We start from the raw sequence: 57,671 nt of genomic DNA on the forward strand, positions 1-57,671 counted from the left end.
CGCTCTATCGCGATCCGCCGGTGATGGTGCTGGACGAGCCCAACTCGCACCTCGACTCCGAGGGCGAGGCGGCCCTGATGCGGACGCTGAAGAACCTGAAGGCGCGCGGCGCGACGGTCGTGATCATCGCGCACCGCACCGGCGTCCTAGCGTCGGCCGACAAGCTGCTCGTCATGCGCGACGGCACGGTGGACCTGTTCGGCCCGCGCGAAGAGGTGGTCGCGCGCCTGTCTCAACCCGACGCCAAGCTGCCGCGGCCGCCCGCGCGCAAGGCCGGCTGATCCCGATACGAGCATGGCCCTGAGTTACGATTTCAAGCCGCCCGCGCCGCACTCCGGCGGGCCCTCGCCGGATCCCGAGATCACCGACGCCCCCGGCCGCGAGCTGTGGATCGGCAGCGCGGTCGCCGGGATGTTCTTCGTCCTCTTCCTCGGCTGGGCCGCCCTCGCGCCGCTGGACGCCGGGGCCTACGCCCACGGCCAGGTGGTGGTGTCCGGCAGCCGCCAGGCGGTGCAGCACCGCGAAGGCGGGGTGGTGTCGGCCATCCACGTCAAGGAAGGCGACGAGGTCGCCCAGGGCCAGGTGCTGATCGAAATCAATGCCTCGGAGTTGCGCGCCACGGAGCGGGCTCTGTCCAGCCAGGTGCTGGCCTTGCAGGCCCAGCGCGCCCGGCTGCTGGCCGAACGCGACCGGCTGTCCACGCTGCGGCCGCCGGCCGAGTTCGCCGGCCTGCCGGCCGAGGACCGCGCGCTCGCCGACGAGGCGATGCGCCTGCAACAGCTGCAGTTCGACGCGCGGCGCCGCTCGTTGCAAGCCCAGCGCGGCGTGCTCTCGCAGCGGGTCAGTCAGCTGGACCAGCAGATCGAGGGCTACAACCGCCAGATCGGCTCGAACCGCGAGCAGCAGCGCCTGATCGAGGAAGAGCTCACCGGCCTGAAGAGCCTGGCCGAGCGCGGCTACGCTCCGCAGACCCGCGTGCGCGCGGTGGAGCGTACGGCTGCGGCGCTGGAGGGCGACTACGGCGCCTACCGGGCCGAGGTCGCCAAGTCGCACGAGGCGATCGGCGAAACCCGCATGGAGATCGTGTCGCTGGACCGGCGCATGATCGAGGACGTCGCCGATCAGCTGCGTCAGACCGAAGACCGGCTGAACGAGGTCGCCCCGCGGCTGACCGCGGCGCGCGACCAGCTCGGCCGCGCCCAGGTGCGGGCCCCGGCTTCCGGCGAGGTGGTCGGGCTGTCCGCCCACACCGTGGGCGGCGTGGTCCAGCCGGGCCAGACCCTGATGGAGATCGTGCCAAAGGCCGCCCCGCTGGTGATCGAGGCGCAGGTGCAGCCCAACGACGCCGACGACCTGCATGTCGGCCAGGCCACCGAGGTGCGCTTCAGCGCCTTCCACGAGCGCGACCTGCCCATCGTCCACGGGCGGCTGACCCGGCTGTCGGCCGACAGCTTCGTCGACGAGCGCACCGGGCTGCGCTTCTTCCGCGCCGAGGTGTCGGTGCCCCCGCAGGAGATGGCGGCGCTGCGCCAGGTGCGCGGCGTCGAGGCGGTGCTGAAGCCCGGCCTGCCGGCCGAGGTGGTCGTTCCGCTGCGTAAGCGCACGGCGCTCGACTACTTCCTTGAGCCGCTGCAGCAGTCGCTCTGGCGTTCGTTCCGCGAGCACTAGGTTTGGAGTCGGATCGGTGAGGGCCGACGAGCGGAGCGGCGCAGGCGCTCTGGCCAGGCGACGTCTCGCCCTGGCCCTGCTGTCCAGGGGGCGGCGCGCGGACGCGCTGCTTTGCGCCGGGACCGACCCGGTGGTCGCCTCGCGCCTGGGCCTGCACCGGCTCGCCGAGCGCGGTTTTCGCAGCCGGCCGCCGCGCGGCGGCGAGGCGTATTGCGCCGCCGTCGCCTCGGCCCTGGCCTGCGGCGACCTGGACGTCGCGCTCGACCGCGCCGCCGCGGCCCCCGTCGGCGTCCGTGAGGAGGTCGCACTGACCCTCGCTTCGGTCGCCGTCGAGGAAGCCGGGCGCTTCGCGCCGGAAGGCGCGCGCCTGCGCGCCGCGATCGCCCTGAGGCGGGGTCGGGTGGAGGAGGCCGAAGGCCTGCTGGCCGACCTGCAGGGGGCCGAGGCCGACCTGCTGAGGATCGACGCGGCCACGCGCCGTTCGGATCTGACGGCCGCCGCGGCGGGCTGGCGGCGCGTGTTCGAGGCGGGCGGCCTGGCGGCCCCGGAGCCGATCGCGCCGGAGCGGCCGCTGGGACCGACCAACGCGAGGGCGACGGCCGCGCCGGTCGCCGGCGGACCGCTGGTGAGCGTGATCATGCCGGTCTGCGACGTGGATGACTACGTCGGGGCGGCGGTCCGCTCCATCCTCGACCAGACCTGGCGCAATCTCGAACTGATCGTCGTGGACGACTCCAGCCGAGACCAGACGCCGCTTCGGGTCCGGGCCGCGGCCGAGGGCGACGGACGGGTGCGGCTGCTGGCGACCGACCGGCGCTCCGGACCCTACCGGGCGCGCAACCTCGCCCTGATGGAGGCGCGCGGCGAACTGGTCTGCTTCGCCGACGGCGACGACTGGTCGCACCCCGAGCGCATCGCGCGTCAGGCGGCGTTCATGGCCGGCGCAGGGCTCGCCGCGGCCTCGGCCAGGCACGTGCGCGTCGACGAGGCGGGCCGGCCCTACGCGCGTCAGCTGACGCCGCTGGTCCGCTGGTGTCCGTCGTCGCTGATGTTCCGCCGCGAGCCCGTGCTCGCCAGGGCGGGCCATTTCGACGAGGCGCGCACCGGCGCCGACAGCGAGTACTGGGCCCGCCTGGGCCTCGCCTTCGGGGCGCGCCGCGTGCGCACGGCGCGCGACCTGCTGGTCGTCGCGGCCCAGCGGTCCACCTCGCTGACCGGCTCGGCGGAGACCGGTTACGCCGGCGGCTGGAGTTCGGCGCGGCTCAGGTACTGGGAGGCGTGGAACTTCTGGCACGCGCGCTGCCGGGCGGCCGGTCGCTCGCCTGTCTGGAGAAGCGGCGATCGGCGTCCGTTTCCGGTTTCGGCGGAGTTGTCCACAACCTGAGTGAAGCTGAAAGTTGAGTTTTGGTGGGGACTCAACTTTCGAACCGTGCGGCTTGTGGTATGTGTCGCGGCCGTATCCGGGGAGTGGCGGATTGAGTGCGATCATCGAGGCGGCGGCGGACACGCGGGAAACCCCGCACGTCCCGACCGGCGACGAGCGGCCTCCGCTCCCGGTCCAGGACGCCGAAGCTCTGCGAGTCGAGCGGCGGATGCTGCTCGACGAGATCAGCCGACTGCGCCGCAAGACCGTCGAGCTGACGGCTCAGAACGACCGCCTGCGCCACACCATCTCGTTCCAGCTCGGCGCGGCCCTGCTGCAGGCCAAGACGCTTCGCGGCTTGATCGGGCTGCCGCGCCGTCTCTGGGAGATCCGCGGTGATTCCGTCGGACGGCGCCGTGACGCCGGACGCCGCGACCCAATCGCCGTCCACGACGATCCCTTCATCGAATTCGAGGCGATGGACCGCATCATCGTCCAGCTCGGGACCCTGTCCGCGGACGAGATCATCACCCAGACCGAAGCCGCGGCGCCGCGCGCCGCGACGGCGCACGCCTGGCTGGTCGAATTCGCCAAGATGTTGCGGCTGACCGACGTGAACAAGGCCGTGGTGGTGGCCAAGTGGGCGGTCGAGACCGATCCCAAGCCCTATCTGCTCGCCTGGCTGGCCGGGCTGATGCACGACGCCGGCATGGTGGCGGAGCCGGCGGCCGTGGCGCTGCGCGCGCGGCGAGGTGGGCCGTCCTTCAGCGGGGCGGTCCAGTCCAGGCTCAACGTCATCGAGGGCCTCGAGCGCGTGCGCGCCTACGGGATTTCGGCGCCGCCCCGCGCGGCTGCGACCGCCAGCGCCGCCAAGGGCGTCGTCTATCTGGCCGCGAGCTCCTATCCGCATCACGTGTCGGGCTACACGGTGCGGACGCACAACCTGATCAAGGCCGTGCAGGGCGCCGGCTGGAGCGTCGAGGCGGCCACCCGCGCGGGCTATCCCTGGGACCGGTCCGACGCGCGCAACGTGGAGGGGCGCAAGGCGGCCTACGAGGTCGACGGCGTGACCTACCGCCGGCTCGCCGGCCCGCCCTCCAACCGCACGGCCCTGGACGCCTACGTGGAGGCCGGCGCCGCCGCGGTCGCGGACCTCGCCGCCAGCGGCGACGTCGCGGTCGTGCACGCCGCCTCCAACCACGTGAACGCGCTGCCCGCCCTGGTCGGCGCGCGGCGGGCGGGCAAGCCCTTCGTCTACGAGGTGCGCGGGCTCTGGGAGTTCACCACCGCCAGCCGCGCCCACGGCTGGGAGAACACCGAGCGGTTCCAGCTGGCGCGTGAACTCGAAGGGATGGTGGCGCGCGAAGCGGACGCGGTGCTGACCTTGTCGGCGGGGCTGAAGCAGGAGCTGATCGCGCGCGGCGTCGCGGCCGAGCGCATCGCCATCGTGCCGAACTGCGTCGACGTGGCCGCGTTCGGCCGTCGCGCGAAGAACCGGGCGCTGGTGCGCGAGCTGGGGCTGGAGGGCCGCACCGTGCTCGGCTTCATCGGCTCGGTCGTGGATTACGAGGGCCTGGACGACCTGGTCGTCGCGGTATCCGCGCTCGCCGCCGAGGGCCGCGACGTGGTCGCCGTGGTGGTCGGGGACGGCGCGGCGCTGCTGCACGTGCGCGAGATGGCGCGCCGATTGCACGTCGCCGACCGTCTGATCACCCCCGGCCGGGTGCCGCCGGAGGAGGTGACGCGCTGGTATTCAGTGATGGACGTGACGGTCTATCCGCGCCGTCCGGCGGTCGTCACCGAACTGGTCCCGCCGCTGAAGCCGCTCGAGGCGATGGCCATGGGCCTGCCGGTGGTCGCCTCCGACGTCGCGGCTCTGGCGGAAATCGTCCGCGACGGCGAGAACGGGCTGCTGTTCGCCAAGGGGCAGACCGATTCCCTGGTCGAGGTCCTGCGCCGCGTGATCGACGACAAGGCCCTGGCGCGCAGCCTCGGCCGCAAGGCGCGGACGTTCGTGGAGCGGGAACGCGACTGGTCGGTCGCGGCCCGCAGGATTATCGAGACCTATGAGCGCGTCGTCCGCTGAGATCGTCGTTTCCGACCAGCCGCTCTGGCCGTTCGAGCGCTTCTTCAGGAGCGGCTCGGCCGCGGGCGTGCTTGCGAACGGCTGGGTGCTGGGCACTCGCGCGCCCGTACCGCTGCAGGCGCCGGTCGACTGGTCCTATCCCGGCGACCAGGCCCGGTCTTGGAACTATCATCTCCACGCGCTCGACCTGATCGATCCGCTGCTGGCCGAGCATTCGCGGAGCGGGGACGCCGAGTGCCTCCGCCGGGCGCTCGAGATCGCCGGCGACTGGGTGGCGCGGCACCCCTCGCCGGAGACGCCCGGGCAATCGCCGATGGCCTGGTACGACATGGCGGTCGGCCTGCGCGCATACCGCCTGGGCTACCTCTACGACGCGGCCCGGCGGGAAGGGCTCGACGGTCTGTCCGATCTCGCCCAGTCGCTGTGGGTTCACCTCGACCTGCTGCGGCGCGAGGACTTCTACACGGCCCATTCCAACCACGGCTTCTACCAGCTCTGCGGCCTGCTCGCCCTCGCCCGGCGGTTCGCGCCGGCCGAGGCCGCGATCGAGGCGAGGGGGATCGGGCTGGCCCGGCTCGCCGCCATGCTCGACCGGCAGTTCACGCGCGAAGGCGTGCACAAGGAGCACTCGCCGGACTATCACCGGGCCGTGCTGACCTCGCTGCAGGCGCTGCGCGACAGCGGCCTGGTCGACGATCCGGAGATTTCGGCGCGGATCGCCGTCGCCGAGACGGCCCTGGACTGGTTCGTGCGGCCGAACGGACGCCTGGCCAACTTCGGCGACAGCGACAACAAGGCCTACGGCGGTGCGCACCCGATGGGATGTCGCGCCTTTCCGGAGAGCGGCTACGCCGTCGTGCGCGCGCCCGGCGGCTTCCTCGCGCAAACCCTGGCGTTCCACTCGCGGACGCACAAGCAGGCCGACGACCTGAGCTTCGTCTGGTGCGAAGCGGGACGCGACCTGCTCGTCGACGCCGGCCGCTTCGGCTATCGCGGGAAGACCCGCCAAGGCGATCCGCTGTGGGAGGACGGCTTCTGGTACGCCGATCCGAAGCGGGTCTTCGTGGAGTCCACGCACGCCCACAACACGGTCGAGATCGACGGCCGATCCTATCCGCGCAAGGGCGTGACCCCCTACGGCTCGGCGCTGGTCTGGGCGGGCGAGGCCGGATCCGGCCTGTACGTCAGCGAGGGGCGGGCCGTCCACGGGCTGGTCGGCCACCACCGCCTGCTGGTCTATCGCCCGGGCGCCTGGCTGCTGGTGCTAGACCGGATGACGCCGTCGGACCGTCGCGCCCACCGCTACGCCCAATGGTTCCATTTCGCGCCCGACCTCGCGGTCGAGCCGACCGGCCCGGGCGCGGTGTGCGCCTCCGATGACGCGCTGACGCTGCACGCCGCTTCGCTGGCGGACGCGCGCCTGTCCGGTCCGTACGTCGGGGCGGAGAGCCCGCGCCTGCAGGGCTGGTGGTCGCCGGCCGAAGGCGTCTTCGAGCCCGCGCCGGCGGTCGGCTTCGAGCAGGAGCGCGCCGGCCCGGCGGTGTTCGCCACCGTGCTGTCGCTGACCGGGGCGGTGCAGCCGCTGGCGGCGGAGATCGGGGCCGGCGACGGCGTCGGACGCCTGCGCTGGTCCTGCCAGGCGGGCGAGCACACGGTCGAGTTGGGCCGCGAGGCCGGGCGGGTCAGCGTCCGCTACGAGGAGCGAGGGACGGCATGAGTACGCGCCGCCTGAAATGGCCGGGCGCCGGCGACGCGACGGTCTACCGGGTCAACGTCCGCAACGAGGACACCGGCGAGCGCCGCACGATCTACGAGGGGCCGGAGCTCGCGTGCGCGCTGCCGGCCGACATCGCCGCCGCGTGGGGGCTGGCGACCTATCGGGTCGAGGCGCGGCCTTTCGCCGAGGGCGAGGGGGCGTATCGGACGATCGTGCATTATCTGGCCGTCGATCCGCTCGGCCCCGCCGAGCAGGTCGACGACATGCTTCATGGAGCCGAGATCGAAGGCGCTGAAGCCTATAGGCTGCTGGTCGTTGACGCCGAGAGCGGGCAGCGCGTGACCGAGTACTGGAGCGTGCGTCCCCGCTTCCGCACGCCCGCGATCCTCGATGCCGGCCGGAAGCACCAGTATCGGCTCAGCTACCAGCAGGGCGGCGAGGTGAAGCACGCCACGCGGTTGCGCGCGCTGCCCGCCGAGCGGATCGCCGCCGCCCGCGCGCGGGCCGACGCGCTGGCCGCCGCCGTCGCGGCCGCCGCCCCGGCGTCCCAGGCGCCCGCGGCGACCGAGAAGGCCGAGGAGGCCGAGGAGGCCGTGAAGGTTGGCGTCTCGGGACCCCGGGCCAGCCGCGTGAAGCCTGGCGCCGCGGCCGATGTCGCCGCGGCGGGGGCCGCCGGCGCGGCCGGTCTCGCCCTGGTGGCGGTCGACGTCACCGCCGACCTCGCCCATGCCAGGCTTCCCGATCCGGAGGCGGCCTTCGACGCGCTGGTGTGGGGGCGGGGCGCCGGCGGCCCGGCCGTGGGGCTCGACTTCCTGCTGGATCGAATTGCCGCCGCTCGCCTGCGCCCGACGCTGTTTCTCGACATCTTCGCCGAGCACGTGTTCGGCCGGGCGGCGCTGGAGCGGGTGCTGGAGACGGCCGTGCGCCGCGGGCTCGACGTCCAGCTCCTGCTCAGACCCTCGCCGAACCTGCGGTTCGCCGCCGACCCGGCGCTCGCCGCGCTCGGACGCGCGACGGCCGACCTCGACGCCGGCAGGTTCGGGCGCGTGGTCGCGGCCGCGGTCGAGTTGTTCGAGGGGCGTGTGGGCCGGGCTCCGGTCGCCGTGCGCCTGGCGATGGAGGGGGCGACGGACGCGGCCTTCCCCGTCCTGGCCCGGCACGGCCTGTCGGTGTACGCCGGCGCCGCCGCGACCGGCATGTCGCCCTGGCTGCGGGCGCGCACGCGTCCGTGCGTCGGACCGGCCAGGGTGGTGACGACGCCGCCGACCCGGTGTTTGTCCCTGCCGGCCCATCCGTACGACAGCGCGCTTCTTTCGGATCTTCGGATCCGCATGTCGCCCGAGGTCGAGGAGACGGCCCTGCGCCAGGCCCAGGCGCCCGTGCTGCTGGCCCTGAGCCCGCAGGACCTGTTGTTCTTCCGTGCGATGGGCGAAGCCGCCGCGTCGGGCTGGAATACGGCGTTCGCGTCGCGCTATCGCGTCGGCGACCGCGTCGACGCGGCCACGCCGGTCGTCGAGGGGCGGGACGAGATCGCCATCGAGGCGTTGGAGCGCGTACTGCGCCGCCTGACTTCGCGTCGCGACCTGACCCCCGCGACCTTCGCCGAACTCGCTCGCGACCACCTGGCCGCGTGCGTGCGCGATCCGCTGGGCTGGGATCCGATCGTCGAGCACCATCGCGGCGCGCGCCGGGGGCGCGTCACTGCGGTCCGCCGTTACTCCGCCGACTATCTCGCCGCCCTGGAGGGCTAATCCGAATGAGCGCTGTCAGCCCGGCGCGGCCGCTGGTCGCGAATGATGAAAAGCGCACGCGCGCCTGGGGCATGGACGTCGCGCGGTCGCTCTGGAAGACCTACGCCCAGTTCGACATTCCGTGGCGCGGGGCCCGCACCTTGGATTTCGGCTGTCACTGGGGCTACCTGCCGGTGCTGTTGCGCGAGGAGGTCGGGGTCGCCGAAGCGCACGGGGTCGACCTCACCCCCTACTGGACCTCGATGAGCGACGGGTTCGATCCGGCCTCCGTCGACGGCGTGCGCCTGTTCAGCGGCGACGTGCTCAGCCATCCGGGCCTTCAGGACCAGACCTACGACGTGGTCACCACTTCGGGCACCCTGATGACCCTCGACGCGGTCCTGGTCGAGAAGGTGGTGGCGTGGATGTACGACCGGCTCGCGCCGGGCGGGCACGCTGTCCTGCAGACCCGGACCTACATGTCGCCGGCCGGCGCTGACCTGCATCGCCGGGTTTCGCAGCCCTATCCGCACCTGCTGTTTTCCGAGCGGGTGCTGAACCAGCACTTCGCCGCGCGCGGCGAGCCGCCGGTGCGGGCCATGCTGCCGTACTGCGCCGCGACCTGGCTGATGCTGTTCCGTTGCGCCGGGTTCGACCTGGTGCGGGTCGAGGGATATGGCAAGGCCGGCTTCCCGGCCGAACTGGACGCCGAGCACGGCGCGCGGGTCGCGGCCTACGACCGGCGGGAACTGGAGACGGGCCTGATCACCGTGCACGCGCGCAAGCCGGTGCGGCCCCTGGACGTCGCCGCGGAGGTGGTCTGACATGCTGACGAAACTGCGCCAGGCCCTGACGCGTAGCCTGGCCAAGCCGGGCGACACACCGATTCCGACCACCCCGCTGGCGGAGAAGTCGACCCTCGCCTGGGGCGAGCAGCAGGCGGCCAAGCTGTGGGACGGGCTCTACGGGTCGTTCGACCCGGTGGTGGACGGTCAGACGGTGCTAGATCTGGGCTGTTCGTGGGGCTACCTCCCCAAGTACCTGCTCGACCGCTTCCAGCCGCGCAAGGTCATCGGCGTCGACCTCAAGCCGCTGTGGGACACGATGCAGTCGGAGTGGGACTGGCGCGCCTACGGCGAGCGGCTGGAGTTCCATGCCGGCGACCTGGCGCAGAACCGGGACATGGCCGACGGCGGCCTGGACCTCGTGCTCTGCACCTCGGTGCTGCAGTACATGCGGCCCGAGCAGGTCGAGGCGACCCTGAACCGGGTGTACGAATTGCTGCGTCCGGGCGGCGAGATGATCCTGCGGACGCGCTGCTTCACCTCGCACATCGGGGCGGATTTCCACACCGACTTCAAGACGCCGTACGTGCACCTGCTGCACCCGAAGCGCGACCTCGACCGGCACCTGGCCGACAAGAAGGGGCGGCCGGTTCGCTACCTCAACTTCCTCACCGCGACCACCTACCTGGCGATCTTCCACCGGACCGGGTTCGAGATCGCCGAAGCGCGCCGCCGGGGCAGCAAGCAGCACCCCGACGCCCAGGCGCGGGTGGCGGAGGCCTTGCCGTGGATCTCGCCGGAGGAACTGTCGTGCGCCGAGCTCGAGTGCCGGCTGATCCGGCCCTACGAACCGCACGACCTCGACGCGATCAGGGCCGCCTGAGCGCGCTCAGTCGAACGCGATCTCCCAGCGCAGGACGCAGGTCTTGGAATTGAACGCGTCGCCGGTGGCGCGGCGGGTGAAGAACACGCCGTCGGTGGTGACGCGGCTGGCCACCGAATAGGTGAAGCCCGTCCCGGAGAGCGCGTAGTTGTCGATCTGGGCCAGGCGGTGGACCCGGTCCGTCTCGTCCTTGAACACCAGGTGGGCCTCCGGCCGCGCGCCCAGCCGCACCGACTTGGCCTCCGTGACAAACAGCCAGGCCGGTCCGACGTCGACAACGCTGCGCACCGGGAAGCCGCAGTAGCCGATCTCCTCGGGCACGAACGGGCCCTCGGTGCGGGCGCGGTAGATCCGCGAGCCGACCGGCGGCCGGTCGTCGGTCCCGAACCGCTGCGCGTTGCCCAGCCAGTCGTCCGCGCCCCAGATCATCCAGCCGTCATGGAAGACCAGATCGGTCATGCGCTGGCAGGCGCGGGCGCGGCGGGCGAAGCTGGAATGGACCGCGATCTCGGGCGCGGGGCAGGTCACGTCGGTCCAGGTGTCGCCGTCGTCGTCCGAGCGCCAGACAAAGACCTCCTCGCTGCGGTCCCCGGAGGACAGCCACCAGCGCCGCGCGACCGCCGGGTCCGGGACGAGAGTGTGCAGGTGGCGCACCGTCTCCGGCGAGGCGGTGAACACGTTTTCCCACGTGCGGCCGTCGTCCCGGGATCGCCAGACCCGCGCGGGGACGACGACGCGTTCCACCGGCGAAAGGCTCTCCAGCGGCTTGCGGCCGTACTTTGCGGCGTTGTCGGGGTATTCGGCGAACATCACGACGCCGTCCTTCTCCCCGATCGAGGCCGAGCCGTGCCAGGGCGCGGAGACGGCGAGGGCGTCGCCGTCGGCCCGCCAGTCGGCCCCGAACCGGTGCACCCAGGCGCGCGTGGCGTCGCCCTCGGGGGCGGCTTGCGCCGCCGTCGCCACCAGACGGGCGCCCGACGCGGTGGTGAAGCAGCCGACCGCTTCGGTTTCGATCGGCAGGGGGTGGCGCATCCAGCCGCGGCCGAGGTCGTCGGACTGCAGGGCGAAGCCGGCGCCGAGGGCGACCACCGTCCGGCCCTGGGCGTGCTCGGCGAATTGCACGCGCTCGCTGTCGGCCGGCGGCGTCGGCACCGACAGGCGCAGGCGCACGCGCGAGATCCCGCCGCGGCGCTCGACCGGTGTCGCGTACTCTTTCACCAGCGAGATCTGGGGCGCGAGCGGCAGGGGCGCGGCGGTCGGCGCGCCGGGAAGCGGGGGCCGCAGGCCCAGCCGCCGCGACAGGCGTGCCAGCGAACGTCGGGCGCGCTTTACGGCGCCGATAGGGGCGGTGGTCATGCGGCGGGCTCGAGCGCGGCCGCGGCCGCGCGTCCGGCCATGGTGTCGGCGACGTTGCGGCAGGTCCGCCGCAGGGCGGCCGGGTTGTGGAAGCTGCCGTTCACCTGGGTGGTCCAGACCACGTGGCGACGGAACCTCTGGAACAGCTCGTGGTCCGGAGCCGCCGGGTCGCGCCAGAAGGCGTCGAGCGGCTTCTGGTCAGTCAGGCCAGGGAGGTCGAAGAACGCCCGGCCGAGCAGCTTGACCGGGCGACGGAAGCCGAGCGCCGCCAGGGCGCCGGTCGAGTTCACCGAAACCACGCCTTCGCTGGCGCGCGCCAGCGCGGCCAAGCTGCCGCCGTCGACGAAAGTCACCCGTGCGCCCAGGCCGGCCGTGGCGGCGGCCCGGCCTACCATGGCGCCGAGGTCTGTCACGCCCGGATCCAGCGGATGGTTCTTGATCACCAGCCGGCAGTCCGCCGGCGCGTGGCGGGCGAAGCTGTCGAGCAGCCGCTCGACGAAGGCCTGGTTGGTGACCAGGGGCGAATGCCGGGTGAGCTGGCTGTCGCCCTCGCGCTGCAGTAGCGCCAGGAAGAACCGGGCCGGGTCGCCGAGCACGCGCTCGACCGTCTGCTCCGCCCGACGCGGCGTTAGCTTAGCGCTGAAATAGCGGCGCACGTGGCCGACCAGCTGCGCCGTGATGGACTGGGCGTAGGGCGCGCGCCAGTGCGGGAAGGCCGCAGCGGCCAGCACCACCATCAGGCAGTAGCGGGACAGGTTGAACACGTGGTGCGGCAGGATCGCCCCGACCGGCTCGGCCGGCGGCGGCGCGGGCCAGGTCCCGTTGCGGTAGACGGAAGGATCGCGGGGCAGTCCGGAGGCGGCGTTCACCCCGCCTTCCTCCAGGGTGATCCAGTGCGGCCTGAAATAGCCGTTCTCCAACACCCACAGGCGCGCGCCGGCGCGCCGGGCCGCGGCAGCGGCCTCGATCGCCTGCGGCGTCGAATCGCCGAACAGGAGCACGTCGGTGGCTCCCCGGGCTTGGACCTCGATCCATTCGGGCCAGGCCGCCTCGGGGGCGCGGAAGAAGCACGCGTCGCGCCAGCCCCAATCGACGAGGTCGCCGGCATTGGCCACCACGCGGCGCACCTCGGCGCCGCGGCCGCGCAACTCGCGCGCGAGCACGCGCGAGAACGGGCCGAAAGGCGCGCTGGCGATCAGGAAACAGCGCCCGGCCAGGGCCGGGGTGCGCGACGGACTCCCGGTCACAGGTCGACTGCGACCTTCGCCGCGACGGCGATCTGGTAGATGATCTGGGTAAGGTCGCGGGTGAGCTGGAAGACCTTGCTGTCGGGCTTGGCGACCACCAGGATCCGGTCGCCGGGCAGCACTTGGCGGCCGGCGCGCAGGCCGCCGTCGGGACGGAAGACCAGCACGCGGCCGCGATCGGCCCGCGATGTATAGCCGCCGGCCAGCCGGACATAGTCGCCCACCCCAGCGCCGCGGCGGTGCACCACGGACTGCGGCGCGCCCACCTCGCCGGAGATGGTCACCACCTGAGACTGTTGAGGCACGACGATGACGTCGCCTTCCTCCAGCCACACCGCGCCGCTCGCGTCCGCCAGGGTGACTACGCCGTCCGGCTGGATCTGGCGCGCCCGCTCGACGAACCGGGCGATCATGTCGGCCTCCTGGACGCGCGCTTCGCCCTCGCCGATCGTCCGGCTCGGGGCGGTGTACATGGCCCGCTCCAGCTGGTTCAGGCTCTCGTCCAGCATCTGCTTCTGGGTCGCGCGGACGCTGTCCCGGCGCAGGTAGATCGACCCCACGTCCGCACGCGGATCAAGCGGCACCATCTGCAGCACCTGGGCGACCGTGGCGCCGCGCGCGATGGTGAACACCGAGCGGCCGTCGTGCGCGCCCTCGACCCGCACGACGATCTGCTCGGCGCGCAGGTCCTCCTCGAAACGGACACGGTCGCCGTCGCGCATCGGCAGGGTCGCGAATTCGGCCACGGTCACATAGGTCGAGTACGGCTTGTCGTCGCGCACGCCGACCACGGCCACGTGAGTGGCTTCGGGGCGCGGACGGGCGAAGGCGATGATGTCCCGGCCGACGCCCTCGGGGCCTGCGAGTTCGAACGAGAAGGTGGCGCGCGCCTCGCCCTCGACCGCGACCACCGGGCCCTGGTCGCGTACGACGATGGAATCGTTTTCCTGCAGGCGCACGCGCGACATCGTCCCGTCGCGGAGGAAGTCGTAGAGGTCGACGTCGGCGATCGGCACGCCCCCGCGCACGATCTGAATCCGGCGATAGCTGCCGCGGTCGGCGTCGACGCCGCCGGCGCGCTGCAGATAGGTGATGACCGAGTCGGTCGCCGCGCCGGCGTAGGCGCCTGGCCGGGCGACCGGTCCGGTCACGAACACCTGGATGGGCGAGCTCGCCAGCGGCGCGGCGTAGATCTGGACCCCGTCGCTGTAGACCGTGCGCGCCGCGCCGCGCACGAGGTCGTTCACGCGCGAGGCCGGGACGCCGGCGATCTGGATCGGGCCCACGCCCGGCAGCAGGATGTGGCCCTGCGGGTCGACCGTCAGTTCGTAGCCCTGCTGCACCATGCCCCACAGGCTGACCTGCACGCGGTCGCCGGGTTTCATCTCGTAGGACGGGTCGAGGATCTCCGGCCGATAGGTCGGAGCCCCGCCGACGAACAGCTCCGCGCCGAGCGGCTTCGGCCGGATGTCGTCGGATTGGTGGCGCTGCAGGGTCTCCACCGCGCCCGGCTGCGCGCGATCGGGCGGGACGGGAACCGGCGCGGTCTGGGCCGCGGCCGGGCTGGCGAGGACGGCCATGACGGCGGTCAGGACTACGAGGCGCGGGGCGCGCGGGGACGACGTCATTGGACGTGATCCTTTACGACGGACCAGGTGAGGACGCCGACGCCCCAGAGCAGGGCGCAGGCGAAGAAAACGGCGAGCACGGTCGAGAACCGGCTGAAGTAGTTGGAGCGCTCGGGCAGCTGCGGCGGCACGTAGGAGACCACGTACTTGCGCTCAGTGGTGTTCTGGCGGCGGGCGGCTTCCACCGCTTCCTGCGCGGCGCGATAGCTCTTCTGGGCGAACTCGTAGTCCAGCAGGACGGTGCGCGCCTCGACTTCACCGGAGGCTGCGGAGTCGCCGACCCCCGCCATGGCGCGCGACACCGCGCGCGCTCGTTCCGCCTCGAGCGCGTCGATCTGTCGGCGCAGGGCGACGATTTGGGGCGATAGCGGCTGGAAGGTCTGCTCGGCCGTGGCCGCCTCGACCCGCTTGGCGGCGAGCTGGGCGTCGATCGCGCCGACCATGCCGACGGCTTGCTGGGCCGGGGCGGAGGCCGGGACCACCGCGTTGCGGGCCTGGAATTCCGCCAGCCGGCGCTTGGCTGCGTCGAATTCGGCCTTCTTGCGCTTCAGGTCGTCCCCACTGGCGGCGGCCAGATCGCCCAGCGCGCGGTCGGACATCGAGTTGACCAGGGCCTCGCTGGCAGCCAGCACGCCGCGCGCCAGGCGAAGCGAGTCTTCGGGCCGGGAGCTCTGCACCGACACCGTCGTGGAGCCGGCGGCGTGGTCATAGGTGACGCGCACCTTGCGCCGCCAGAAGTCCGTCGCGTTTTCGATCGGGGCTTTCGGCGCGAGATAGGAGAACGGATCCAGACTGAAACGCGAGTAGGTCTCGCTGAACCCGTACTGCTTGCGCAGGGTCTCCACCATGGCGGGCGAACGGATGTAGTCGGAGACGATCCGCGCGTCGGTGGAGGTCGCCGTCGGCGCCAGGATGCCGACGGCGCCTAGCATGTCGGGCGCGCGCGATTCGGCGCCCCGAATGGCGAAGGCGGCGGTCGAGGTGAACTGCGCCGGCGCGATGACGGCGAGATAGGCCGCGGTCAGCAGGGTGGGGCCAAGGATGGCGGCCGCCGAGGCCCGCATCAGCCGAGACTTGCGGCGGGCGCGTTGGGCCGCGCGGGCTTCGACCAAGGCTTTCGGGCTCGTCATGCGCGCCTCTTGAGAATGGCGTTGTAGTATTCTTCTGCGGCGTCGATGTCCTCGAACATCAGCAGCCGCCCGTTCTCCATCACGCCGGCCCGGGTGCAATACTCTCGGATCGTGGACATGTAGTGCGAAGTCATGATGACGTCCGATCGCGAGCGGCGGGCGTTGAATGCGTCATTGCATTTCTGCTGGAAGGCGGCGTCGCCGACCCCGATGGCTTCATCGACCAGATAGACCTGAAAATCGACGGCCATGCTCAGCGCGAACGCCAGGCGCGCGCGCATGCCGGCCGAGTAGGTGCGGACCGGCTCGTCCATGTAGCGGCCGAGTTCGGAGAAATCCTCGACGAAGTCGGTGACCTGTTCGATGTCCGCCCCGTAGATCCGGGCCACGAAGCGGAGGTTCTCGCGGCCAGTGAGGCTGCCGCTGAAGGAGCCGGAAAAGCCCAGCGGCCAGGACACGCTCACCGAGCGGCGGACTTGTCCGCGGTCCGGCCGTTCGCTGCCCGACAGGATGCGCAACAGAGTCGACTTGCCCGCGCCGTTCACGCCCAGCACGCCGGTGCTGTGCCCGCGCTCGAACACCGCGCTGATCCCGTCCAGGATCGGGCGGCGCCCCGATTTCGTCGGGTAGCTCTTTTCGACGGCGACCAGCTCGATCACGTCAGTGGGCCTCCGAGTAGCCGCTGATGCGCAGCAGCCAGTCGATGAACAGGCCCACGAACAGGCAGCCGATTCCCCAGAAGACCACGTAGGTAGGGCTGTAATGGTCACTGGCGTAGGTCGTGAGCGCCGCGTCCCGCACCCAGTCGATCAGATGGGCGAGCGGGTTGTAGAGCACTGCGTCGCGCAAGGCCGGGGGTAGGGATTCGGGCGTGAACCAGACCCCCGAGGTGAACCAGAGGAACCGCGCCAGGAAGCGCATGACCTCGGACCACGACGCGACGATGCGCGAGAGGTGGGCGTTCATCGTGGCCACGCCGAAGGCCAGCAGGGCGAGGGCGCCGAGGGCGCCCAGCAGGTTAAGCGGCGCGTCGATCCAAGAGCCGAACGGCTCGCCGGCGAGCCGCAGCGCGACGACGAACACGATCGCGACCACGATCATGGTCGCCAGCTCCAGCACGACGCGGGCGGTGACCAGGTCGAAGGGACGGACCTGGGGGTAGGTGAGCAGCGGCCCGTTCGATTCGATCGCCGTCGCCCCGCGGACCGCGCTGCCGCGCCAGGCCCAGAACGGGAAGATGCCGGTCAGCAGGAAGACCGGCAGCGACACCTCGATCGGGGTGTGACGGTCCAGCAGCGTGAAGATGGTCGCCAGGATGGCGAGTTGGATCAGCGGATCCAGCAGGGCCCAGAGATAACCTATCGCCTGGTGGCCATAGCGGGTGCGCGCCTCGCGCAGAATCAAGGCGTGGATGACGCGTATCGAAATCGAGGCGCGGTCCCCGAACCGCGCCGCCTCGCTCGCGAACGCCAATACACTAACCCCCCGAACTTCGCCCCCGGCGAAGCCCTTGATCTAGCGCTCGAGTTACCCGAGAACAGCCCTGCTCGGCAAGGTTTGCGGTGGACGGAAGACGATCGTGCAGGTTGCGGCGGCGCAAGTATTTCCCCTGCCGCAGTACCGGCGCGTCTGGGCCGGTTCGCCCGGAGTTTACGCCCTGCCGGGGCTCGCCGGCTTCGTGCCCGAGCTCCAGTCGTTCAGCCGTCGCTTCGAGCCGGGCCGCACGGAGGCGGCGATCGGCTGGGGACTGAAGCCCAGCTCGGTGCTCGCCCGGCGGACGGCCGCCCGCGAGGGCCTGCCCTACATCGCGCTCGAGGACGGCTTCCTGCGCTCGGTGGGCCTTGGCGAGCTGGGCGCGCGCCCGGTCAGCCTGATCGCAGACGATCTGGGCGTCTATTACGACGCGAGCCGGCCTTCACGCCTGGAGCAGCTGATTCTCGACGCGCCTTCCTGGGCCGACGCGCGGGTCGCGGGCGAGGCGCGCGAGGCGATCGGCCGGATCGTGGCGGCCGGGCTTTCCAAGACCAATAGCGCCCCGCCGCTGGCGCCCGGCGCCTTCGCCGCCCGCACGCGCCGGCGCGTCCTGGTCGTGGACCAGACCTTCGGCGACGCTTCGATCCGCTACGGCGGCGCCGAGACTGCGACGTTCGGTCGCATGCTCGACGCGGCGATCCGCGACGAGCCGGACGCCGAGATCGTGGTGCGCCGCCACCCCGCCGTCTCCGCCGGCGCCAAGCGCGGATGCCTGCCGCGCGACCTGCCGGCCGGCGTGCGGGTGTTCGACGCCGACTGCCGCCCCGCCGACCTGCTCGCCGAGGTGGATGCGGTCTACGTCGTGACCAGCCTGCTCGGCTTCGAGGCGCTGCTGCGCGGCTTGCCGGTGCGCTGCTTCGGCACGCCGTTCTACGCCGGCTGGGGGCTGACCCGCGACGAGGCGCCGGCGCCGCGCCGGGGGCGGCCGCGCACGCTCGAGCAGGTCTTCGCCGCCGCCTACATGCGCTACTCGCGCTATCTCGACCCGGTCACCGGCGAAGCCTGCGACATCCACCAGGCCATCGACCGTCTGCTGCTGTTCCGGCGCCGGGCGGACGAGAACGCCGGCTACACTGCCTGCCTCGGCTTCGCCCCCTGGAAGCACCGTCCGGTGCGCGAACTGCTGGCCTCGCCCCGCGGCCGGGTGGAGTTCTTCGCGACAGCCCCGGCCGCGGCGCGCGCGGCGGAACGCAATGAGGGGCGCGTGGTCTACTGGGCCGCGCGCGAGACCCCGGCCATGCGCGAGGCCCTGGACGCCGGCGCGGCGCCTGCGGCGCGCATGGAGGACGGCTTCATCCGCTCGCGCGGGCTCGGCTCGGACTTCTTCGGAGCGGCGTCGGTGTCGATCGACGACCTCGGAATCTATTACGACGCCTCCCGGCCCTCGCGGCTGGAGACCTTGCTGCAGACCGCCGAGTTCGACGACCGGCTGCGCGCCCGCGCCGCCCGGCTGCGGGCCGAGGTCGTGGCCCGCGGGGTCTCCAAGTACAACCTGGCCGGCGGGGCGCTGGACCATCCGCTCTGGTCCTCGGAGCGTCGCAAGGTGCTGGTGGTCGGCCAGGTCGAGACCGACAAGTCGATCGCCAAAGGGTGCGAGGACGTGCGCACCAACGCCGACCTGCTGCAGCGGGTGCGCGCGGCCCACCCGGACGCGGTGGTGATCTACAAGGAGCACCCGGACGTCACCGCCGGCAACCGCCCCGGCAGGTTGTCGGCGGAGGCCGCCGCCTTGGCCGACCTCGCGGTCGAGAACCTCGACGTGGCGCGCTGTCTCGAGCGGGTCGACGTGCTCGCCACGATGACCTCGCTGGCGGGCTTCGAGGCGCTGATGCGCGGCAAAGTGGTGGAGACCTGGGGTCGCCCGTTCTACGCCGGCTGGGGGCTGACCCAGGACGCCCTGGCGATCCCGCGCCGCACGCGACGGCTGACCCTCGACGAGCTCGTCGCGGGCGCGCTGATCCTCTACCCGATCTACGTGTCCAGCCGCACCCGCCTGCCGTGCGAGCCGGAGGACCTGGTGCGCGAGATCGCCGCCGCGCCGCCGGCGTCCGGCGGCGGGCGCAAGCTCAGGATGCTACGCGCCGTGCTGGGTTCGCTGCTGTCGCGGGAGGCCGCGCCGGCCTGGTGACCGGCGGGCTTAGCTCATTTCCAGAGGCCGCAGGCGTCGACTACCGGCACGCGCGGCCGGGGCAGGGCGCGGAATTCGTCGTGGGCGACCAGGGCCAGCACCGCGTTGGCGGTCTCCAGCGCTTCGGGGAGCGGCTTCAGCACCAACTCGCCCGGGTCGCGCAGGGCGTCAGCGTAGGGCTCGGCGCAGATCACCCGTCCCGGGTAGCGGGCGGTGAGCGCGCGGGCGATGTCCAGAGACGGGCTTTCGCGGAAGTCGTCCACGTTAGGCTTGAAGGCCAGGCCCAGGCACGCGACCACGGCCTGCGGGTCGGCCTCCAGCACCGCTCCGATCTTGGCGAGCACGAAGTCCGGCTTGCCGTCGTTCACTTCGCGTGCGGTGCGGATCAGACGTGCCGCCTCGGGCGCCTGGGCGACGATGAACCACGGATCGACGGCGATGCAGTGACCGCCGACGCCGGGCCCGGGGGTCAGAACCGACACGCGCGGGTGGTGGTTGGCCAGCCGGATCACCTCCCAGACGTTCAGGCCGACCTGGTCGCAGACCATCGACAGCTCGTTGGCGAAGGCGATATTGACGTCCCGGAAGGCGTTCTCGGCCAGCTTGACGAACTCCGCGGTGCGGTCGTCGGTCTGCAGCAATTCGCCGGATGTCATGTGTCGATAGAGCGCCGCGGCCCGACGCGCCGCGCGGGGCGTGGCGCCGCCGACGACGCGGTCGTTGATCGCCAGCTCCTCGAGCGTGCGGCCCGGAATCACCCGCTCGGGCGAGTAGGCCGCGTCGACGTCGACCTCCGCCTCGGGACGGCCGTCCTGCGGGAAGCGCAGGTCGGGGCGCGCCGCGGACAGGCGTTCGATCATCCGGCGGGTGGTCCCGACCGGAGAGGTCGATTCCAGCACCACGAGGTCACCGCGCTTGAGCACGGGGGCCAGCGCGTCGGCGGCCGCGTCGACATAGGACAGGTCCGGCGTGCGGAACTGGTCGTGGCCGACCGGGGTGGGCACCGCGATCAGCCAGATGTCGGCGGGCTCGGGCGCGAGTACGGCGCGAAGCCGGCCGCCGTCGACGACGGCCGACAGCAGCTCGTCGAGGCCGGGCTCCACGATGTGGGCGCGCCCGGCGTTGACCGCCTCGATCACGCGCGGATCGACGTCGATGCCAATCACCTCGAACCCCGCGCCGGCGAGGCACGCGGCGGTGGGTAGGCCGATGTAGCCGAGCCCGACCACGCCCACCCGGCCGCGCGGGTTCGGCGCGGCGTCGACGACGCTCAGGGTCGGCATGCTAAAATCCCCTCGACAATGCGCTCGGCGGCGCGGCCGTCCCCGTACGGGTTGGCGGCGGCCGGATGGGCGTCAGATTCCAGCGCGGCCGCAACCCCTTCCACGATGGCGTCCGGTCGGGTGCCGACCAGCCGCGCCACGCCGGCCTCCACCGCCTCCGGCCGCTCGGTGACGTCGCGCATCACCAGCACCGGCTTGCCCAGCGACGGGGCCTCCTCCTGCACGCCGCCGGAGTCGGTGAGGATCACGCGGCAACGGGTCATCAGGTAGACGAAGGCCTCGTAATCCACGGGCTCGATCAGGTGCACGTTGGAGCGGGCGGACAGCAGTTCGCGCACCGGCCCGCGTACGTTCGGGTTCAGGTGCACCGGATAGACGATCTCCACGTCGGGACGGTCCGCGAGGCTCGCCAGAGCGCGGCAGATGTTGCGGAAGCCTTCGCCGAAGCTCTCGCGCCGGTGGCCGGTGACCAGAACGAGCTGCTTGGTGGGGTTGAGAAAGGCGAAGCGTTCCGCCAGGCGGGCGGCTACGGCCGGATCGGTCGCGAGGCGCCCGACCGTCAGCAGCAGGGCGTCGACGACCGTATTGCCGGTCACCAGGATCGCCTTCTCGCCGAGGTTCTCGGCCAGCAGATTGCGGCGCGCGCGTTCGGTGGGCGCGTAGAGCTGGTCGGCGACCACGTCGACGACCCGGCGGTTGAACTCTTCCGGCCAGGGTTGGTCGATGCGGCCGCTGCGCAGGCCGGCTTCGACGTGGCCGATCCGAACGCGGCGATGGAAGGCGGCGGTGGCCGCCGCCGCCGCGGTGGTCGTGTCGCCGTGCACCAGCAAGAAATCGGGGGTTTCGGCCGCAAGGGTGGCGTCCACGTGTTCCAGCACCCGCGCGAACAGGCCGTTTAGGGTCTGGTCCGGGCGCATAACTTCGAGGTCGACGTCGACCTTGAGATCGAACAGCTCGAGCACCTGGTCGAGCATTTCGCGATGCTGGCCGGTCGACCACACGCGCGTCTCAACCCCGGCGGTCTGCTGCAACCGCCGGACCACCGGGGCCATCTTGATGGCTTCCGGGCGGGTGCCGAAGACGACGGCGACCTTCATCACCGCCGCGCGGCCTGAAGATCAGCGGCGTGCAGCCTCGACGCGCTGGCCGTCGTCCGGTGAGCGCGGGCTCGGCTCGAATAGATTACATACGTCAACGCAAATACTCCCGTCCCACCGAAGAGTTGGCGGGACGACCATGGAACAGGCTTCGCCGGTTTGAATACCGGACCGCACCGCTGATCGCAATTAGGAGTAGAGCGAAACAAGCGTGGCCTGTCGCGCGTTGCACCTCCGCGCTGCGGGAATGCGAGGCGAAATGCACGACCCTGTTCTGGAGGGACGGATTCGAGCGGCCGTGCGCCGGTGGAAGGCCGGCGACGACCCACACGACGTCAATCGCTTGGTCGGAGAGCTGACCCGTGAGTTGGGAGGGGGGCGACGTCCGGCGCTCGGCGTGGTCCCGGTGCGTCGGCCGCGCCCAGACGCCCCCGGAAGTGCGGGGAGGAGCTCGCGCGGAGGTTGAGGTCGCGCGGTTGTGTTTGCCCGGCGGATGCGCCACAAGCCTGAATTCCTCAGGGTGTCGGGGTTTTTCGCACTGTGTTGGCGACGAGTGACGGCTGGCGTCGGATTGAGCGCGAAGAGACCTGGGTGCGTTTTCCGCTGGAGGCGGGGGCCGTGCTGGCCTTCGAAGGCAGCCTTCGCGGGGCGGAGGACGCCCCGGCCAACAGCCTGGTGGTCCGTGTGCGGCTGTTTGACGCGGACGGGGCCCCGGTTGACGACCGGCCCGGCGGGCTGTCGTTCTCCGAGGCGGCCGGACTCTACTTCTATCCGCTGAAGTCGGCCGTCCCCGGCGGCTTCCAACGCACGCTCGCGCGCCCGGACCGGGTCGCCCAGGTCGAGCTCTCCCTGCAGGTCTGGACACGCGAGGGCGAGCTGAGCTTCGAGACCGCCGGGCTGGCCGCGTGGGCCATGCCGGCCCCGCCGCCTCGGACGGCTCCGCCGCCGGCGCGGGACCGCGGCCTGTCGGCCAAGAAGCTGGCGACCGCGGACCGGGCCCTGCTGCGCGACACGCGACGCCGGATCAGCGAAAGCCTGAGCGCCTGGCGCCGGCCCCTCTATCCCGAGGACGCGGCCTGGATGGACGCGGTCGCCCCGCTGGTGATCGAGCGGACCGCCGACGCGGGGCTGGCGCGCAAGCTGGTGCGGCGCTGGCTGAAGGCCGGCCGGGTCAGCGACGCGGCGCGCTTCGTGGACCTGACCGAGGATCCGCACACCCGCCGCGAGCTCGGCCGCCGCGACCTCGCCGAGCAGGCGGCGGCGCACGTCGGACGGCGCGCCCGGCGCTTCAGCCAGCGCGCGCCCGGCGTGCTCTACCTGCTGCACAATTCCCTGCCGTTCCACTCGGGCGGCTACGCCGCGCGCGCCCACGGCCTGCTGCAGGGCTTCCGGCGGGCCGGCTGGGAGACCTTCGCGGTCGCCCGGCCGGGCTATCCCAGCGACCGGGCCGACGGCGCGGAGCCGCCGCAGGCGGCCTATGACATCGACGGCGTGACGTACCGCTTCCTGCGCCAGGACGTGAGCGTCGAGCAGGCGGACCAGCCGGGCTATGTCGAGGCCTACGCCGAGGCGGTGCTGGACGCGGTCCCGCACGAGCGGATCGGCGTCGTCCAGGCCGCGTCCTTCTACTACAACGCCTTCGCCGGGCGGATCGTGGCCGACCGCCTGGGCGTGCCGCTGGTCTACGAGATGCGCGGGCTGGAGTGGTTCACCCGCGGCTCGCAGGAGCCGCGCTGGCTGGACAGCGAGCAGGCCGCGACCATGCGCGAGCTGGAGCTGCGCGCCGCGCACGCGGCCGACCTGGTGTTCGCCATCACCGGCGCGCTGCGCGACTGGCTGGTCGAGAACGGCGTGCCGGCCCGCAAGCTCGCCCTGCTGCCCAACGGCTGCACGGCGGACCGCTTCAAGCCGCGCGAGAAGAACACGGCCCTGGCCCGTACGCTGGGCTTTAGCCGCAGCTTCGTGGTCGGCTACATCGGCTCGGTGGTGTTCTACGAGGGGGTCGAGCTGATCGTGGAGGCGGTGCGGCGCGCGCGCGAAGCCTCCGGCCAGGACATCCGCTTCCTGCTGGTGGGCGACGGGGCCGGCATGGCGTCCGTGCAGCGGGCCATCGCGGCCCACGGCGGCGAGCGGTTCGTCGTCGCCACCGGCCGGGTCCCGCACGACCAGGTCGAGGACTACTACTCGGTGATCGACGCCATGGTGCTGGCCCGCACCGACCTGCCGGTCTGCCAGGTAATCTCGCCGCTGAAGCCGGTCGAGGCCATGGCCATGGGCAAGCCGCTGATCACCTCCGACGTGGCCGCCATCAAGGAGATGATCGATGCGTCGGGAGGGGGGCTGCTCTACCCGGCCGGCGACGCCGAGGCGCTGGCCGGCCGGATCCTGGAAATGGCCGCCTCCGAGCCCCTGCGCCGCGAGCTCAGCGCCCGCGGCCGCGCCTGGGCGATCGAGGCGCGTGACTGGGACGCGCTGGCCGCCGACGCCCTGGCCGACATCCGCGCGCGGCTGTTCAAGGACGCGGAATAGGCGCGCCGCTTTCCTAAGCTTGGCGGTATCGGTAAGCTCGCGTCCTGATTGAGTGGGGCGTCGCCCCTCCTGGGGCGGGTCCATGCTGCGAGAAGTCTCCCAATCCCTGACCATTGCTCAGGGTGAAACGATCGACGTCACGGGCGACGAGGCGATCTATCCGTGGGGCGGTTCGGCCTGCGTCGGCTTCCTGATCTATGACGCCAACGATCCGGACCAGATTCCGGTCTCGCTGATCAACGACGGAACGGTCTCGGTGTCTTCGGCCGCGACCTATGTCGTGGGCGCCCAGACGGGCGACGGTCGCTTCTGGGATGCGGTGTTCGAGAACGGCGTCGGCGGTGTTTTCTCGGTGACCGCCACCGGCGACGGCTCCACCGCGTTCGGATTCTGCACGCCCGGGCCGAAACGGGGGAATGGCTACGCTCTGTTCTCGCCGGACTTCGTCAACCACGGCACGTTTGAAGTCAGTTCGGCGTTCGACGCCGTCGGCGTGGTGGCGTGGGCCGCGGATTTCAATCTCAATTTCACGAACACGGGGACGCTGCAGGTCCGCGCCGATCACGTCGCCGTCGGCGCTGAAATCCATACCGGGGCGTACGGACCTGGCGTTTTCGACAATACCGGTCTGATCGACGTCGCCGGCGGGGCCTGGGCGCTTGGCGTGACGGTCGATGGCGGGCTCTCCCTCTTCCAGAATTCCGGCACAATCCGGGCGACGGATGCGGTGGAGGAGTCGGCCAGCGTCGCCGTCATGATCTCCCACCTCCAGGTGGACGAGTTCACCATCGTCAATTCAGGGGTGATCCAGGGCGAGTACGCCGTCTATGTGGATCAGACCAACATTTGGCCGGCGGCGGAGTCCGTTGAGATCCTCGTCAACACGGGCGTCATTGCGGGCGACGTCTATCTCGGCCTCGGTGCGGACCAGATCCACAACACCGGACGCATCACCGGTCTGATCGACCTCGACGCCGGCGACGACGTGTACGACGGCGCTGAAGGTGAGCTGAGAGGGGCCGTGTTCGCCGGTTCAGGCGATGACCGCGTCTCTGGCGGTGCGTTGAACGAGGTCTTCTTCGGAGAGGGCGACTCGGACCGTATCGACGGCGGCGGCGGCGACGACTTCATCGACGGCGGCCGGGATTCCGACGTCCTGGACGGCGGGAGCGGATTCGACACCCTGTCCTACGCCACGGCGACCACGCGCGTGGTCGCCGATCTGGCGGCCGGGACGGTCGAGTCCTCGGGCGTGGATCTGGTCGCCAATTTCGAGCACGTGATCGGATCGGGCTTCGGCGACCGGATCTCGGGGGGGAGCGGAGGCGAACTGCTGGAAGGGCGGGGCGGCGACGACGTCCTGTCGGGCGGCGGCGGGGCGGATCTGCTGTTCGGCGACCACGGCGCCGACACCCTGACGGGAGGCGCCGGCGACGACGCCTTCGCCTTCAACGCCGGCGACGGCGCGGACACCATCACCGATTTCAAGGCGAACGGCGCGGACCAGCTGTGGATCTACGGCTATGCCGGCTATCAGGCGTTGCGCCAGGTCGGGGCCGACACGCTGGTGGTTTTGTCCGACACGGATTCCATCCTGCTTCGGAACGTGCAGGCGGCCAGCCTCGGCGCCGCGGACTTCGTGTTCGACGCCGTTCCGCTGGTTGATGTCCCGGACGCGACGATCGTCCCGACGCCCACGCGGATTTCCGACGACTTCGTCGTGTACGCAGACGATCGGATCGATCACGGCTTCGTACTTGATCAGCGCCCCAATCAGCTGGCGCCGTCCGTCTACAACACGGGCACGATCCACATCGAAGTTCCCCGGGTCGTGGGCGACTACGGCGTCAGCGCGGCGGTCGCGTTCGAACAGGGCGACTACCCGCCGATCCTCCAGCCTGAGATGTTCGCCTCCGCGGCTGTCTACAATCAGGCGTCCGGCGTCATCGAAGTGGTCGCGTCGGGGCCGTACGCCGCGCGCGCCTTCCTGGGCGGCCCCTTGTCGGTCGACCTCTACAACGCCGGCCTGATCCGGGTGTCGTCCGCCGGCGCCTACGCGACGGGCGTTGAAAGCGCCGACCAGACGTTCGCCTTCACCAACGTCGGCGCCCTCCATGTCGACGCCGGCGGCCAGGCCACGGGGGTGGTCCAGACGTACGGCGGGTCCGCCTGGAACACCGGTGAAGTCCTCGTCGCCGGGGGGAGCGGCGCCTGTGGCGTCCGGATGAACGGGCCGTACGCGGCGAGCTTCGTCAATTCCGGGACGATGCGCGTCACCGTGTCTGCGGAGGGAGTCGACAGCGTCGGAGTGGCGTTCGACAACAACATCGGTTCCGGCCTCAGGATCATGAACAGCGGTCTGATCGAGGCCGACGTCGCGATCCGCGAGATCGCGACCAACGCGGCGTCATCGCTGCTGGTCAACGCCGTCCACAACACCGGGGAGTTGCGCGGACGCGTCGAGCTGAACGTCGGACGCGACGAAGTCTACAACGACGGCCTGATCACCGGCCGGATCGACCTGGGCGCGGGCGCCGACCTTTACGAGGGGCGTCACGGGACCGAATTGGGGGGCGTTTACGGGGGCGACGGGAACGACGTCCTGCTCGCCGGGACGGGATCCGACGTGCTCGACGGGGGCGCCGGGGCCGACCGGTTGAGCGGCGGAAGCGGCGACGACGTCATGACCGGCGGCGCCGGGGACGATCGCTTCCATTTCGAGGTCGGCGGCGGCTCCGACGTGATCACGGATTTCAGCGCGGGCGGCGACGAGGACCGGATCGATGTGACCGGTTACGACGGCTACCTCAGCGTTCAGCAGCAGGGCGCCGACACCCTGGTGGTGTTCTCCGCGGCGGACTCGATCCTGCTTCGGAACGTCCAGGCCTCCGCGCTTACGGCGGCGGACTTCCGGTTTTCGGCTCCCGCGCCGGCAGCGGCGGGTCCGATGCCGGTCGCGCCGCCTGCGCCTGAAGCGCCCGGCGCTCCGGCGACGCCGGAGGCGTATGGCCTTCAGGGCGGCGAGGGCGCCGACGTCCTGACGGGGCTGGACGCGTCCGACGTGCTGCAAGGGCTCGGGGGAGCCGACGTGCTGCACGGCCGCGGCGGTGCCGATCTGATCGATGGCGGTGCGGGCGCCGACGTCATGGACGGCGGCGAGGGCGACGACGTCTACGTGGTCGATGACCTCGCGGACTCGGTGATCGAATCGGCCGGCGGCGGTGTGGACACCGTTCGTGCGAGCGTGTCCTGGACCCTGCGCGACCATGTCGAGAACCTGGTCCTGACCGGCGCGTCGGCCCTCGACGGCACGGGCAACGACCTGGCCAACGTCATCACCGGTAACGCCGCGGAAAACCGGCTCGACGGGGGGCTCGGCGCCGACACGCTCGACGGCGGCCTCGGCGCGGACATTCTGACCGGCGGCGGCGGTGACGACCTGCTGACGGGCGGTGAAGGCGGCGACCTGCTGGACGGCGGCGCGGGCACGGACACCGCAAGCTATCTGGAAGCGGCCGCCGGCGTGACGGTCAACCTGACCAAGGCCGGCGCCCAGGCCACCGGCGGCTCGGGGATCGACACCCTGGTGTCGATCGAGAACCTGATCGGCTCGGCCTTCGACGACACGCTGATCGGGACGTCGGCCGACAACCTGCTGCGGGGCGGCGCGGGACAGGACGTGCTGACCGGCGGCGGCGGCGCCGACATGCTGGGCGGCGGGGCCGGCGACGATCTGCTGGACGGCGGAACCGGGGTGGACACCGCCGATTACTCGACCGCCGCGGCCGGCGTCACCGTCAACCTCAACGCCCTGGGACAGGCTCAGAACACGGGCGGCGACGGGGTGGACACCCTGCGCTCGATCGAGAACGTCACCGGCTCGGCCTTGAACGACAGCCTGCGCGGCAGCGCCGGCAGCAACATCCTGTCCGGCGGCGCCGGCGACGACGTGCTGGACGGCGGCGGCGGCCACGACAAGCTCTACGGCGGCGACGGAATCGACACCGCCTCTTATGCGAGTTCGACCGCGGCGGTGACGGTGCGGCTGACCACGACGGCGGCCCAGGTCACCGGCGGGGCGGGGTCGGACACCCTGGTCGGCATCGAGAACCTGACCGGCTCGCGCTACGCCGACCGCCTGACCGGCGACGACGGGAACAACGTGCTCAGCGGCGGCTCCGGCGACGACCTGCTGGACGGCGGGGCCGGGAACGACACCCTGGACGGCGGGCTGAACTTCGACACCGCCACCTACGCCGGCGCGACCGCCGGCGTGACGGTGAACCTCACCCTCACCGGCGCGCAGAACACCGGCGGCGCGGGGATCGACACCCTGATCTCGATCGAGAAAGTCACCGGCTCGGCCTTCAACGACAGCCTGCGCGGCAATACCGGGGCCAACACCCTGATTGGCGGCGCCGGCGACGACGTGCTGGAAGGCGGCGGCGGCGAGGACCGGCTCGACGGCGGCACCGGGAACGACACGGCCAGCTACGCCCACTCGGCCGCGGCGGTGAGCATCAACCTCAACGCCGGCGGCACGCAGGCCACCGGCGGGGCGGGAACGGACACCCTGATCTCGATCGAGAACGTTACCGGTTCGGCCTTCGCCGACACCCTGCGCGGCAACGCCGTGGCCAACGTGCTGGACGGCGGGGCGGGGAACGACGTGCTGCTCGGCGGCGGCGGGAACGACACCCTGATCGGCGGGGCCGGAAACGACGTCATGACCGGCGGCACGGGCGACGACCTGTTCGTGTTCGGCCCGAGCTTCGGCCAGGACCGGATCGAGGACTTCGTCGCCGGCGGGACCGAGGACCGGCTGGACTTCTCGGCCTACACCGGCACCGGCGTGACCTGGACCCTGACGCAGGTGGGCGAGGACGCGGTGTTCAGCTTCTCCGACGGTTCGACCCTGACGCTCGCGCACGTGCAGGCGTCGAGCCTGTCGCAGACCGGGGCGTGGGGCTGGGGGTGAGGACGTCCGGAACGCGCCTGGACGCCCGGGTTCGCGCGCGGCTGTTCGAGGACTAGCGGTCGAAGCGCTCTTCGAGCAGGAGCCACGGCACGCGGGTGACCGGCTCCTTGAACAGCACGGTCATGGTGGCGTGGGGGAACATCTCCAGCACCCGGGCGGTGTCGAACCGCTGCAGGTGGTAGGACGGCAGCGGCAGGGGCTCCAGGTACGGCACCGACATGATCAGCCGGCCGCGACAGACCCGGCGCAGGTGGTCGATAGCCGGCTGCAGCAGCGGGGTGTCGAGGTGCTCGAGCACCTCCATGCAGAGCACGGTGTCGAACGACTTGTCCGGGAAGTCGAGCTCGGCGACGCTCATCTGCCTGAACTCGACCTGCTTCGGCATCTTGCCGGTGTGGTCGACGATGTCGATCGCGGCCTGGCGTTGATAGCGGCGCGACTTCGCCAGCATCTGGGTGAGGTAGCGCTTGCCGGGACCGACCTCCAGCAGGCTGTCGCCGCGGGGGATCCGTCCGAAGGCGTAGGAGATGCGCTGCCAGTCGTAGAGCGGAAACGACTTGCTGTGCTTCTCTTCTCCCACCCTCTGGACCAGGGCCTCCCGCAGCTCGGCGGCCAACGGGTGCAGATCTACGGCCGACAACTGAACTAGGTTCGCGCGCAAAAAATTGGCCTCACAATCGAGTCAGGTGAAAATAGCCGCCGGACAAGCGTTGGCAATGCGCACGCGCGCGGGCTTGGCGGACGGAAGCGGGGCTGGGGCGGCGGCGTGAGCGGAAGCCTTCGAGAGACGGCGGCGGCGCGCCCGCTCAGGCCCTACGAGCAGTTCCACGCTGCCCCGTCGCACTGGTCGGCGCGGCTGCCCGAGATCGTCGCAGCCAAGCTCGCCGACGGATGGTCCAGCGACGGCGAGCATGTCGCGCCGGGCGGGCCGATTCCCTGGACGCATCCCAACCGCCCCTTTGCTTCAAACCTGCACGCGTGGGCGCCGGTGAACCTGTACCTGCGCGCCTGGGAGCGCTTGGGCGACCGGGCCGCCCTCGCGGCCGCCGGGGCCTGGGCGGACGACTGGGTCGCGAGCTTCGCCGCGCCGCTGGCCGGCCTGGACGCCGAGGCGGCGGTCACGCGCGCGCTCGCGGGAGAGGGGAGCCAGGCCTGGTACGACCTGGCGGCGGGCCTGCGGGTCTATCGCCTGGCCTATCTGCTGGACTTGGCGTGCCGCACGCCCGAGCGCGGCGACCAGGAGATCGGGCGGCTGGCCGACGCGCTCAGCCTGCACCACCGCGTGCTGGCCCAGCCCCGGGCGTTCAGCGGGCACAACAATCACGGCGTGTTCCAGTCGCTCGGCCAACTGGCCGCGGCCCGCCGGCTGCCCGAACTGGATCCCGGCGGCGCCTACGCCGCCCTGGCGCGGGCGCGCCTGCAGGCCTGCCTGACGGCGCAGTTCTTCGACGAGGGCGTGCACCGCGAGCACTCGCCGGGCTACCACCAGATCCTGCTCGCGACCCTGATCGGGGCGCGCGAGGACGGCCTGCTCGGCGCGGAGGTCGAGGCCCTGACGGCGCGCGCCGAGACGGCGCTGGGCTGGATGATCACGCCCGGCGGCGGCCTGGCCCCGCTCGGCGACACGGAACGCAAATGGTACGGCGTCGGCCCGGGCTTCGTCGGCCGCTTCCGCGACCCGGCGGTTCGCGCCCTGCTGCGGCGCGGCCGGGGCGCCCCCGCGCCCCCGCTCGGCGTGCAGGCCTATCCCGAGGCCGGTCTGGCCTTCGCGCGGCTGGCCGGGGCGGACGGGCGGCCCGCCTACCTGGCTCAGGGCGCGGGCTTCCACTCGCGGGTGCACAAGCACGCCGACCACCTGGGCTTCGTCTGGTGGGACCGCGGGCGCGAGGTGCTGGCCGACCCCGGCCGCTTCGCCTACCTCGGCCGCACCGAGCCGGGCTCGGACCTGCGCGAGGCTGGCTTCTGGTACGCCGATCCGAGGCGGATCTACGTGGAGAGCACCCGCGCCCACAACGCGCTCGAGATCGACGGGCGCGACCACCCGCGCCGGGACGGCGAGGCGTTCGGCTCGGCCCTGAAGGGCGCGCGCGAGGCCGACGGCCTGGCGGTCACCGAGTGCGCCTTCACGCGCGGCGACGGCCTCGCTTTCCGCCGCGTGCTGGTCATGGCCCCGGGCCGCTACCTGCTGGTCGTCGACGAGGCCGTGGATCCGGCCGACGCGCCCCACGCGGCGCGCCAGTGGTTCACCTTCGCGCCGGAGTGGCGCGTCGCGCGGGTCGCCACCGGCTTCGTGGCCGAGAGCGCGACGCCGCCCCCCGAGCGGTTGACCGTGCTGAGCCTGGACGGCGCGGCGCTGGAAGGGCCGTGGCGCGGACGCGAAGAGCCCGACCTGCTGGGCTGGGTGGCCGAAACCCCGAACCGGCTCACGCCGGCCTCGACCGTCTGCTTCCGGCGCGAGGGGACCGCCGCGTCGTTCGCCACCCTGTTCGCCTTCGGCGACGCGGAGCCGGCGGCGGCGCAGGCTCTGCCGGCCGGGGCGGAAGCGGCCTACGCCTGGACCCAGGCGGGCCGGCCGGTGCAGGTCGTGCTGAGCCGCGACGCGGACGGCCTGCGGGCGCGGGAAGCGGGCGCTCTCGCGTAAGGGGCGAGTGACGTTCGTCGAACTGCGCGCGACCACTTCCGCGAGCTTCACTGTATCGCTAGTTTCTCGCTCTGATTGAGTGGGGCGTCATGTGTCCCGCTTTGATTTGGGGGCGAGCATGGCGGCGCGGGTCATCACTGAGGACACCTGGATCCGGGTCGACGAGACCGTGCTGATCGAGGAGGCGGTCGGCTACCAGTTGGCCGGGGGCGCTCCGCCGTCGCCGTCATTTCACAACGCGGGGGCGATCTCCGTTGTCTCCGCCAACTTCGGGGTCGTCGGGTTCAGCAACAGCTATTCCGGGACCTTCAACGCCTCTCAGTTCGTCAACGAGGAGACGGGTTCCTTCCTGGTGGTTGCAACCGCTGCAGACGCGACCGCGTGGGGTTTCGATGCGGCCAGCGCGTCCGCCGACTTCCGCAACGCGGGCTGGTTCGAAGTGCGCTCCGCCGGCGACGCGACCGGTGTCGAGACTTGGGATTCGACCTTCGACTTCGCGAACAGCGGAGTGATTTCCGTGTCGGCCGCCGAGTACGCGACCGGCGCGTTCCTGGCCAACGGAGGCACCTGCGACAACGCGGGGCTGATCTACGTCCGCGGCCAGTCGGGCGCTGTCGGCGTCATGCTGCGCGGCCACGCTTACGGATTCTCGAACTCTGGGACGATCGTCGCCGAAAGCGGTCCCGAAGGCGACCCGAGCGTCGCGGTGTTCCTCGACCCGTTTCAGGAACACGAATACGTCCTGACCAATTCGGGCCTGATCGCGGGGGATATCGCGATCCTCTCCGGATCTGAGATCAGTCCCGACCCTCAAGCCGTCGAACTCGTCGACAATTCGGGAGAGATCTACGGTGCCATCTTCCTCGACAGCGGCGACGACGTGCTGGTCAACAGGGGAGAGATCACCGGCCTGATCGACTTGGGCACGGGCGACGACGTCTATGACGGGACGCTGGGTTCGCACGACGGCATGATCTTCGCCGGTCAGGGCGCCGACCGGCTTACGGGCGGCGCGCAGGGCGAGATCTTCTACGGCGAGGATGGCGACGACGCGATCAACGCCGGCGGCGGAGACGACTTCGTCGACGGCGGACGCGGCTCGGACATCCTCGACGGCGGGGCTGGTTTCGACATCCTGTCCTATATGGAAGCGACGACCGCGGTAGTCCTCGACCTCGCCGCCGGCACGGCGGACGGCCCCGGGCACGACACCATCCGCAATTTCGAGCGAGTGATCGGTACGGCGTACGACGATCGGTTGACCGGCTCGGCCAAGGCGGACGTGCTGGAAGGCGGTTACGGCGACGACGTGATCTCCGGCGGCGGCGGCGGCGACACCCTGCTCGGCGACGTCGGAAACGACGTCATTACGGGCGGGGCGGGCGACGACCGGTTCGTGTTCTCGCTCGGCGACGGCCAGGACACCGTGACGGACTTCCAGGCCGGCGGCGCCGAGGATCGGCTCGACGTCTACGGATACGCGGCCTACCTCGAGCTGCGTCAGGTCGGCGCCGACACGCTGGTCGTGCTGTCGGCCAGCGACTCGATCCTCCTGAACAACGTGCAGGCGTCCGCCCTCACCGCGGCCGATTTCTGGTTCAACGTCGAGCCGCTGGCCTCGGCTGCGCCCCCGCCGGCGCCGGTGGGGCAGCAACGCGTTGAAAACGACTTCGTCGTGGACGCCGGCGAGGTGATGCACGTCGTCGTGCCGTCCGGAAGCGGGTTCGTGTTGACAGAGCCTAAGCTCTTTTTCTCGCACGCGGCGCTGTTCAATCTCGGCACGATCCGCGTCGAGCGCGGGGGCGGGCCGACGGCGGGCTCGGCGCCCGTCATCGGCTTCTCCTTCTCCAACGGCGCCTTTGCCTGGTCCGTGATCGACAACCGGTCCGGAAGCGTGATCGAGGTGACGTCGCGTTCCGACGCCGGGGCGATCGGCGTCTACTCGCCGAGCTGGTCGGGGGACGTCTACAACGCCGGTGCGTTCACCGCAGCCTCACTCGCCGGCTACGCCCGCGGGGTCGCGACCTGGTCGCCTGAGTTCTTCGACTTCGTGAACACCGGCCAGTTCCATGTTGCGGGCGCCACCTTCGCGACCGGCGTCGAGATGCACAACGGCGGCAACTTCTGGAACGTGGGCGAAATGGTGGTGGCCGGCGGCGCCGGCACGGTCGCGGCGCCCGAGACCAGCTACAACGACTCCAGCGCCGTCGGGGTCCTGCTGCGAGGCGACTATACGTTCGACAACTCGGGAACCCTGCGGGTCACCGACACGTCGGCCGGGCTGAACAGCATTGGACTCTCGTACAGCAACGCCAGCGGCACCAAGGTCTTCTTCAACTCCGGCCTGATCGAGGCCGACTACGCCATCCGCCAGGACGAGTGGACCTCGAACGAGGCCGCCGCCACCGAGCTCGTCTACAATTCCGGCGAACTGCGCGGCCGGGTCGACCTCGGGGTCGGGGGCGACGAACTGCACAACACCGGCCTGATCACTGGGCGTGTCGACCTGGGCGCCGGCGACGACCTCTACGACGGCGTCGGCGGAACCCAGCTGGGCGGCGTCTATGGCGGGGCCGGCGACGACGTCCTGACCGGCGGTTCGGGGGCGGACGTCTTCGACGGCGGCATGGGAGCGGACATCCTCGTGGGCGGTGCGGGCGCCGACACCCTGACGGGCGGTTCCGGGGCCGACGTCTTCCGCTTCGCGACGGGATCCGGGGCCGACGTGATCACCGACTTCTCGGTCGCCGAGGACCGGATCCAGACCGACCTGAGCTACACCCTGAGCCAGCAGGGCGCCGACACCCTGGTCAGCTTCGCCGGCGGCGGTTCGGTGGTCCTGCGCAACGTGACGGCGTCGTCGCTCGGCGGCGCAAACTTCACCGCGGTTCCGGCGTCGACCGCGCCCACGCCGCATCCGGAAGTGGGGATCACGGGCACGTCAGGCGCGGACTCGCTGGCCGGAACCAGCCTCGCGGACACGATGCGCGGTCTGGACGGGGCGGACTTCTTGCAGGGCGGCGGCGGTTACGACTTCCTTGAAGGCGGGGCCGGGAACGACATCCTCGTCGGCGGGGCGGGAAACGACACCCTGTTCGGCGGTTCCGGCGCAGACATCTTCGTCTACGCCGCCGACTACTCTGACGACACCATTCTGGACTTTAATCCGGCCTCGGGCGACCGGCTGCAACTTGTCGGCGCCCAAAGCTTCACCGCTTACCAGGACGGCGCGGACGTCAAGGTCGTCCCCTACTTCCCAGGCATTCCTGCGACCATCATCCTGAAGAACGTCAACCTGGCCCAGGTCCAGGCGGGCATCTCCATCGTCGCGTCGGGGCCGTCGGCGCCGCCGGCCACCGTGCCGGGACCGCCAGCCGGTCTTCCTCGACCCGATGAGCCGACGGTGCCGGCGGCTGACGCGCCGCAAGCCGCCCCGATCGTCGGGGGCGCGGGCGCCGACACGCTGACCGGCGGGGCGGGCCGCGACCTGATCTCCGGCGGCGCGGGGAACGACACCCTTGTGGGCGGGGCCGGCGTCGATCGCCTCTGGGGCGGGGCCGGGGCGGACGTCTTCGTGTTCCGCCCGGGCGACTCCGTCGCCGCCTACCAGTACGGCGCGCTCGCCGACATCATCTACGATTTCAGCGCCGCCGAAGGCGACGTGATCCAGTTGGAAGGCGTGGCCTTCGGCGGCGTCAACCAGTACGGCGACGACGTCCTGGTGCAATTCTATGCCGCGCCGAGCGACCAGGGCGGTGAAATCCTGATCCGGAACGCCACGGTCGAAGAGGTGCGGGCCGCCCTCTACTACACGCCCGCGCCGGCCCGTCCGACCGGCCCGCTCGCGATCGGGGGCGGCGGCGGCGGCGACCTGCTGACGGGCTCTGAGGCCCGCGATCTCATGCAAGGCTTCGCCGGGGACGACACCCTGCGCGGCCTGGGCGGCGACGACGAGCTGCAGGGCGGGGCCGGCGACGACGTCCTGATGGGCGGCGCCGGCGACGACCGGCTGGACGGCGGCGTCGGCTTCGATGCGGCCAGCTACGCGGACGCCGCCAGCGGCGTGACGGTGAGCCTGGGCGTCACCGGGCCGCAGGCGACCGGCGGCGCCGGGCGCGATACCCTGGTGGGGATCGAGGACCTCGTGGGCTCGGCCTTCGCCGACGTGCTGACCGGCGACGCCGGGAACAACATCCTGGCCGGCGGCGCGGGCGACGACGTGCTGGACGGCAGCGGCGGCGACGACCTGTTCGACGGCGGGACCGGGGTGGACACGGTCACCTACGCCAGCGCCGGCGCCGGCGTGGCCGCCGACCTGACGCGCGCCGAGGGGGGCGACGCCTTCGTCTCGGTCGAAAACCTGACCGGCTCGGCGTTCGCCGACACCCTGCGCGGCGACGCGGGCGCCAACGTTCTATCGGGCGGGGCGGGAGACGACGTGCTGGAGGGCGGCGACGGCGCCGACCGGCTCGACGGCGGCGCCGGGATCGACACCGCCTCCTACGCCGGCGCGACGGGCGGTGTCCGCGTCAATCTCGGCGTGATCGGCGCCCAGGCCACCATCGGGGCCGGCTCCGACACCCTGATCTCGATCGAGAACGTGACCGGCTCGGCCTTCGCCGACACCCTGCGCGGCAACAGCGGCGCCAACGTGCTGATCGGCGGCGCAGGCGACGACGTGATCGAGGGCGGTTCGGGCGCCGACCGGCTGGAGGGCGGCGCGGGCGTCGACACGGCGACTTACGTCAACACCGCCGGCGGCCTCGGGGTCACCGTCGACCTGCGGCTCACCGGCCAGCAGAACACCGGCGGGGCCGGCATGGACGTGCTGCTCGGGTTCGAGAACCTGACCGGCTCGCGCTACGACGACCGGCTGACCGGCGACGCCGGCGCCAACGTGCTGGTCGGGGCCGGCGGTGCGGACGTGCTGTGGGGCGGCGCCGGGAACGACGTGCTCGACGGCGGCGCCGGGACGGACACGGCGGTCTATTCGGACGCGGTTTCCGGCGTGACGGTCAACCTGAACGCCCTCGGCTCGGCCCAGAACACCGGTGGGGCGGGAACCGACACCCTGCTGTCGATCGAAAACGTGATCGGCTCAGCCTTCAACGACAACCTGCGCGGCAACGCGACCAGCAACGTGCTGGACGGCGGCGACGGGAACGACGTGCTGGACGGCGGCGGCGGCCACGACAAGCTCTACGGCGGGGCTGGGATCGACACCGCCACCTACGCCAACTCGGCCGCGGCGGTGACCGTGCGGCTGACCACCACCAACGCCCAGGTCACCGGCGGCGCGGGGTCGGACACCTTGGTCGGCATCGAGAACCTGACCGGCTCGCGCTACGACGACCGCCTGACCGGCGACGACGGCGCCAACGTGCTGACCGGCGGCTCCGGCGACGACCTGCTGGACGGCGGCGCCGGTGACGACACCCTGGACGGCAGCCTGAACTTCGACACCGCCACCTACGCCGGCGCGAGCGGCGGCGTGACGGTGAACCTGACTCTGTCCGGCGCGCAGAACACTGGCGGCGCGGGCGTCGACACCCTGATCTCGATCGAGAACGTCACCGGTTCGGCCTTCAACGACTCCCTGCGCGGCAACACCGGGGCCAACACCCTGATCGGCGGTGCCGGCGACGATATCCTCGAAGGCGGCGGCGGCGAGGACCGGCTGGACGGGGGGGGCGGGATCGACACCGCCTCCTATGCGCACTCTGCGGCGGCGGTGACCATCAACCTCAACGCCGGCGGCACGCAGCCCACCGGCGGGGCGGGGACCGACACCCTGGTGTCGATCGAGAACGTGACCGGCTCGGCTTTCGCCGACACCCTCCGTGGCAACGCGGTGGCCAACGTGCTGGACGGCGGCGCCGGCGCCGACGTGCTGCTCGGCGGGGGTGGAAACGACGTCCTGGTGGGGGGCGCCGGGAACGACGTCATGACCGGCGGCACGGGTGACGACCTGTTCGTGTTCGGGCCGGGCTTCGGCCAGGACCGGATCGACGACTTCGCCGCCGGCGGGACCGAGGATCGGCTCGACTTCTCGGCCTACACCGGCACGGGCGTGACCTGGACGCTGACCCAGGTCGGCGACGACGCGGTGTTCAGCTTCTCGGACGGGGCGACCCTGACCCTGGCCCATGTGCAGGCGACCAGCCTGTCGCAGACCGGGGCGTGGGGCTGGGGGTGAGAGCGGCGGCGTGAGCGTAGGACGCCGCGATCATGGCGGGAACATCTCCAGCACTCGGACGGTGTCGAAACGCTGCAGGGGTAGGACGCGGCGCAAGGGCTCCAGGTAAAAAAATCTTGCTTTTCGAAGCTTGGCTGTACGGGTAGCTTCGCGCCCTGATTGTGCGGGGTCGGTTTGCACGGCTTTTGCCCCTGACACTGGCGCCGCTGGGGCTGAGCCGGCGCGGGGCGAGCCTCACCGCCAGTCTTGGCGAAGGTCTGCGGCGAGCTTGGCTGCAAGCCAGCGCGCCAAGTTTGGAATTTGAGTGGGGCGTGGAGCCTCCATAGTCGGAGGGGCACATGCCTAGCGTTATTCTCACCAGCAACCGCACCGTGGCCCAGGGCGAGACGCTCGCCATGACCGCGCCCAGCGGCGGCGTGCAAATCAACGGCAATTTCGAGTTGGTCAACGCCGGCTTGATCACGCTGACCTGGAACGGCGGCGGACAGGCCGAAGCCGTGCGGTTGGGCTACGGGGTCGCCGGGAGCTTCGTGAACCAGGCCTCCGGCGTCTTGCGGGTGACGACATCCACGAGCGCGTGGAGCGCCACCGGCTTCTACGGAGCGATGGGGCAGGCGCAGGTCGCCAACGCCGGGCGCTGGGAAGTGACCTCCGGGGTGAGCGCCAACGGCGCGATCGGCTCGACGCTCGCCTTCACCAACTCCGGCGTCCTGCAGGTGACCGCGGAGGCTGAATCAGGCTCCGCCTTCGGCGTCAGGGCCAGCGACGGCGCGTTCAGCAACAGCGGAACCGTACGGATCAAGGCGGCCGCTGCGAACGCGACGGCCGGCGGCGTCGAGTACTATACCGGCGATTTCACCAACACCGGGACCTTCGAAGTGACCGCCGTCGGGGACGCGCTGGGCGTGAGACTCAACGGCGCGTTCAGCAACAACGGCTTGATCGACGTATCTGGAGGAAGCGGCTCGATCGGCGTCCAGGTCAGGGGCGGCGCCTTCGAGAACCTCGCGGGCGGCACGATCCGCGTGACTGACCAGACGGTGGCCGTGGACAGCGCTGCCGTGTCCGTCCAGGCGGCCGGCGTGTTGACGAACCATGGCGTGATTGCGGGCGACTACGCCGTCAGGGTCGAGGACCTCGGCGGTTACGCCACCAGCCAGACCCTGATCAACACCGGCGAGATCCACGGCGCCGTCGCGCTGGGCCTGGGCGACGACGTGGTCACCACCTCCGGCCTGATCGACGGCATGGTCGACCTGGGCGGGGGGAACGACGTCTTCAACGGGGTGAGCGGGGTCCAGACCGGGCCGGTCCTCGGCGGGCTGGGCGACGACCAGCTCACCGGCGGGCTCGGCGCCGACCGTCTGTTCGGTGAGATGGGCGCGGACCTCATCGACGGCGGCGAGGGCGACGACGTGATCGACGGCGGTCGCGGCGACGACACGCTGGATGGCGGCGACGGGTTCGACACCCTCAGCTTCGCGACCTCGACCCTGGGGGTCGAGGTCGACCTGGCGACGGGTACGGCCGTGTCGGTCGGGGTGGATTCCGTCGCCGGCTTCGAACGGGTGGCGGGCAGCGCTTTCGCGGATCACATGATCGGCGCGGCCGGCGACGACGTGCTCGAGGGACGTGGCGGCGATGACCTGCTGGTCGGCGGCGGCGGCGACGACACGTTGAGCGGCGGCGCGGGCGAGGACACGCTCCAGGGCGGCGCCGGCGACGACCGCTTCGTGTTCGCCAGCGGGGGCGGCCATGACGTCGTGCTCGACTTCGCGGCGGGCGGGCCGGAGGACGCCCTGCAGGTCTACGGCTACGCCGCGTATCAGAGCCTTGTGCAGGAAGGCGCCGACGTTCGTGTGCTGTTCTCGGCGACCGACTCCGTCCTGCTCAAGAATGTGCAGGCCGCAGCCCTGACCGCCGCGGACTTCGTGTTCGATCCTGGCGCGCCGCCGGCGTCTGAGGCGTACCTGCCGCCGGTGCGGGAGGGCGCGCTGCGGCTCACAGAGACGCTCACCATCGTTGAGGGTGAACTCTTCCAGCTGTCGACCGCTGACAAGGCGATCCTTGTGGTCGAGGAGCGTGGCCCCGCGCCGTCGGTGTACGTGGAGGGGACGCTCGATGTGACCTCCGCGGCGTCAGGCCCCGTATACGCGTTGAGCTTCGAAAGCGGCCTCTTCGGCAACAGCGTGGTCTCGATCGCGGCTGGCGGCGTCCTGCGGCTGACGTCCACCGGGGCGGGAGCCATGGCCTACGGCCTGTATGGCGGCTGGATGCCGGGCATCCACAACGCCGGCTTGTTCGAGGTGACATCGGCCGGGAGCGCCTACGGAATTTTCAGCTCGGATCCCGACGGGGTCTTCACGAACGAAGGCACGTTGCGGGTCGAGGCTGGCGACAAGGCGTTCGGCGCCCTGCTCTACAACGGCGAGACCTTCTCCAATTCGGGGCTGATCGAGGTCTTCGGGGCCAAGGGCGCGGTGGGCCTGGAGATGGGCGGGATCCATCCGGTCTTCACCAACACCGGCACGATCACCGTGTCCGACGCGACCGCCGCGCTGGACAGCGTGGCCATGCAATTCAACAACAGTTACTACCCCACGACGCTCACGAACCAGGGCCTGCTTGAAGGCGACTACGCCTTCCGTTCCACCGTGGGCAGCCAGGCGGTGACGCTGAACAACCTCGGCACGCTGAAGGGCGTGGTCGAGCTGGGCGTCTCCGCCGACCGGCTGAACAACTCCGGCGGGATCACGGGGGCCGTCTACCTCGGCGGCGGTGACGACGTGTTCGACGGCGCCGGCGGGATCCAGAGCGCCGTATATGGCGGCCAGGGCGCTGACACCATCACCGGCGGCGCCGGCGACGAGCGGCTGTTCGGCGACCAGGGCGCCGACCGGCTGAACGGCGGCGCCGGCGCGGACCGCCTGGACGGCGGCGACGACGCGGACGTCCTGTCGGGCGGGGCCGGAAACGACCGGCTGATCGGCGGCAAGGGCGACGACATTCTGACCGGCGGCGCGGGCGCGGACGCGTTCGTCGCCGGAACGGCCGGCGGCCACGACACGATTGAAGACTTCACCGTCGGGGTCGACCGCATCGATCTGTGGGCCTTCGGCGCATACCAGAGCGTCGTGCAGCAGGGCGCGGACACCCTGGTGGCCTTCCGCGACGGGACGACGCTGCTGCTGAAGAACGTCGACGCCGGTTCCCTGACCGCGGAAAGCTTCACCGGCTTCGTCGGTTCCGCGGCTCCGGAGCCGTACAACGTGATCGTCGGGGGCGCTGACGGCGAGTACCTCCAGGGCACGGGCGCCGACGACCGGATCGAGGGGCTGGACGGCGACGACATTCTCTGGGACGGCGAGGGCAACGACGTGGTGCTGGGCGGCGCCGGCGACGACATCCTGTACGCCAGCTCGGGCAACGACGACCTGGTCGGCGGCGCCGGCTTCGACCGGGCGAGTTTCGCCGGCCGCAGCGTCGCGGTCACGGTCGATCTCGCGAACCAAGGCTGGCAGGACTCGGGCGCAGGTTTCGTTCGCCTGAACGGCGTCGAAGCGGTCGAGGGCGCCTGGTCCTACGCCAACACGCTGTACGGCGACGCCGGCGCAAACGCGCTGACGGGCGGTTCGGCCGCGGATCATCTCTATGGGCGGGCCGGCGACGACACCCTCATTGGCGGCTACGGCGACGACGTGCTCGACGGCGGCGACGGAAACGACGTCCTGGACGATGGGGACGGGACCAACCAGCTCAGCGGCGGCGCCGGCGACGACACGATCAGGGTCGGAACCTCGAGCGGGGCGGTCGACGGCGGCGCCGGCGACGATCTGTTGCAGATCACCGCGCACTGGTCGGCAGGCGCCATGTTGTTCTCCGCCGGCCAAGTCACGCAGGGCGCCTCACGCACGCTGACGTTCACCGGGGTCGAGCGGTTCGACGTGTTCGGCTCGACTCTCAACGACGTGCTCGCCGGGGGCGCCGGCGCCGACAAGCTCCGGGGACAGAATGGCGACGACGCCATCTCCGGCGGCGGCGGCGACGACTGGCTGGACGGCGGCTTCGGCAACGACGTGCTCGACGGCGGCGACGGGGTGGACACCGCCTCGTACGGGGACGTGTGGTCGGGCGGCGTGACGGTGAACCTGAGCGTCGAGGGCGCGCAGAACACCGGGGCCGGCGGCGTCGATGTCCTGATCTCGATCGAGAACCTGAGCGGCAGCTACGACGCGGACACCCTGACCGGCGACGCGGGCGCCAACCGTCTCCAGGGCCTGGGCGGCGCCGACGTGCTCGTCGGGGGCGGCGGCGACGACCTGCTCGAGGGCGGGAGCGGCGACGACCGGCTCGACGGCGGCGCCGGCTCGGACACTGCGTCCTACGTCGAGGCGGAGTCCGGCGTCGTCGTCGACCTGCGCACTACGCGCGCCCAGAACACCGGCGGCGCCGGGATCGACACCCTGGCGTCGATCGAGAACCTGATCGGCTCGGCCTACGCCGACCGGCTGCAGGGGACCGGCGCAGCCAACATCCTGGCGGGCGGCGACGGCGACGACGTGCTGCTGGGCGCCAGCGGCGCCGACATCCTGATCGGCGGGGCCGGCGACGACGACCTGCAGGGCGGCGTCAACGTCGACACCGCGTCCTACGCCGACGCCGCTGCGGGCGTGACCGTGAACCTGAACGCCATGGGCCAGGTGCAGGACACCGGCGGCGCGGGCCGCGACACCCTGTCTTCGATCGAGAACCTCGTCGGCTCGGCCTTCAGCGACAGCCTGCGCGGCAACGCTGGGAGCAACTTGATCGAGGGCGGCGACGGCGACGACGTGATCGAGGGCGGCGGCGGCCACGACAAGCTCTACGGCGGCGCGGGCGTCGACACTGCGTCCTACGCCAACTCCACCGCGGCGGTCACCGTGCGGCTGGCCAAGACTGACGCCCAGGTCACCGGCGGGGCCGGGTCGGACACCCTGAACGGCTTCGAGAACGTCGCCGGCTCGCGCTACGGCGACCGGCTCAGCGGCGACGACGGAAACAACGTGCTCACCGGCCTGGGCGGCGACGACCTGCTGGACGGCGGGGCCGGGAACGACGTGCTGGACGGCGGGCTGAACTTCGACACGGCGACTTATGCGGGCGCGAGCGCCGGGGTGACGGTCAACCTGACCGTCTCAGGCGCGCAGAACACGGGTGGGGCCGGGATCGACACCCTGATCTCGATCGAGAACGTCACCGGCTCGGCCTTCAACGACCACCTGCGCGGCAACACCGGGGCCAACACCCTGATCGGCGGCGCCGGCGACGACGTGCTGGAGGGCGGCGGCGGCGAGGACCGGCTGGACGGCGGCACGGGGAACGACACCGCCTCCTACGCCAACTCGGCCGCGGCGGTGACGATCAACCTCAACGCCGGTGGGACCCAGGCCACGGGCGGGGCGGGCACCGACACCCTGATCTCGATCGAGAACGTCACCGGCTCGCGCTTCGCCGACACCCTGCGCGGCAACGCCGTGGCCAACGTTCTGGACGGCGGGGCGGGCGCGGACGTGCTGATCGGCGGCGGCGGGAACGATATCCTGGTCGGCGGCGCCGGCAACGACGTCATGACCGGCGGGACCGGCGACGACCTGTTCGTGTTCGGCACTGGCTTCGGCCAGGACCGGATCGACGACTTCGTCGCCGGCGGGACCGAGGATCGGCTCGACTTCTCGGCCTACACCGGCACGGACGTGACCTGGACTCTGACCCAGGTGGGCGAGGACGCGGTCTTCAGCTTCTCGGACGGCTCGACCCTGACGCTGGCGCACGTGCAGGCCGCGAGCCTGTCGCAGACCGACGCGTGGGGCTGGGGGTGAGGCCGGCGGCGGGTTTGTAGCTTCAACTTAGTCAGCCGGAGGGGCGAGAGCATGGCGTCGATTGCAGGATCCCAGGGCGACGGCCCGATCAACGGTACCGACGAGCCGGATCTGATCTACGGCTCCGCCGGCGACGACGTGGTCCGGGCCGGCGGCGGCAACGACTGGATCGACGGCGGCGAGGGCGGCGACAGCGTTTACGGGGAGGCCGGGAACGACACCATCGTCGGCGGCGACGGCGCCGACCGGCTCGACGGCGGCGATGGCGACGACCTCATCCTGAACCCGACCGGCGAAGTGGACGGCGGCGCCGGCGACGATGTCGCCCAGCTCGGTAATATCGGGGCCTACAACGTCTTCTGGGAGGACAGTTTCAACGCGGTGTCCCTCACCTACACCACTGGGGGGCCGGGGCAGTTCGCCCACTTCACCGGGATCGAGACGTTCCGCGGAGCGGACGGCCACGATGAATTCTGGTTCAGCAGTCTACAGCTGAACTATTCGTTCACCGTTCACGCGGGTGGAGGCGACGATCTGATAAACGCCGACTCCAACCGCATCGTCGACGACTATTACGGCGACGACGGCGACGACATGTTCGATACGGGGGATGGCCGACGGGGAAACAACTACTACGGCGGAGCCGGGGACGATTACTTCTGGATCAACGGCCAGACCGGTGACCACATCGAAGGCGGCGACGGCTTCGACACCCTCCGTTTCAACCTGACCGGGGCGCAGTTCGAAACGCCCGGCCCGCTCGACTTCGATGCGGGCGAATTCCGCTGGCGGGCCCCCTATGACACGGCTCAGTTCCAGACGTTCAGCTTCGAGGGCATCGAGCGCTTCATCGTCATCGACTACAGCGGGGCCGTTTACGGCACGCGCGGCGACGACGTCCTCATCCGCAACGGCGTCCAGGACATGTTCGGCGGGGATGGCGACGACGTCCTGGTCGGGCTCGAGACCGCCCTCTTCGGAGAGACCCCCAACAGCTTCTTCGGGGGCGACGGCGACGACGTGCTGGACGGCGGGCAGGGCGGCGACCGACTACACGGGGGCTCGGGCGACGATCTGCTGATCGGCGGCGCGGGCATGGACACGCTGGACGGCGGAGATGGGGTGGACACCGCAAGTTACGCGGACGCCGCTTCGTTCGTCATCGTGAGCCTGCAGGACGGAACCAGCCTCGACGGCGACCGGCTGAGCGGCGTGGAGAACCTGATCGGATCCCGCTTCAACGACGAACTGACGGGGGACGCCGGGGCGAACGTCCTGGCCGGCGGACTCGGGAACGACAGGTTGGACGGGGGCGCAGGCGTCGACACGGCCGACTACAGTTCGGCCGACGCCGGCGTGACGGTGAACTTGTTCTATCAGACCGAGCAGGACACCGGCGGGGCCGGTCGCGACATCCTCATCAACATCGAGAACCTGGTCGGATCGCGCTTCGCCGACGTGCTCAGCGCCGGGCCCCGGGGCGGCGTGATTCTCGGCGGCGAAGGCGCCGATCGCGTCAACGGCTGGGAAGGCGACGACGTGCTCGACGGCGGCGCCGGCGCAGATGTGATCGAAGGCGCTTCTGGCGCCGATCGGGCGTGGGGCGGGGAGGGCGACGATCGGATCTCCGGCGGGCCGGGCGACGATCTGCTGGACGGCGGCGCCGGTGAAGACACGCTCGCCTACGACGGGGTGTTCTCCGGCGTGTCCGTCGACCTCCGGGTCCAGACCGCCCAGGACACGGGGGGCGGCGGGATCGACACCCTGACCGGCTTCGAAAACCTGATCGGATCGGTCTACAACGACACGCTCACCGGGGACGCCGGCGACAACGAGCTCGAAGGACGCGAAGGCAACGACGTCCTCGACGGCGGAGCGGGCCTCGACGTCGCCTCCTATGCGTCTGCGTCGACAGGCGTCACGGTCGACCTCGGCGCCGGCGCGACTCAGGCGCATGGGGGCACGATCGGAACCGACGTCCTCGTTTCGATCGAGGGCGTCCGCGGTTCGGCCTATGCGGACCGGCTGACCGGCGACGCCGGCGACAACCTGCTGGAGGGCGGCGCCGGCGACGATACGCTGAACGGCGCCGCCGGCGCCGACACCGCCTCCTACCGCCATGCCACGCGCGGGGTGAAGGTGGACCTGTCGCTCTCCGGCGCCCAGGACACGGTCGGGGCCGGCGTGGACACGCTGCAGAACATCGAGAACCTGATCGGATCAGGCTACGTCGACGTTCTCCGGGGCGACGCGGGCGCCAACCACATCATCGGCGGCGGTGCGGACGCCGGCGGCCTCAGCAACGGCGACGAGATTTACGGCGGGGGCGGAGACGACGTCATCGAAGGCGGCTCCATGGGGGGCTACCTCGACGGTGGCGACGGCGACGACCTGATCTTCGGTGGCGCGGACGCGGACAACATCCGGGGCGGCGCGGGCGCCGACGTCATGATCGGCGGCGCCGACAGCGACATCTACTGGGTGGACGACGCCGACGACGTGGTGATCGAGACGGCAGGGTCGGGGCGCCCCGGAAGCGACGTCGACTGGGTGCACACGACGGTCGACTACACCCTATCCGCCTGGGTCGAGAATCTCGTGCTCGACAACAGCGTGGTCCATGGGACCGGCAACGCCGGGGCCAACGAGCTTCACGGCAACGAAAGCGACAACGTTCTTTCCGGCCTGGGCGGCGCGGACCGGCTCGAGGGGTTCGGCGGCGAAGACGCCCTCGACGGCGGCGAGGGGGACGATTGGCTGAGAGGATGGGACGGCGACGACGTCCTTGAAGGCGGCGCGGGGGACGACCTCCTGGACGGCTATCTCGGGCTGGACACGGCGTCGTACGCCGGAGCCGCCGCGGGAGTCATGGTCGACCTGAGCCTGACCCGGGCGCAGAACACGATCGGTGCGGGGAAGGACACCCTTGCGGACGTCGAAAATCTGACGGGTTCGGCGTACGCGGACCGGTTGTCCGGAGACGGCGGCGACAACGTGCTGTCCGGGGGGGGCGGCGACGACACCCTCGAGGGGCGTGGCGGCGACGACCGGCTCGACGGCGGTGTCGGCGCCGACACCGCCTCGTACGCGTCCGCGGCGGCCGCGGTGCGGGTCGATCTGGGGATCTTGTTCGCGCAGGACACGCTCGGAGCTGGGATCGACGTGCTCGTGGGCGTCGAAAACCTGACCGGGACCGCCTTTGCAGACGTCCTGACGGGGGAAGGCGGCGCCAACGTCCTGGCGGGCGGCGGGGGGAACGACGTCCTGACCGGCCTGGCCGGCGACGACGTACTCGAGGGCGGGGCGGGCGACGACCGGCTGGACGGCGGGGCCGGCCGGGACACGGCCTCCTACGCCGGGGCCGCAGCCGGGGTGGTCGTGGATCTCGGCGGGCCGGGAGCCCACGCGGTCGCCGGGCTCGGAACCGACACCTTCGACTCGATCGAGGACCTGACCGGTTCGGCCTTCAACGACGTCCTGACGGGAGATGCCGGCGCCAACGCGCTCTCGGGCGGTGCGGGCGACGATGAACTGGAAGGGGGCGCGGGCGACGACCGTCTGGACGGCGGAGCTGGAATTGACACCGCCTCATACGCCCGGGCCACGAGCGGCGTCACGGTCGACCTCGCCCTGGGCCAGGGCTCGGGCGCGGCCGGAGCGGACCTCCTGACCAGCGTCGAAAACGTTCGCGGATCCGCCTTCGCCGACCTGCTGAAGGGCGACGCGGGCGCCAACGTGCTGACGGGCGCCGATGGGGATGACCGCCTGGAGGGCGGCGGTGGCGACGACACCCTGTCGGGTGGCGCGGGTACCAATGTTCTCGACGGAGGCGCAGGCTTCGACTGGGCCGACTATTCGCAGGCGGCCTCGGGCGTGACCGTGAGTCTCGTGTCCGGCGCGCAGATGATCGACGGTTACGGAACCGACACCCTGGTGAGCGTCGAGGGCCTCCGGGGCGGCGCGCACCAGGATCAGCTGACAGGAGACGCCGGCGGCAACGCGCTGGCGGGCGGGGGCGGCGACGACCGTCTCGCCGGTCGGGGCGGCGACGATCGGCTCGACGGCGGGACCGGAAACGACTCGATCGACGGCGGCGACGGTCTCGATCGGCTGTTTGGTGGCGACGGGAACGACACGGCCGACGGCGGAGTGGGAGACGACGTGCTGTCGGGAGAGGCCGGCGACGACCGCTTGGCTGGCGGCGAGGGCCTGGACACCGTCATCGGCGGCCTGGGCGACGACGTTCTGACAGGCGGTGCAGGAGAAGACGTGTTCGTGTTCGAACGCGGCGCCGGCCATGACACGATCACCGACTTCACGGTCGGGGTGGATCGCATCTCGCTCGCCGGAGAACGCGGCTACGCGGGCTATCAGGAGCTCCGCCAGGTCGGTTACGACACGCTGGTCGTGTTCGCCGATGGAAGTACGATTCTGATCAAGGACGTGCGGCCCGAGGCGCTCACTGGGGCGGACTTCGTTTTCCAGCCTACCGACCCGGACCAGACGCTCGAAGGCACACGAGACGCCGATGTCGTGACCGGTGGGGCCGGCGACGACGTCGTGTTCGGACTGGCGGGCGACGACGAACTGAACGGCGGGGCCGGTGACGACCTCCTGATCGGCGGCCAGGGCAACGACCTTCTGGACGGCGGCGACGGCGACGACACTGTGAGCGCCGCGCACCTCGATCGCTTCGTGGTGATCGCCCTGCGGGAGGTCGGCGGCACGTTCCAGTCCGGCGACACCTATGAGGGCGCCGACACGCTGACCTCGATTGAAAACGCGATCGGCACGGCCTTCAACGACACCCTGGTGGGCGGCGACAAGGCGAACCGCATCTTCGGCGGCGCGGGCCAGGATACGATCTACGGCTACGGCGGCGACGACCGACTGTCGGGCGGCTTGGGGAACGACAGGCTCGACGGCGGCCTCGGTGTCGACACGGCCGACTATTCGGACGCGTCCGCCGGGGTGACCGCGAACCTCGGGACCGGGCAGGCCACCGGCGGGGCCGGGACCGACACCCTGACCGCGATCGAGAACCTGATCGGCTCGGCCTACGCAGACACCCTCACCGGTACGGACGGCGTCAACGTCCTGAGCGGCGGGGGCGGAAACGACGTGCTGACCGCGGTCGGCGGCGACGACGTGCTGAACGGCGGGGCCGGGGCGGACGTGCTGGACGGCGGCGCCGGGATCGACACCGCCAGCTACGTCGACGCGACCGCCGGCGTGACCGTGAGCCTGACCAAGACCGGGGCCCAGGTCACCGTCGGGGCCGGCTCCGACACCCTGGTGTCGATCGAGAACCTGACCGGCTCGACCTTCGGCGACAGCCTGCGCGGCAATTCGGGCGCGAACGTACTGGTCGGGGGCGCCGGAGATGACGTGATCGAGGGCGGCGGCGGCGCCGACCGGCTGGAGGGCGGCGACGGGATCGACACCGCCACCTACATCAACACCGCCGGCGGCGTCGGCGTTAGCGTGGACCTGCGGCTCACCGGCCAGCAGAACACCGTCGGGGCCGGGCTGGACGTGCTGATCGGGTTCGAGAACCTGACGGGCTCGCGCTACGACGACCGGCTGACCGGCGACGGCGGCCACAACGCGCTGGAAGGCCGCGGTGGCGCCGACGTGCTGTGGGGCGGGGCCGGAAACGACGTGCTCGACGGCGGCACGGGGACGGACACGGCGGTCTATACGGACGCGACGTCCGGCGTCACGATCAACCTCAACGCCCTCGGCGCGGCCCAGAATACTGGCGGGGCCGGCGTCGACACCCTGGCGTCGATCGAGAACCTGGTCGGCTCGGCCTACGCCGACAACCTGCGCGGCAACGCCGCCAGCAATGTGCTGGAGGGCGGGGCCGGCGACGACGTCATCGAGGGCGGCGGCGGCCACGACAAGATTTACGGCGGCGACGGCGTGGACACCGCGTCCTACGCCAACTCGGCCGCGGCGGTGACGGTGCGGCTGACCACGACGGTGGCCCAGGTCACCGGCGGCGCGGGGTCGGACACCCTGGTCGGGATCGAGAACCTGACCGGCTCGCGCTACGACGACCGCCTGACCGGCGACGCGGGCGCCAACGTGCTCTCGGGCCTCGGCGGCGACGACCTGCTGGAGGGCGGGGCCGGAAACGACGTGCTGGACGGCGGCCTGAACGTCGACACCGCCACCTACGCCGGCGCGAGCGCCGGGGTGACGGTCAACCTGACCGTCTCGGGCGCGCAGAACACGGGCGGGGCGGGGATCGACACCCTGATCTCGATCGAGAACGTCACCGGCTCGGCCTTCGATGATTCCCTGCGCGGCAACACCGGGGCCAACACCCTGATCGGCGGCGGCGGCGACGATATCCTCGAGGGCGGCGGCGGCGAGGATCGGCTGGACGGCGGCACGGGCGTCGACACCGCCTCCTACGCCAATTCGGGCGCGGCGGTGAGCATCAACCTGAACGCCGGCGGCACCCAGGCCACGGGCGGGGCCGGCACCGACACCCTGGTGTCGATCGAGAACGTCACCGGCTCGCGCTTCGCGGACAGTCTGCGCGGCAACGCGGTGGCCAACGTGCTCGACGGCGGGGCTGGAAACGACGTCCTGGTCGGCGGCGGAGGGAACGACACCCTCGTCGGCGGCGCCGGGAACGACGCAATGACGGGCGGGACCGGCGACGACCGGTTCGTGTTCGGGCCGGGCTTCGGCCAGGACCGGATCGACGACTTCGTCGCCGGCGGGATCGAGGATCGGCTCGACTTCTCGGCCTACACCGGCACGGGCGTGACCTGGACTCTGACCCAGGTGGGCGAGGACGCGGTCTTCAGCTTCTCGGACGGCTCGACCCTGACGCTGGCGCACGTGCAGGCCGCGAACCTGTCGCAGACCGACGCGTGGGGCTGGGGGTGACGCTTAACGCCGGCCGCCGTGGAATCCGGCGCCGGCGAAACTTCACGACGTGACGAAATTCAAGGACCGGTCGCGGCTGCGGCCCGGGCCCGGGTGAAACGGGAGTATGGATATGGCTGACATCACCGGCACGCCGAACGGCGAGACGCTTGACGGCACGAACGGCGCGGACCTGATCGTCGGCGGGGGCGGAAACGACGTCCTCAACGGCCTGGGCGGCGACGACCGGCTGGAGGGCGCAAGCGGGTCCGACACCCTGGACGGCGGCGACGGCGACGACGTGATCCTGCCCGGAAGCGCGGGCGACGACGTCGTCCACGGGGGCGCCGGGAATGACCTGATCAGCGACTATGGAACCCCGGAGCCCGGGCCGGAACGCTCGGTCCAGTGGTTTGGCGACGACGGCGACGACCGCATCCTGCTGAACGACAGCCACGGCGGCGTGTTCACGCTCGACGGCGGGGCCGGAAACGACCGCATTTCCGGGCCCAGCTCGGGGAGCGTGACGATCGACGCCGGGGCAGGCGACGACGTCGTGAGCGGCAATACCGGAACCGCGTCCTATTCGGTGACGCTCGGCGACGGTCACGACGTCCTGACCCTCGGCAGCGGCTTCATGGTGGTCGAGGACTTCAGCACCAGCGGAGCGTCAGCGGATCGCCTGGAGCTCAGCAACACGTTCTTCTTCAACTACGCCCACCACTGGGACGGCCGCACCAACCTGTTCGACGCCGGCTATCTGCGCCTGGTTCAACTCGGCGCCGACGTGGTCCTGCAGGTCGACTACGACGGCGGCGGCGACGGCTTCACCTCGCTCGTCCAGTTCATCGGCGTCTCGGTCGCGGATTTCGACGCCCATGCGCTCGGCGGCTTCGCGCCCGGCGGCGTGAGCGAGGGTCTGACCTGGACCGGCACGGCGGCGGCTGACCAGGTATTCGGTTCGGCCAGCGACGACGTGCTCCAAGGCGGCGACGGCGACGATTACCTGAACGGCCAGTACGGCGACGACAAGCTGTACGGGGACGGCGGGAACGACGGCCTGTACGACATCATGGGCGGGAACGACCAGCTGTTCGGCGGGGCCGGGGACGACATGCTGCGCGTCGACCGCTCAAGCGGCGCCGCGATCGGCGACGTGCTGCTCGACGGCGGCGACGGTTCGGATCAGCTGCAGTTCGTGAACCTCACGACCGAGGCGACCGAGGGCAGCGTGGTCTTGAGGGGCGGCGCCGGCCAGGACACGCTTTACGTCAACGCCCCGATCGGCGTGACGCTTGAGGGCGGCGACGGCGGCGACACGCTCTACGGCGGCTCGGGTGGCGACATACTCGACGGCGGCGCCGGCGCCGACACCATGTCCGGCGGGGCGGGGGACGACACCTACTATGTCGACAGCCTCCTCGACGTGATCATCGAGGCGCCCGGCGAGGGCGCCGACGCTGTCGTCGCCAGCCTGTCCTGGATCCTCAACGAGAACGTCGAGGTCCTCCAACTGACCGGAACCGGCGCGCTCAGCGGCGTCGGCAACGCCCTGAACAACCAGCTGCTGGGCAACAGCGGGAACAACACCCTCGACGGCGGCGCAGGCGACGACCTGCTGATGGGCGACGCGGGCGACGACCTGCTGATCGGCGGTCCCGGCAACGACTTTATCCACGGCGGCGCGGGGACGGACACGGTCAGCTACGCGGCCGAGAGTTCCTTCATCGTGGTCACCCTCGACGGCGGCTCTGGCTCCGGCTGGACCCAGTGGGACACGCTGGTGTCGGTCGAGAACGTGGTGGGCACGGCGTTCGACGACACACTCGTCGGCTCGACCGTGGGCAACGTGATCGAGGGCGGGGCCGGCAAGGACGCCCTTTACGGCCGCGCCGGCGACGACAGCCTGTCCGGCGGCGCGGGTGACGACGTCATGGACGGCGGCGAGGGCGACGACCTACTGTCGGGCGGGCTCGGGATCGACACCGCGAACTACGCCTCGGCGACCGCGGGCGTAAGCGTGAACCTGTCCGTGACGGGGGCGCAGAACACTGGCGGCGCCGGTGTCGACACCCTGACGGGCGTGGAGAACCTGACCGGTTCGAGCTTCGACGACGTCCTGACCGGCGACGCCGGGGCCAACGTCATCTCCGGCGGCGGCGGGACCGACACCCTGGACGGCGGCGACGGGAATGACGTCATCACCGGCCGCGGCCTGATTTCCGGCGGGGCCGGCGCCGACACCATCAGCTCCACCGGGGGCACGATCGACGCCGGGGCGGGCGACGACCTGATCAAGTTCCTGGGCCTGACCATCGGCGATACGACCGAGCCGCGGACCGGCTCGCTGGACGGCGGGGCCGGGGTCGACACCCTGCTGGCCGACCGGGTGGACCTGAGCGGCATGAGCATCACCGGCGTGGAGGTGCTGTCGGCCCGGATGGTCACCGCCACGGCTGCGCAGTTCGCCGGCTTCAGCCAGATCACCGCGGCCCAGTTCCCGGGCCAGCCGCTGATTCCGGTCCTCACCCTGGCGAGCGCCGGGATCGTCGACTTCTCGCGCAACGTGGTCGGGCCGGTCGAAGCCAAGGGCTCGAGCGGCGACGACGTGATCACCGGCACCAACAGCAACGACGTCCTGCGGTCGAGCGCCGGCCGGGATGTGCTGAACGGCGCGGGCGGCGACGACATCTTCCAGGTCGACGGCGTCCTGACCGGCGAAATGAACGGCGGCGACGGGGTCGACACGATCCGCACCTTCGACCGGGCGGACATCAGCGGCGTGACCCTGACCGGGATCGAGCAACTGTTCGGCGAATTCACCGCCACCGCGGCGCAGTTCAACGCAGTCACGCGCGTGGCCAGCCTGTGGGGTGACGACCGTCCGGTGACCGGCCTGGTGCTGGCTAGCGCCGGCACGGTGGACTTCTCGACCAAGGTCGCGGCCGGCGCTTCGGTATCGGTCACCGGTTCGGCCGGAGCGGATATGCTCACCGGAACCGGAAACAACGACAGCTTCTTCGGCGGCGGCGGGGACGACACGCTGAGGGGCGGCGACGGCGACGACCTGCTGGAGGGCGGCGCCGGAACCGATCGCCTGGAGGGCGGCGCCGGGCTGGACACGGCCTTCTACGGAAACGCCGCGTCGGGCGTCCGCGTCAACCTGGTCGCCACCGGGGCCCAGGCCACCGGCGGGGCCGGCTCCGACACCCTGATCGGCATCGAGAACGTGACCGGCTCGGCTTTCGCCGACAACCTGCGCGGCAATTCGAGCGCGAACGTCCTGCTCGGCGGCGCTGGTGACGACGTGATCGAGGGCGGCGGCGGCGCCGACCGGCTGGAGGGCGGCGACGGGATCGACACCGCCACCTACATCAACACCGCCGGCGGCGTCGGCGTGACGGTGGACCTGCGGCTCACCGGCCAGCAGAACACCGTCGGGGCCGGGCTGGACGTGCTGATCGGATTCGAGAACCTGACCGGTTCCCGTTACGACGACCGGCTGATCGGGGACGACGCGGCCAACGTCCTGGAAGGCGGCGGCGGCGCGGACGTGCTGGAAGGCGGGGCTGGGAACGATCGGCTGGACGGCGGCACCGGCGCGGACACCGCCGACTACGCCGCGGCCGTGGTGGGGGTCGTCGTCAATCTCAACGATCTCGGCCTGGCCCAGAACACTGGCGGCGCCGGCGTCGACACCCTGCTGTCGATCGAGAACGTGATCGGCTCGGCCTTCAACGACAACCTGCGCGGCAACGCCGCCAGCAACGTGCTGGAAGGCGGGGCGGGCAACGACGTGCTGGACGGCGGCGGCGGCCACGACAAGCTCTACGGCGGGACAGGGACCGATACGGCCTCCTACGCCAATTCAGCGGCGGCGGTGACGGTGAGGCTGACCACGACGTCGGCCCAGGTCACCGGCGGAGCGGGGTCGGACACCCTTGTCGGGATCGAGAACCTGACCGGCTCGCGCTACGCCGACCGGCTGACCGGCGACGGCGGGAACAACGTGCTGAGCGGCGGTTCCGGCGACGACCTGCTGGACGGCGGGGCCGGCAACGACACCCTGGACGGCGGGCTGAACGTCGACACGGTGACCTACGCCGGTGCGACCGCCGGCGTGACGGTGAACCTCACCCTGTCCGGCGCGCAGAACACCGGCGGCGCGGGGACCGACACCCTGGTCTCGATCGAGAACCTCACCGGCTCGGCCTTCAACGACAGCCTGCGCGGCAACACCGGGGCCAACACCCTGATCGGCGGCGCCGGCGACGACGTGCTGGAGGGCGGCGGCGGCGAGGATCGGCTCGACGGGGGGACCGGGATCGACACCGCCTCCTACGCGCACTCGGCCGCTGCGGTGACCATCAACCTGAACGCCGGCGGCACCCAGGCCACCGGCGGCGCGGGGACCGACACCCTGATCTCGATCGAGAACGTCACCGGCTCGGCCTTCGCCGACACGATCCGCGGCAACGCGGTGGCCAACGTGCTGGACGGCGGCGCGGGCGCCGACGTGCTGCTCGGCGGTGGCGGAAACGACGTGCTGATCGGCGGGGCCGGCGACGACGTGACGAGCGGCGGGACCGGCGACGACCTGTTCGTGTTCGGGCCGGGCTTCGGCCAGGACCGCATCGACGACTTCGTCGCCGGCGGCGTGGAGGACCGGCTGGACTTCTCCGCCTACACCGGCACGGGCGTGACCTGGACCCTGACGCAGGTGGGCGAGGACGCGGTGTTCAGCTTCTCGGACGGCTCCACCCTGACCCTGGCGCACGTGCAGGCCGCGAGCCTGACGTCGACGGGCGAGTGGGGTTGGGGCTGAGGCGGAGCGCCGGTCCGGGGCGGGACGGGACGGGGCAGTGAACTGGCGGGCGGGACCCCCGGCCTGGGCGACAGGCCAGGGGACCCGCACTCGCAAATTGGGGGCGAGCACATGGACTTCATCGGCAAACCGTCGGCGGTGGAAACGCCGTCGACCTTGGCGCGGACGGTCGGCGAGACGCCGGGACCCGGCGGCGACAGCGTCGCGGGCGGCAGCGGCACGAACCAGACCCTGGCTCTCGCCGACACGGTGTCGGGCTATGTGAACACGTCGGGCGACACCGACTGGTTTCAGGTCATGCTGACCGCGGGGACGACCTACGCTTTCTCGATGGCGGGCAGCGACGGCCTGGACGCCTACCTGAGCCTCACCAACGCGTTCGGGGCCGAGGTCGGCTTCGACGACGACAGCGGCGCCGGCAAGGACGCCCTGCTGTATTTCACGCCGACGCAGAGCGGGACCTACTACCTCTCGGCCGGGGGCTGGTCGACGACGACCGGAGGCTATTCGCTGAGCGCCCAGACGGGCACGCCCGACCCGCTGGACTCCATCGACTGGGGAACCCGGGTCGAGGACGCCGCGGTGATCTACGTCTATTTCGCCGGGTACGGCGAGAGCTACGACGGCGTCGCCTCGATCGGCTGGAGCGCCTACGAGATCCAGCAGGTCATGCTGGCCCTCACCCAGTACGAGAATGTCTGCGCGGTCGATTTCCGGATCACCGACGACGTGAACATCGCCGACTTCAAGCTCGTCGTGGCGACCGAGGCGCTGGAGGGCGAACTCGCCCACTTCAACCCGCCGGGCACGTTCTACGGCGGGGTAGGGGTGTTCTACCGCGACGGTTACGGCTGGGATTGGACGGGCGCAAGCGACGGGCTGGAGCCGGGCGGTTACGCCTACGTCACCCTGCTTCACGAGTTTGGTCACGCGCTGGGCCTGGCCCACCCGCACGACAACGGCGGCTCGTCGACGGTCATGCAGGGGGTGACGGAGCCGTTCGATTCGCTCGGCCGGTTCGACCTGAACCAGGGCGTCTACACGACCATGTCGTACAACGACGGGTACGTCGGCAACGCCGGCTACCAGCTCGGCCCGATGGCCCTGGACATCGCGCTGCTGCAGGAAAAGTACGGCGCCAACCCGACCTTCCACGCGGGGGAGGACACCTATGTGATGGCCGCCGGGGCCGCGCCCGGGGCCGGTTACACCTGCATCTGGGACACCGGCGGCACGGACACTATCGTCTACGACGGGTCGACCGTGACCCGCATCGACCTCACCGCCGCCACGCTGGACTATTCGGCCACCGGCGGCGGCGCGCTGTCCTGGACGGCCCACGTGCCGGGCGGCTTCACCATCGCGGCCGGCGTGGTGATCGAGAACGCCACCGGCGGCCACGGCGTCGACCTGCTCATCGGCAACAGCGCCGCCAACACCCTGATCGGCCGGGAGGGCGGGGACACGCTCGAGGGCCGGGCGGGCGACGACGTGCTGGACGGCGGCGACGGCGAGGACGTCCTTAAGGGCGGCGCCGGCGCGGACCGGCTGCTTGGCGGGGCCGGGCGCGACACCCTGGACGGCGGCGAGGGCGACGACACGCTCGAGGGCGGGGCGGGCAACGACCTCTTCATCCTCAGTGCGGGCGCCGACGTCCTGATCGGCGGCGACGGCGTCGACGTGCTCGAAGTCGCCACCGCCGCGACGATCGACCTCGGCCTGACGGGAATGCAGACCCTCGCCCCGGGCTTCTCCGTCCGGCTGGAGGGGATCGAAGGGCTCACCGGCTCGGACGGGGCGGACAACTTCACCGGCGGCGCCGGCGACGACGTGCTGAACGGCGGGGGCGGCGACGATCGGCTCGCCGGCGGCGCGGGCGCCGACCACCTCGACGGCCGCCTGGGCGACGACGTGCTGATCGGCGGCGCCGGCGACGACTGGCTGGACGGCGGCTCGGGCGACGACGTCGCCGACTATTCCGGCACGGACGTCGCCTTGACGCTGGATCTCTCCTTGTCCCAGCAGGTCGCGGGGGCGGCCGGCGCAGACCGGCTGATCAATATCGAAGGCCTGATCGGCACCGGCTTCGCCGACGTCCTGACCGGCGACCGTCTCGACAACAAGT

Annotated in this window: 25 protein-coding genes and 1 pseudogene (1 of these 26 running past the window's edge); 17 read left to right on the top strand and 9 right to left on the bottom strand. The window is 71.3% G+C overall.

Features of this window, described 5'->3' with window-relative positions:
• The 8 genes and pseudogenes from H8B08_RS07945 to H8B08_RS07980 form a co-directional block, all read left to right on the top strand.
• Window positions 1-281: pseudogene (locus H8B08_RS07945) on the top strand (type I secretion system permease/ATPase); the annotation flags it as partial.
• 13 nt (window positions 282-294) lie between these two features.
• Window positions 295-1,668, top strand: coding sequence for an HlyD family type I secretion periplasmic adaptor subunit (locus tag H8B08_RS07950; RefSeq protein WP_187449681.1), 1,374 nt, complete (start codon window positions 295-297; stop codon window positions 1,666-1,668).
• A 16-nt stretch (window positions 1,669-1,684) separates the two neighbouring features.
• Window positions 1,685-3,052, top strand: coding sequence for a glycosyltransferase family A protein (locus H8B08_RS19540; protein ID WP_187449682.1), 1,368 nt, complete (start codon window positions 1,685-1,687; stop codon window positions 3,050-3,052).
• Window positions 3,053-3,143: 91 nt separating this feature from the next.
• Window positions 3,144-5,117 (top strand): glycosyltransferase family 4 protein, encoded by a 1,974-nt coding sequence (locus H8B08_RS07960; RefSeq protein ID WP_187449683.1) that lies wholly within the window; start codon window positions 3,144-3,146, stop codon window positions 5,115-5,117.
• Window positions 5,098-6,834, top strand: a complete 1,737-nt coding sequence (locus tag H8B08_RS07965) for a heparinase II/III family protein (protein WP_187449684.1) — start codon at window positions 5,098-5,100, stop codon at window positions 6,832-6,834. Before H8B08_RS07960 ends, H8B08_RS07965 begins: the two co-directional genes overlap by 20 nt.
• Complete coding sequence (locus H8B08_RS07970; protein ID WP_187449685.1) at window positions 6,831-8,585, top strand: hypothetical protein; 1,755 nt, start codon at window positions 6,831-6,833, stop codon at window positions 8,583-8,585. Before H8B08_RS07965 ends, H8B08_RS07970 begins: the two co-directional genes overlap by 4 nt.
• Before the next feature lie 5 nt (window positions 8,586-8,590).
• Complete coding sequence (locus H8B08_RS07975; RefSeq protein ID WP_187449686.1) at window positions 8,591-9,388, top strand: bifunctional 2-polyprenyl-6-hydroxyphenol methylase/3-demethylubiquinol 3-O-methyltransferase UbiG; 798 nt, start codon at window positions 8,591-8,593, stop codon at window positions 9,386-9,388.
• Between the two features lies 1 nt (window position 9,389).
• Complete coding sequence (locus H8B08_RS07980; protein WP_187449687.1) at window positions 9,390-10,232, top strand: class I SAM-dependent methyltransferase; 843 nt, start codon at window positions 9,390-9,392, stop codon at window positions 10,230-10,232.
• 6 nt (window positions 10,233-10,238) lie between these two features.
• Here the strand turns inward: H8B08_RS07980 and H8B08_RS07985 are convergent, their stop codons facing one another.
• Genes H8B08_RS07985 through H8B08_RS08010 form a run of 6 tightly spaced genes read right to left on the bottom strand, consistent with a single transcriptional unit; the run spans window position 10,239 to window position 16,997 of the window.
• Window positions 10,239-11,588 (bottom strand): hypothetical protein, encoded by a 1,350-nt coding sequence (locus H8B08_RS07985; protein ID WP_187449688.1) that lies wholly within the window; start codon window positions 11,586-11,588, stop codon window positions 10,239-10,241.
• Window positions 11,585-12,835: a capsular biosynthesis protein gene (locus H8B08_RS07990; protein WP_187449689.1), complete on the bottom strand. Its 1,251-nt coding sequence runs from the start codon at window positions 12,833-12,835 to the stop codon at window positions 11,585-11,587. Before H8B08_RS07990 ends, H8B08_RS07985 begins: the two co-directional genes overlap by 4 nt.
• Window positions 12,832-14,463, bottom strand: a complete 1,632-nt coding sequence (locus H8B08_RS07995) for a polysaccharide biosynthesis/export family protein (protein ID WP_187449690.1) — start codon at window positions 14,461-14,463, stop codon at window positions 12,832-12,834. The genes H8B08_RS07990 and H8B08_RS07995 overlap by 4 nt, the downstream gene beginning before the upstream one ends.
• Complete coding sequence (locus H8B08_RS08000; protein ID WP_187449691.1) at window positions 14,460-15,593, bottom strand: hypothetical protein; 1,134 nt, start codon at window positions 15,591-15,593, stop codon at window positions 14,460-14,462. The genes H8B08_RS07995 and H8B08_RS08000 overlap by 4 nt, the downstream gene beginning before the upstream one ends.
• Entirely contained in the window at window positions 15,590-16,252 is a 663-nt protein-coding gene (locus H8B08_RS08005; RefSeq protein ID WP_187449692.1) for an ABC transporter ATP-binding protein, read from the bottom strand. The genes H8B08_RS08000 and H8B08_RS08005 overlap by 4 nt, the downstream gene beginning before the upstream one ends.
• A 1-nt stretch (window position 16,253) precedes the next feature.
• Entirely contained in the window at window positions 16,254-16,997 is a 744-nt protein-coding gene (locus H8B08_RS08010; RefSeq protein WP_187449693.1) for an ABC transporter permease, read from the bottom strand.
• A 175-nt stretch (window positions 16,998-17,172) separates the two neighbouring features.
• Between H8B08_RS08010 and H8B08_RS08015 the strand changes: the two genes are divergently transcribed.
• The gene (locus H8B08_RS08015) at window positions 17,173-19,254 is read left to right on the top strand and encodes a capsular polysaccharide biosynthesis protein (RefSeq protein ID WP_187449694.1); all 2,082 of its coding nucleotides are present in this window, start codon (window positions 17,173-17,175) and stop codon (window positions 19,252-19,254) included.
• A gap of 14 nt (window positions 19,255-19,268) precedes the next feature.
• On the opposite strand, the gene wecC is transcribed toward H8B08_RS08015, so the two are convergent.
• Window positions 19,269-20,537: a UDP-N-acetyl-D-mannosamine dehydrogenase gene (gene wecC / locus H8B08_RS08020; RefSeq protein ID WP_187449695.1), complete on the bottom strand. Its 1,269-nt coding sequence runs from the start codon at window positions 20,535-20,537 to the stop codon at window positions 19,269-19,271.
• Window positions 20,525-21,634, bottom strand: a complete 1,110-nt coding sequence (gene wecB / locus H8B08_RS08025; RefSeq protein ID WP_187449696.1) for a non-hydrolyzing UDP-N-acetylglucosamine 2-epimerase — start codon at window positions 21,632-21,634, stop codon at window positions 20,525-20,527. Before wecB ends, wecC begins: the two co-directional genes overlap by 13 nt.
• 591 nt (window positions 21,635-22,225) lie before the next feature.
• Between wecB and H8B08_RS08030 the strand changes: the two genes are divergently transcribed.
• Window positions 22,226-24,163 (top strand): glycosyltransferase family 4 protein, encoded by a 1,938-nt coding sequence (locus tag H8B08_RS08030; protein WP_187449697.1) that lies wholly within the window; start codon window positions 22,226-22,228, stop codon window positions 24,161-24,163.
• Window positions 24,164-24,245: 82 nt separating this feature from the next.
• Window positions 24,246-29,141: a calcium-binding protein gene (locus tag H8B08_RS08035; protein ID WP_187449698.1), complete on the top strand. Its 4,896-nt coding sequence runs from the start codon at window positions 24,246-24,248 to the stop codon at window positions 29,139-29,141.
• A gap of 52 nt (window positions 29,142-29,193) precedes the next feature.
• Here the strand turns inward: H8B08_RS08035 and H8B08_RS08040 are convergent, their stop codons facing one another.
• Entirely contained in the window at window positions 29,194-29,781 is a 588-nt protein-coding gene (locus H8B08_RS08040; RefSeq protein ID WP_187449699.1) for a bifunctional 2-polyprenyl-6-hydroxyphenol methylase/3-demethylubiquinol 3-O-methyltransferase UbiG, read from the bottom strand.
• A 126-nt stretch (window positions 29,782-29,907) separates the two neighbouring features.
• On the opposite strand from H8B08_RS08040, the gene H8B08_RS08045 reads away from it, so the two are divergent.
• The 6 genes from H8B08_RS08045 to H8B08_RS08070 all read left to right on the top strand — a co-directional run.
• Window positions 29,908-31,782 carry a heparinase II/III family protein gene (locus H8B08_RS08045; protein ID WP_187449700.1) on the top strand — a complete coding sequence of 625 codons (1,875 nt, stop codon included), beginning with the start codon at window positions 29,908-29,910 and terminating at the stop codon, window positions 31,780-31,782.
• A gap of 118 nt (window positions 31,783-31,900) precedes the next feature.
• Complete coding sequence (locus H8B08_RS08050; RefSeq protein ID WP_187449701.1) at window positions 31,901-37,978, top strand: calcium-binding protein; 6,078 nt, start codon at window positions 31,901-31,903, stop codon at window positions 37,976-37,978.
• Between the two features lie 338 nt (window positions 37,979-38,316).
• On the top strand, window positions 38,317-43,836 hold the full coding sequence (locus tag H8B08_RS19455; RefSeq protein WP_187449702.1) for a hypothetical protein: 5,520 nt from the start codon (window positions 38,317-38,319) through the stop codon (window positions 43,834-43,836).
• 51 nt (window positions 43,837-43,887) lie between these two features.
• On the top strand, window positions 43,888-50,742 hold the full coding sequence (locus H8B08_RS08060; RefSeq protein WP_187449703.1) for a calcium-binding protein: 6,855 nt from the start codon (window positions 43,888-43,890) through the stop codon (window positions 50,740-50,742).
• 112 nt (window positions 50,743-50,854) lie between these two features.
• Complete coding sequence (locus H8B08_RS08065; RefSeq protein WP_187449704.1) at window positions 50,855-55,546, top strand: calcium-binding protein; 4,692 nt, start codon at window positions 50,855-50,857, stop codon at window positions 55,544-55,546.
• A gap of 111 nt (window positions 55,547-55,657) precedes the next feature.
• A protein-coding gene (locus H8B08_RS08070) for a M10 family metallopeptidase (protein ID WP_187449705.1) crosses the window boundary here: on the top strand, window positions 55,658-57,671 show its 5' portion. It continues 1,802 nt past the right edge of the window; the window shows 2,014 of its 3,816 coding nt (coding positions 1-2,014); the start codon lies at window positions 55,658-55,660; its stop codon lies beyond the right edge, outside the window.

Origin of the sequence: Caulobacter sp. 17J80-11, assembly GCF_014349105.1 — a bacterium.
In the GTDB taxonomy this organism is placed as follows: Bacteria; Pseudomonadota; Alphaproteobacteria; order Caulobacterales; family Caulobacteraceae; genus 17J80-11.

What these genes read in the sequence shown, in the direction of transcription:
- H8B08_RS07980 (WP_187449687.1), top strand. Translation starts at nt 9,390, where the DNA reads ATGCTGACGAAACTGCGCCAGGCCCTGACGCGTAGCCTGGCCAAGCCG.
- H8B08_RS08000 (WP_187449691.1), bottom strand. Translation starts at nt 15,593, where the DNA reads ATGACGAGCCCGAAAGCCTTGGTCGAAGCCCGCGCGGCCCAACGCGCC.
- H8B08_RS07975 (WP_187449686.1), top strand. Translation starts at nt 8,591, where the DNA reads ATGAGCGCTGTCAGCCCGGCGCGGCCGCTGGTCGCGAATGATGAAAAG.
- H8B08_RS07985 (WP_187449688.1), bottom strand. Translation starts at nt 11,588, where the DNA reads ATGACCACCGCCCCTATCGGCGCCGTAAAGCGCGCCCGACGTTCGCTG.
- H8B08_RS08050 (WP_187449701.1), top strand. Translation starts at nt 31,901, where the DNA reads ATGGCGGCGCGGGTCATCACTGAGGACACCTGGATCCGGGTCGACGAG.
- wecC (WP_187449695.1), bottom strand. Translation starts at nt 20,537, where the DNA reads ATGCCGACCCTGAGCGTCGTCGACGCCGCGCCGAACCCGCGCGGCCGG.
- H8B08_RS07950 (WP_187449681.1), top strand. Translation starts at nt 295, where the DNA reads ATGGCCCTGAGTTACGATTTCAAGCCGCCCGCGCCGCACTCCGGCGGG.
- H8B08_RS08065 (WP_187449704.1), top strand. Translation starts at nt 50,855, where the DNA reads ATGGCTGACATCACCGGCACGCCGAACGGCGAGACGCTTGACGGCACG.
- H8B08_RS19455 (WP_187449702.1), top strand. Translation starts at nt 38,317, where the DNA reads ATGCCTAGCGTTATTCTCACCAGCAACCGCACCGTGGCCCAGGGCGAG.
- H8B08_RS07995 (WP_187449690.1), bottom strand. Translation starts at nt 14,463, where the DNA reads ATGACGTCGTCCCCGCGCGCCCCGCGCCTCGTAGTCCTGACCGCCGTC.
- H8B08_RS07965 (WP_187449684.1), top strand. Translation starts at nt 5,098, where the DNA reads ATGAGCGCGTCGTCCGCTGAGATCGTCGTTTCCGACCAGCCGCTCTGG.
- wecB (WP_187449696.1), bottom strand. Translation starts at nt 21,634, where the DNA reads ATGAAGGTCGCCGTCGTCTTCGGCACCCGCCCGGAAGCCATCAAGATG.
- H8B08_RS08035 (WP_187449698.1), top strand. Translation starts at nt 24,246, where the DNA reads ATGCTGCGAGAAGTCTCCCAATCCCTGACCATTGCTCAGGGTGAAACG.
- H8B08_RS07970 (WP_187449685.1), top strand. Translation starts at nt 6,831, where the DNA reads ATGAGTACGCGCCGCCTGAAATGGCCGGGCGCCGGCGACGCGACGGTC.
- H8B08_RS08060 (WP_187449703.1), top strand. Translation starts at nt 43,888, where the DNA reads ATGGCGTCGATTGCAGGATCCCAGGGCGACGGCCCGATCAACGGTACC.